Here is a 57,671-nt window from a genome sequence, read left to right on the forward strand (position 1 = left end):
GTTCGCCGTGAGCTTCTTCCATCCCCGTACGCCTCGGGATTGGCGCGCGATGGGTGGTTTCACTGCGTTCCTGGTCGCGTTGTTCACCGAGATGTACGGCGTCCCGCTGACCGTCTATCTGCTCGGGTCGTGGCTGGGGTCGCGCTTCCCTCTGCTGCGTGACACCCATGCCGGTGGGCATCTGTGGAACGACCTGACCGGGTGGTCCGGTGATCCGCACCTGAGCCCGTTCCACCTGGCCAGCTACGCCGCGATCGGTGGCGGCTTCTGGCTGATCGCCGTGGCGGCACCTGCACGAGGCCGCCCACAGCGAACACCTGGCCACCACCGGCCCCTACGCGTGGGTGCGGCACCCGCAGTACGACGGGTTCCTGCTCGTGATGATCGGCTTCCTGCTGCAGTGGCCGACCATCCCCACGCTGGTCATGTTCCCGATCCTGGTCGTCGTCTACGCCCGGCTGGCGCGCAGCGAGGAACGCGAGGTCGCAGCCCGATTCGGCGAACAGTGGACCACCTACGCCGCGCGGACCCCGCGGTTCATCCCCCGCCGGCACCAACAGATCGACGCGTCGTCGGGCCGAGCGCGATGAGCGGGCACGCCACTCGAGCCGGGGTCCTCGCCGCGGCTGCACTCGGCGCGTTCTACGCCCTCGTCGTCGGCGGTGTCGGCGGTATCGCCCACCTCGGGCAGCAAGCGGCCGAAGACTGGCCCTGGGTGGTGCTGATCTTGGTGGGCTTCGGCACCCAGATCGCCCTGCTCCTCGAACTAAGGCGCCGGCGTCGGTTGCGCGACGCGGCGATGAAGAACAGCGACCGGCGGCGGAGCCGGCGCGTCCGCGGTCGAGGTCACCATGACTCCCCCCCGCCTGGACGCCTCGGGCGCGGTGTTCCGGGTGCAGTTGGACACCCACAGCGTGCCGCTCGACCTGGACCTGGCGTCCTCCGCGCACCTGCGGGTCGACGCCACGGACGGCGGCCGGGCGAGCTGGGACGGGTCCGCCCCCGGCGGCCACCACCGCGAAGGGACGCTCGCCTTCACCACCCCCGTCACCAGCGGCGCCAACGTGGTGCTGACCATCACCGGACTGCCCGCCGACGCCGTCGGGTCCTGGACCGCGCCATGACCGTCGCCCGGCGGGAGTGCGGACCCGAACGATCGTGGTGGGGCTGGCAGTAACCAGGTCGTTGGCTATGTGTCGGCCTTGGTGATCAGAGGTGCTTTACCGAGCGCGGTCCTGGGGATGGATGTCACCTCTCGGATCCGTAGCTCTGGTGCTTCGACGCCCTGCCCCATCAGCGCGTCCTCCAGGCGCGCCGTCAGTGCCGCCCGGTCGAGGTTGCGTGGCTGCGCCAGGAGCACCTCGAGTCGGTCGGGTCGCTGGACGATCTGCCAGCCGGCCGCGTCCACACGGTCCATGATGTGGTGGAGGACCACGGGCTGGACCACGCGCTCGGCGCCGCTGCGTGTCGTGAAGCGCAGCGCCTCCTGGCTGCGGCCCTGGAGCCCGCCGAGCAGCGCGTAGGGCCGCCCGCACGAGCAGCCGTGCTCGACCGCGAGCTGGACGCTGTCGGTCATCTCGTAGCGGATCAACGGCATCGTGCGCGAGAACAGCACGGTGACCAACACCTTGGCCCCGTAGACGCCCGGCGGCATCGGGCGATTGTCCTCGTCGACGACCTCGGTGATCACCATGTCCTCGAACAGGTGCATCCCCGCTTGGTGACCGCACTCGGCGGCGATGGAGGCGGTCTCGGTGGCGCCGTAGACGTCGTGGGGGGCGTGCGACCACGCCGCGGTCGCGAGCTCACGGGTCGATTCGGTCAGCACCTCCGAGGCGCTGAACACGAACTCCGGCGCGATCGCGAGCCGACCGGCCAGCTGCCCTTCGGCGAGGAGCCGCACCATGGAGGCGTACGCGACCAGGATCCGCGGCTGCCAGTCGTCGAGGCGGGCGACGGTGCGGGCGACGTCGTCGCCGGAGTCGATCCGCAGGGTCGGCATCCACGGGCTGTGGATCGACGCCCCCACGCGCGCCGACTGGTGGGTCGGGTTCGTGGAGCTCACCACCGCGGTGCGCATCCGCCGGGTCAGGCCGGCCACGGCGCCGCCCCACTCGTAGGCGCGGTTGTAGGAGGTGAGGATGTCCACCCACTCGGAGGAGTCCCACAGGAAGACGCCGCGTCGGCCGGTCGTGCCCGCCGTCGCGCAGACGTAGTACTTGCCCCGGTACAGCTCGTTCTCCCGTAGCGCGGACAGGTGCTCCTCCACGTCGACGAGGCGGATGTTGCGATCGGTGACGACCTCGTCGAACCGCTCCATGAGCTGCGCCTTGGTGAGCACCGGCAGCTCCGACAAGGGTGCGTCGAATCGTCCCGCGTGGAAGCGCCGGTAGAAGGCCGAGTTGGCGTAGGCGTGGCGCCGCAGACGCGCGAGCGCCTCGGCCTGGTAGTCCTCCAACCGTGCCCGCGTCCACCGGTCGTGCCGGCGGAGCGCCCGGCGACGGGCCAACACCCGGAGCACGAGTCGGCTCGCCGTCATCGCTTCGACCAATGCCCCGGAGCGCCATGCGGGTGCCTCGCCCGTGCGGCCCGGCGGAGATGCCGTCTGTCGCGTCGTACCCGCCATGACCGCCCTCCTCGAGTGACGTTCGTCTGCCCTTGGTCTCACCCTCCACCGGGCGACGCCGTCCGTTCAGGGCCGAAGGACGGCGACGGGCGGGACCTCCAGGGCACCACCACTTCCGAGCGGCAGCTCAATTCCCTCGGACCTCGCGTTGCCGGTCTCGCCGAGCGCTTCGCCCTGTGCTCCAGCCTGGTCGACGGCCGCTACCAGCGCGATGTACGACGCCTCCGTCGAGCTCGGCGAGACCCGGCAGCCCGTACCTGGAAGCTCCCGCGCCACGGTGCCGGCCCGGGACCTTGGCCGACCACCGCCGGGCGCTCGATCGCCGGAGCTCGGGATCATCGGTCGCTGTCGTCGGGCGAGGTGGCTGGCGAAACGAGGGGAGTCCCGAGGAGGTCACCGGAGCCGGTGCGTGGCAGGGCGACCTCGAGGGTGTGGCCCTCCTCAAGGGTCATGTCCCGGCCCGCGACGGTGACGGTGACTGGCGGGGCGGCGGCGCACGGGCAGGACTCGAGCAGGAGCCGCTCGTGGTCGAGGGACACGGCGATGCGCTGCCCGCGGTGCCGGACCTCGAAGTCGACGTGGTGCAGGTCGACGGGCAGCCGCGGGTCGAAGGTGAGGGCGCTGTCCCGCAGCCGGAGGCCGGCGAACGACCGGGTGACGATGTCGATGGTCCCGGCCATGGCGCCGAGATGGATGCCCTCCCGGGTCGTGCCTCCCTGGGTGTCGTCGAGGTCGGCGACGAGTGCGTCGCGGAACATGGCCCACGCGCGGGTGGTGTCGGTGTGGGCCAGCACCGAGGCGTGGACGACCCGGCTGAGGGTCGATCCGTGCGCGGTGCGCTGCAGGTAGTAGCGGACGGTCCGCGGCACGGTGTCGGGCGTGACGGAATGGCCCATGTCCCGCAGGAGGTCGATGAGCTGGGCGGGACCGAGCAGGTAGACCAGCATCAGCACGTCGGCCTGCTTCGCCAGCTTGTAGCGGTTGGTGCTGTCGCCCTCCGCCTCGAGGATCAGGTCCAGGCGGCCGATGTTGCCGTAGGTCGCTCGGTAGCGGTCCCACTCCAGCTCGGCCAGCGCCTCGTAGCCGTCGAACTGGCTGATCACGCCGTCGGCGTGGAACGGCACCGCGAGCCGACGGCCGAGCTGGGCCCACCGGGTCTGCTCGTCGGCGCGGATGCCGAGCCGGTCGACGAGCTCGTCGCAGTCGTGACCCGCCAGCGCGAGCAGGGCGTCGCCGGCACGCCGGCAGACCCAGGCGGCGAGCACGTTGGTGTAGGCGTTGTCCCGCACCCCGGCCCCGGGCGCTCCCGGGTAGCCGTCGTGGTACTCGTCCGGCCCGGCCACCCCGGCGATGTGGAAGCGGCCGTCGTCCGGGTCGTACTCGGCGAGGCCGCTGAACAGCCGGGCGACCTCCACGATGAGCTCCGCGCCGCGCCGGGCGAGCCAGGCGGTGTCGCCCGTGGACCCGAAGTACTGCCAGGCGTTGTACGCGACGGCGAGCCCGACGTGGCGCTGGCGGCTGGAGTGATCCGGCATCCAGCGCCGCGACCGCACGTTGAACAGCTGGGCCGGGGTCTCCTCCCGCCCGTCGCTGCCGCTCTGCCAGGGGAACAGTGCCCCCGTCAGGCCCTCCTGGGCGGCGGCCTGCCGGGCTGCTCCCAGCCGGCGCCACCGGTACTCGATCAAGGCCGCGCTGACCTCGGGCATGTGCATCGTCATGACCGGGAGGACGAACAGCTCGTCCCAGAACACGTGCCCGCGGTAGCCCTCGCCGTGCAGGCCCCGGGCCGGCACGCCGGAATCGAGGTCGGCCGAGTGCGGACCGACGGCCTGGAGGAGGTGGAACAGGTGCAGGTGGAGCACGAGCTGGGCGTCGCGATCCGCGTGCAGGCGAACGTGGAAGCGACTCCACAGGCGCGCCCACGCGGCCTCGTGGGCGGCGAGCAGACCGGCGACGTCGACCGGGGCGCGGGCCAGCTCGTCGAGCGCGCCCTGCACCGGTGTCGAGATCGCTCGGTCACGCGAGCTCACCACCGCCACCGTCTTGTCGATGCGCGCTGATCGCCCCGCGACGACGTCGACGTCGATGCGGTCGGCGAACCGGCCGTCCGTGTCGTCCGGGACCGACCACGTGTGCGTGGCGTCGGTGACGACGGTGCGGGCAGCGGTGGCGACGGCGATCCGGCTCTGACCAGTGAGCGCCTGCACGACGAGGACGCCGGGATCGGGACGTCGAGCGGTCACCTCGGTCAGGTGCCGGTCGGCGAGCCCGGCGTACTCGGTGACGTTGGCGTTGACGACGCCGGCGTCGATGCCGGAGCGGACGCCGAGCACGCCGCTCCATCCCTGCGGCGCCACGGTTGTCTCGAGCGCGGCCAGGTGTGGCCGGTGCATGGACACGAGCCGACGTTGTGCGAGGCGCAGGCCCCGGCCCGCGGTGTCGGTCAGCTGCACCTCACGCTCGAGGACGCCGCGGCGCAGGTCCAGCTCGCGGCGTTCCGCGGCGGCGGTCAGGCCGCCCTCAGACCACCACGGTCCGTCGCCAATGCGCAGGTCGAGCACCAGCCAGTTCGGCACGTTCACGATGTGCTCGTCCTCGACCTTGCGGCCCTGCACGGTGCTCGTCAGTCGGTTATAGACGCCCGCCAGGTAGGTGCCCGGGTAGTGCACCCCGTCGTCGTGGCTCTCGGGAGCGGCACCGCGCGTGCCGAGGTAGCCGTTGCCCAGCGTGGTCAGCGCCTCGCGGTGCCCCTCGTGTGCCGGGTCGAAGCCCTCATAGGCAAGCGTCCACGGGTCGCACCGGAGCACCCCGAGATCCAGCTGCGACACGTCGGTGAGCACGACGTCAGCCCCGGCGGCCTCCAAAGCTGCACGCCGCCCGGTCCGCTCGATGCCCACCACCAGCCTGGCCCCTCCATCGCGACCCGCCCGGACGAGAGCGGGGTCGGCGGCGATGACGGCGACGCGCCGCGGCGTCGCGTCGAGCCGGCGGACCGCCTCTTCCAGGACAACTCGCGCTCCGTCGCCCGTCGAGCCCGCGTTGATTTCCGTCTGGTCCACCACGAGATCGAACTGGCCCGCAAGCTCCTCCAGTCGCGAAGTCCCGTCTGGTCCGCCGAGGACGAGGAGCGCGGTCCGTACACCACCAGCGCGGAGGCGCTGCACCAGCTCGAGCGTTCCGGGCAGCGGCGCCGGCTCGGTCGCGATACCCAGCACGACTCCGCGCAACGAGAAGAGCACGGCATCGAATGGCGCGGCTGCCCCGATCGGCAGCCCCCGCTCCGGCCCTGCGGCGTGGCGCCGCGCCGTCCACCGCTCCCTGACCCCCTTGCTCACCACTCGCTCTCCTTCTCGCGAGGCCGACCGCATGGCGGACCGGCCGCGGCCACGCCTTTCCGCGCCGCCTCGAACAGCTCGGACCCGACCAGGGGGCCATGCTCACCGACCACACCGTGGGTCCACCAGGAGGTCCAGTCGAAGGCTTGGCGCAGGGGAGGAACAGGGTCGCGACGGCTTCGACTCGGTACTATCAAATCCCCGACTTGTATGGCTGCCGGGTCGTGGAGGCAGTTGATCTACGGTCCGGAGCGGAGCACCGGCCGGTCTGACTCGTGAATCGCCAGTCGCGTGGGCTGGCTGTCCCGGGGTTGCTCGTGCCGGACGGTGTTCCGGGCCGTGGTCTGACAGTGAGATGATGTGGCGTCATTCGGGGGTCGTGTGACCCGGAGTGCTGACCGACGCCAAAGCTGTCTTGGCTGAGATCTGTCGGCGGCTCCCGGTGGCGCTGTTACGCACGTCCGGGCGGGCGGCCGTGACCTCATAGGAGCCTGTTCAGAGGCGCCCGTCACTGTCTTGTCCGACCAGCCCGCCCGGCCGCGCGTCGCCATCGCCGGTGAAGCGGGAGACGACATGACGAGCATGACCAGCACAGGCCCAGATGTCACATCGCCTGCGCGCCAGGGGGCCAGCGCGGTGACCACTGAGGCGGTCACGGTCGGGGTGGACACCCACAGCGACACCCACCACGCCGCGGTCATTGACGCGGTCGGTCGGCCGCTGGCCGACGCCGGGTTCCCGACCACCCCGCCGGCTATGAGAAGTTGCTGGCCTGGGCTCGAGATTATGGGCAGGTGAGCGCCTTCGGGGTGGAGGGCACCGGCGCCTACGACGCCGGCCTGGCCCGACATCTCCGCGCGGGCGGGCATGTGGTGATCGAGGTCGACCGTCCCGACCGCACGACCCGGCGGCAGCGGGGCAACGAGCGATCCCATCGATGCCTACGCTGCAGCCGCCGCGGTGCTGCGCGGCGCGGCGAGCGGCATTCCGAAGACTCACGACGGACACGTCGAGGCGATCCGCACGTTGCGGGTGGCCCGGCGCGCGCGATCAAGGCCCGCGCCCAGGCCATCAACCAGCTCAAGGCGCTCGTGCTCACCGGCCCGGCCGAGCTACGCAAGGGGTGTTCGTTCTCTGAGACCCTTCCGGTCACCGTCAACGAGGTGCCGGGAGCTCACGGCGTAGGGATTCGTCTCCTAGCAGGTTCGTAGACATAGGGGGACGAAAGGGGACCAAGGTCCTCTTCGTCCGCCACCGTTCGGTCCTGCCGATGATGATGGGCGGAACCGGAGACTCGGTCTACGGGGTGTGGAGGTGGAGCCCATGGGCCGCGACGCGTGGTTCGATGGCTGGCGGGCCGCGCTACGCCGGTCGCGGTCGCCGGCCGGCCCGACGTGTAAGGTGACGCTCGACCTCCGAGGCGTCCCATGGGGCACGGACCCGGATAAGGCGTCCCGGCTGCTGAAGAGGCAACCGGGCGTCATCGACGTCCGGGTGGATACGCGTCGGCGTCGTGCCGTCGTGCTCCACGACCCGAGCACCTCGCTGCCCCAGCTGTGGAATTGGCTGATGGAGCAATCCACGGTCGACCCCGGACCTGGAACTCGGCGATGAACCCGGAGAAGCCGGGGAGCACGAGTGAGGCGAAGGCGGCCACGGCGAACAGGCCGACGAAGCGCGGGGTGCGTGCCGCCAGGCCGTCGTAGGCGCCCGTGTCGTAGGTGCGGTCTTCAGCAGCACGCCGGCGAGTACGGCCGAGCCCGCGGCCGGGGCTTCGGTGTGTGCGGGCGGCAGCCAGGTGTGGAACGGGACGAGCGGGGTCTTCACCGCGAGGCCGATCCCGATGGCGAGGAGCGCTGCCCCGGCGATGGGGCCGCCGGCCGCCAGCGGGTTCTGCGCGGCGAGGGCGGGGATGTCGAAGGTGTGGGGCGTCGCGGCGAGGTAGATCAGGATGAAGCCGAGCAGCAGCGCCAGCGAGCCCAGGAAGGTGTAGAGGAAGAACGTCAACGTCGCCGACCGTGCCTTGGAGCCGTGGCCCCAGCCGGCGATGACGAAGTACATGAACACGATCGACAGGTCGAAGAACAGGATCAGGTCGAGGGCGACGAAGACGCCGACGCTCACGGTCTGCAGCGCCAGGAACAGCAGCACGTACGACTTCGGACGCCGGTCCTCGCGCAGGGAGTAGACCGCGGCCGCGGTGAACACGACGACGGTAATCGCCACCAGCGGGAGCGAGAGCCCGTCGACGCCGAGGTGGTACGAGATGCCCGCGCTCGGGATCCAGGCGACCTGCTCGACGAACCCGTATTCGCTGGCGGGAAGCCGCAGCAATTGACGGCGACGAGCACGAGCTGCACGAGACCGGTGAGCATCCAAGGCACGGTGTAGCGGCGTGATTGATGTACCCGAGGCCGGGAGCGCGGTGAGCGCGAGCGCGACGGCGACGGGAAGGAAGACGCCACGTCGTCGAGGGCCACGAGGGCCGCCGATGGTGGCGGGCCCGAGCGCTCGATTCCGTGGCGCGCGTCCTCGCCTTGGCCGGCTGGGAAGGCCAGGCCGCATGAGCCCGCGGTCTGAGGGACGCGTTGCTCTTCGACGCGGGCGACTCCGCGCACGTCCTCGAGGAGCTTTCACGTCCGCTGGTACGTCGTGACCGTGGTCTTCCTGGCCTCCGACATGGTCCTGACACGAGGACACGGACGAGACGCCCGCCCGGCGACTCGACCGGGCGGGCGTCCTCGCCGTCGGGATCGCGACGGCATCGGTTCACGGCACACCATCAACGACCGTGGTGAAGGTGCGCCCTCCATCCCGGCTCTCGTGGATGCCCGCCGCGGCGGCGGCCAGCACGCGCCCCTCCCCGACCGCGGTGAGCGCCTGCGGCCGCCCTCCGGGAACGGACCCGCGTGCCAGCCAGGTAGAACCCCCATCAGCACTGCTGAACACGCGCGCATCCGGTGCCAGGCCATACAGTTCCCCATCCGGCGCCCACGAGAGGAAGACCAGCTGAGGACCCGGCCTGACCGCGAAGCGCCCGTCGACCTCCGCCACCGCCGTGCCGCCGACCACGGCCAGAGCGACCCGGCCGCGGCGGACCGGATCGGCCGCCACGTCGAGAGCCCGGGGCGTCGCGAGGGATTCCCATAGGCGCCCGTCCGTGCTCGTGCGCAGCCCACCTGCGGCGTCCACGCCGTAGATCCCGTCTGGTCCCTGGTCGAGAGCGTGGAAGTCGACCTCGCCGTCGAGCCCGACGGTTTGCCAGGACTGCCCGCCGTCGGTGCTCCTGACGAGTCCGAGCGGATCGGGGGTCACCACCTCGTCCGGTGAAGGGTGCCCGCTCGCGAGGTACGTGGCCGGCCCGACGACGAGGAACCCCATCAGGTCCCGGTCCGCGGTCGGGGAGGCGCCGACCTTCTCCAGGCCGGTGCCCGCGAGGTGGAAGAGCCCGTGATGTGTCGCGATCCGTAGTCGTCCATCGGCCGGGTCGATCCCGAGGCCGTGGACATGGCTGATGGCGGGGACCGGCGATGCGGTCCCGGCCGGGGCCTGCCGTTCTGCGGTACATCCAGCGAGCAGCGTCGCGGCGAGCGCGAGGAGCGTGACGACCACCTCGTGCGGCCGGGATCGCGGAGACGTCGAGGTCATCTCGTGCCCTCCCTCAGGCGGAGTCGACCGCCTGCTGTCCGCCCGCGGGCTTGATGGCTATGGATCGCCTCCGCGGTCTTGCCAAGTCGGCTCTCCGTCAACCGGGATGAGCGAAGGGCCAGCGCCGCGGCGATTCCGCAGGCCAGCCCCATCACCCCGATCACCACCGTCACGTTGAGGAGGGCGAGGAAGGGCCCGGCCAACAGCGGACCGGCCGACTGCCCGGCCAGGAGAAAGCTGTTGGCGCTGCCGACGATCCCGCTTCTCCGGTCGGCCGGGGCGTGGTTGCCGACGTAGAGGAAGAGCGACTGCGCCAACGCAGCGAAGCAGAGTCCCTGCAGAAGGCGCAGGGGGATCAAGGCGATCGGGTCGGACACGAGTGCCTGCGCCACGACCGCGATAGCACAGCCCGCCGCCGCCACGCCGAAGGTGCTCACCGGCCTGCCCCATCGGTCGTTGCGCCGGCCCCACCACGCGGAGCTGCAGAGCGCGGCCCCCCACGTGATCGCCTGCAGTGTTCCCACCCAGGGTCCGGCGCGGTCCGGCTCGAGGGTCTGGACCCGCTCGGCGAAGATCGGGATCAGGCCGTAGATGCCGAAGTACGCAGCGGCGGCCGCCGCAGCCAGCGGCCTTGCGTGCGGAACATCCCGCCATCGGAAGGCGGACGGGGAGCGCCCGTCCTTCTCCCGGCCATCGGTGTTCGGCACCTCCTCGGCAGGTTCTCGCAGCCCGAGCGCACACGCGATCGCAGCGACCGTCGCCAGCACGGCGATGCTCAGCATGAGGACGGCGAGTGCGGAGGACCCGATCAGGGCCCCGCCGGCGATGGGACCGATCAGCGATCCCGTGGCGGTCGCGCTGAACGACTTCCCCAGGGCGGAGCCTCTCTTGCCGCGCGGTCCGGTCGCGCCGGCGAATGCCGCGGCTGCCTCGACGACGCCGCCGAGCGTCCCCTGTAGAAGCCGACCGGCGATGAGCATCACCGGCCCAGTGGCGATCGCCATGATGGTCATCGCGAGAGCCAGCCCGATGAGGGCGCGCACGACCATCCACTTTCGCCCGACGCGGTCGCCGACCTTGCCCCAGAGGGGAGTGGCGACCGTCAGGGCGAGGGCGGGTGCAGCGATGGCCACCCCCGCCCAGGACTGCACCGCGACGGTCCCGTCGACACCCAGTTGCTGGACGTAGAAGGGCATGATCGGCACCAACATCATCAGCCCGGTCGTGTTGACCACCTGGCCCAGCCACAGCAGCGGCATGTTGGCTCGGCAGGAGTCAGGCCGGCGGCGGTGCCGGCCTCGTCCTGAGGGCGGGCCCACCCACGGCGCCAGCGCGTCACCTGTGGGGCGCCGGATCGGTTGCGTCTCCGGAGCACGGATTGGTCGCGGCCGTCCGAGCGCTCGTGAGCCCCGGCCGCCACTGGCAGCCGGAGGGGGGAGGACCGCGGGGCTCTTCGTGGGGTTCACAGGCGCCCCGCCAGGGCCGATCCTTCCCGCTCGAGCCGGAGCCCGCGGGTGCGTTCACCGAGATCGTCGTCGAGCAGGTCGAGGTACCGCTCACCCCGGTCCGGTAGCACGGTGACGACCCGAGCCGGGCGGTCGACGATGTCCTCTACCAGCTCGCGTTCGACCTCGTCGATCGCCGCGATCACGGCTCCGCTGGAGCCTCCGGCCAGGATGGCCTCCGTATCGACGAGGCGACGGCAGCCTGCCAGCGAGTCGGCCTCGTCGATGTGGATGACGTGGTCCACATCTCGGGTCTGTAGGAGCTCGGGGACACGGCTCGCGCCGAAGCCCGGAATGCGCCGTGGGCCGGGGCTGCCGCCGAAGATGACGGATCCCGTCGCGTCGACAGCGACCGTGCGAAGTGAGGGGTGCACGGCTCGCAGCCCGCGTGTGATGCCGTGCAGCGACCCCGTGGTCGACACCGCGGCGACGAGGAAGTCGATCGGTCCGTCGATCTCCTCGAGCAGCTCGGTCGCGAGGGTGTCGTGGTACGCCTGCGGATTGCGTTCGTTGGCGTACTGGTTGACCCACACGGTGTCCGGCTCCTCGGCCAGCTCCTGCGCCCGGGCGACGCGTGTGTGGAGGAAGCCGCCGGCGTGGTCCCTCTCGGTCACCATCTCCACCGTCGCGCCGTAGAGGTGCAGCAGCCGAAGGTTCGTCGTCGTCGTGTTCGGGTCCACGACCGCGGTGAACGCCAGCCCGTGGAGTCGGGCCACTGCCGCCAGAGCGACGCCGAGGTTGCCGGATGTGCTCTCCACGAGCCGCATACCGGGACAGAGGGACCCTTCGGCGAGTCCCTGCTCGACGATGTACCGGGCCGGTCGGTCTTTCATCGAACCGCACGGGTTCAGCATCTCGAGCTTGCTCAAGACCTCCAGCCGCCGTGAGGGGAAGCAACGCGACAGACGCACCAGGGGCGTGCGGCCGATGCACTGGCTGATCGAGTCGTAGATCAAGGGCGTCCTGTTCTGGGGGAGCGGAGGAGCACGGGCGCACGGGAGCAGCGACAGCGGCGGGCGCGTCGCGAGCGGAGGGCGCCTGGAGCTCCGGGCAGGGGACAGCGCCGCGTGCGCACCAGGCGACGCGGTGTCGCGGAACCGGTCCCGGGGGCGGACGCGGCACGAGGCCGACCCGCGGGGGCGCGGGCGGCCAGGTGCTCGCGCCCGCCCCCGGTCGGTCAGACCCTGCTGAGCAGGGCCTGCATCTCGGTGATCTCCCGCTGCTGATCGGCCACGATGGTGCCGGCGAGCTCCTTGGCCTGGGGGTTGAGACCCTGGGCCTGCTCGGTCTGGGCCATCTGCACGGCACCGGTGTGGTGCTCGATCATCATCTGCAGGAACATCCGGTCGAAGGCAGCGCCGGACTGTGCCGACAGCTGCTGCATCTGCTCCTGGGTCATCATCCCGTGCATGGGCATGCCTTCCATCGGCATGCCGGGCATCCCGTGACCCGGCATGCCAGGCATCGCGGTGGAGCCCGGCTGCGGGCGAGGCGCGGCCCAGGCGTCGAGCATCTGGTTCATCTGCTCGATCTCCGGACTCTGCTCCTGGGCGATGCGGGCCGCCAGGTCCTTGACCTCCTGGGAGGAGGCGCGGTCGGAGGCCTGCGACGACATGGCGATGGCCTGCTCGTGGTGCGGGACCATGCCCTGGGCGAACAGCACGTCCGCCTGGTTGTGCTCGGGCGAGATCGGGGGAGCGGCCGACGGTGACGAGGCCGGCGATGCGGGGGCGGGGCCGGCCGTGGGTGGCGCGGAACCGGAGTCGGAACATCCCGCGGCCACGAGGGCGGCGGTGGCGGCGGCGAGGACGCCGCCGACGAGACGGGCACGCACGAGGAAGTCTCCTTCGGCTGGGCACCGGCCGGTGCGCAAGGGGCCGATGCTGATGTCAGGGCGCGGCGCCGCTGCACGCGTCACGTTCGCGGACGGACACGTGCAGACGGTGGGCCGGCCTACAGCCGAAGGACCTGGAGCTCCGCCAGTCTCGAAGAGGCGGGAGGGGCACGGGGCGCGGTCGCCGTTGGGCCGCCCTTTGTGCCGGCGCGCAGGGGAGGCGGGCGCCACCACAGGGCGACGAGGACGAGCACGAGTAGGAAGACCGCGGCGCCCACGAGTGCGGCGAGGCACATGTGCAGTAGGGAGCCGGCGTGGTCGTGACCGTCCTCCTCCGGGTGGTAGTGGAGTGCCGCGCTACTCGTGGCAGCCGTGCCCTCGGACGGGTCGGGAGTCTTCCCGTGCTGATCGACGCTGCCGGCCTGCGTCACGGCGTCGCCACCGTGATGGTGCTCGCTGTCCGACGCCGCGGCGTGATCGGCGATCGAGCGGGCCGCCGGCTGCGAGGAGGCGACGTCCGGTGTCGTGTGCTGGTGGGCCCCGACGACGTGGTGCATGAGCACCAGTCCGAGCGCAACCACGAGGAACGAGAGACGCCCGCACCAGCTCGCGGGCAGCAACGTCGTCGACACCGCGCCACCAGCGCGACGCCGCGAGCTCTCGTGCCAGCGGATCACGGCGACGACGGTACCGAGGCCGACGCGGCGGCACTCGGGTCACATGGCGGTGAACGCCGATCGTGACCGGGCGTCGAAGCGGGACCGTTCGAGGACTCGATCGAGTGCTACCGTCCGCCCCGTGCCCGGTTCGCGATCGACCCAGCGTGACGGGTCGCGCGTGTCCACTGGACTCTTGGTCTTGTCCTCGACGTTGGTGCTGCTCACCGCGGTCGGTTTCGATCTCCTCGCCGACGAGCCACCGACTCATGCCCTGGCCGTGGGTCTCGTGGCTCTCATCGTGGGCATCGGGCGGCTGCGCCTCTCGGGCCGCTTCCGGGGTGCGTTCGCCGCGGCCAACCTCGCGGTCGTCGGTCAGCCCGCGGTCCACGCGCTGAGCAAGCTGACCCAGGCCGGCGCCGACTGGCTGCCCCACTCCCATGGATGGCCGGAGAGCGTGTCGGCGATCGCGCTGCACGTCGCCGTCGCTCTACTGGTGGTGGGCGTGGCCGCCAGTGAGCCCGCGTGTTGCTACGTCGCATCCACCGTCGCCCTCGTGGTCGGGCACGTCCTACGCCGTCCCGTCGCGCCGGCTACGACCGAACTCGCCACGACCGGGCATCGCGACGAACCCAGAGCACGCGAGCACCAGCTCCTCTTCGCCAAGCAGGCGCACCGCCGCGGCCCCCCGATCGGGTTCACGCTCGCCCTCTGATCGCTCAAGGCCGTCACCGTTGCGGCCGGGCGCGTCTCGGGACTCGATCAGCAGCTCCCAAGCCGCCGGCTGCCCTCGTCGTGACTCTTCTCGATCACCGAGGCGAGCTTCATAGGATTCCTGCCTTCGCCGGGAGCACATCGCTGCCCCGGTCCCCTGTGAGGACCCCCCCTTGATCGGCACTACCTCGACGGACGTTCCCCGTCCACGCCCGCGTCCTGCCAGCGAGCCGTCGTCCCGATCGCCAGGCCTGTCATCACGGCGAGTTCTGGTGACCGGCGGTCGTGGCTTCATCGGCCGGCATCTCCTCGGACACCTCCTCCACCTCGGGGCTGACGTCCATGCCACCGCTCGACCGGGACGCGCGCCGTTCCAGTGCCGGGGAGTCCCGGGCCTGCGGCGCGCCACGTGGCACGAAGCGGACCTGACCGACCCCGATCAGACCGAACGAGCGATCCGCACCAGCGATCCCGATGTCGTGTTCCATCTCGCCAGCTCCGTAGCCGGACAACGCAGCGCCGACATCGCGGGCACCATGCTCGAGAACAACACCCGAACCGCGATCAACGTCATGACCGCAGCGCACCATCTCGGGGACAGACGTGTCGTCCTCGCCGGCTCCATCGAGGAACCTCGCGAGGCCGACGAGGCGCCCTGCTCGCCCTACGCCGCGGCGAAGAGCGCGGCGACGGCGTACGCGCGACTGTTCCATCAGCAGTGGGACCTGCCCGTGACCGTCCTCCGACCCGCCATGGTGTACGGACCGAGCCAACCGGACGACACCAAGCTTCTCCCGTACGTCATCGGCAGCATGCTCGACGGCCGTCGACCGAGGCTGACCAGCGGTGTTCGAGCCATCGACTGGGTCCACGTCGACGACGTGTGCCGAGCATTCCTGCTCGCGGCAAGCCACCCATCCGCACCGGGTCTGGTGGCGGACGTCGGATCGGGGACGGCGACCACCATCGCGGAGACGGTCCAGATGGTCGCCGCCCTCATCGGATACGAGGGGATGATCGGCCTCGGTGACCTCCCCGACAGGAGGCACGACGTTGCACGCATCGCCGACCCCACCGCGGCATGGGAGGTGCTCGGGTGGCGCCTTACAACGTCATTGACCCAGGGCCTGACCGACACCGTCCACTGGCACCTCACCCGGCGTGAAGCCGCGGCTGGGGACCTCGCCCCGGAGCCATTGGGCGGCTCATGACCTCGTCATGGGAAGACTCCACGCCGACGACGCCGCTGGCTGCCCGTCGTCCTCGTCCTCACCCGCGGCGCGCTTCAATCAACAGCTCGCGCGCTCTGGGACGGCGCACTCGGCCTACGTCGGGACGGGCCCGCGGGCGCCGGCGAGCGCCACGCCGTTCCCGTGGGCCGCTGCGCGGTCTCACCGCACTCGTCGTCGGAGCTGTCGCTGCGGCATCGCTCCTGCTCGGCGCCCGGCTCGCCGATGAGGCTCCGCCCCCCGTAGCGGGGGGCGGAGCCGCGTCGGCGGTCGCGCCACCGAACCCGGTGGCGGTGGACCCGAACAGCTTCCCGCCCGGCGGGTGCGTCGCGCTGCCCGCATCGAGGGAGCCTGCCCGCGCCGTCGTGATGATCGACGCGGGACATGGCGGGCCTGACCCCGGAGCGCTGGGGACCACCGCCGACGGGCGACAGATAGCGGAGAAGGACCTCACACTCTCCACCACTCTTGCGGTGGCCTCCCGCCTACGAGACCGGGGCGTCACCGTGGTGCTCTCGCGCTCCACTGATGACCTTGGTAGCTCCTTCGGCTCGAGCGAGCAGCAGGCCGACCCGCTCACCACGGCGGAGAGTCAACGGGACCTCCTCGGTCGCGTGCGCTGCGCCAACCAAGCGAGGGCGGATGCACTCGTCTCGATCCACTTCAACTCGTTCGATGACCCGAAAGTTCGGGGCTCCGAGACCCTTTACGACGTCGACCGGCCGCTCGCACCCCGCAGCCGGGCACTCGCCCAGTCTCTCCAGAGCAACATCCGCGCGGGCCTGGTCGCGCTGAATCGGCCATCGCCCGACCGCGGCGTCATCGACGACTCCGCGGGCAGCGAGTCCGGTGGCGGGGACCTCGTCCTCCTCGGGCCCCGCGTTCCCGGCTACGTGGAGGAGCCCAGCGCGATGCCGGGTGCGCTCGTCGAGCCCTTGTTCCTGACCAATCCCGGTGACCTGACTGCGATGGCGACTCCACGCGGTGTCGAGGTCCTCGCCAGCGCGATCAGCACCGGCGTCGCGGACTACCTCGACGGGGAACGTCGATGAACCGCGAGGTAGTCGAGATGCCTCGTGCACGCAGTCTGACGACAGTCCTGCTCCTGGGCGCGGTGCTGGTCGGCCTCGCCACGGGATGCGGGGGCAACGTGGACGGAGCCGTCGTCCCCCCCAGCACGACGCAGACCGTGCCTCCCCCCGAGCCCATCGATGACATCGATGCCTCGGTCGAGGCGCCACCGAACGGCACGGTCGTCTCCGTCCTCTTCGAGCAAGGCCGACTCGCTCGCAAGTCGGCCCAGGTCGAGGTCGAGAGGGGCAGCACGGTGTTGCTCGCGGTGTCCACCGATGTCGCAGACGAGATCCATCTGCACGGCTATGAGCGCCTCACCCCGACCAGCCCTGGAGACCGGGCTGTCCTCCTGTTCAGGGCGGACCGACCCGGCGTCTTCACGGCGGAGCTCGAACGCAGTGGAGTGGGCTTGCTCGAAGTCGCTGTCCCTTAGCGATGGATTCGCGCGGCAGCGCCCCCCACAGCTTTGTTCCCTTCCATCAAGCGCGGGGGCCGCTGGGCCTGCCGCCCGGCTTCCGCATCCTGCGCCTGCTGCTGCCGGTCGCGGCGCTCGCCGGGTTCCTCGTCGTCGTCATGGCGGCGGGGCTGCTCGTGGTCGGGCAGTTCGTGCCCGGCGGGGAGGACGGCTCGGACGGCTCGACGTGCGAGGCCGGGACCGGGGCGCCGACCGGCGACGTGCCGCAGACGTCGGCGGAGCTCGACGAGGTCCAGCGCCGGACCGCGGCGACGATCATCGGCGTCGCCAAGGGCATGGCCGTGCCGCCGCGGGGCTGGGTGGTCGCGCTGGCGACGGCGATGCAGGAGTCGCAGATGGGCACGGTCGGCATGGACGTGGCCGTCGACCACGACTCGCTCGGCGTCTTCCAGCAGCGCCCGAGCCAGGGCTGGGGCACCCCCGAGCAGGTCCGCGACCCCGTCTACGCGACGAAGACCTTCCTCGACCGGCTGCTGCAGGTGCCGGGGTGGGAGACGATGCCGGTCACCGAGGCCGCGCAGATCGTCCAGCGCTCGGCGTTCCCCAACGCCTACGCCAAGTGGGAGACGCTGGCCAACAGCCTCGTCGCCGACCTCGCGGGCGTCACCGGCGCGATCCGGGAGTGCGTGCCCGCCGACGAGGCCGGCCCCGGACCCGCCGAGGCCCTGCCGCCCGGCGTCGCCCGCACGGCGATCGAGTTCGCCACCGCCGAGACCGGCAAGCCCTACGTCTGGGGCGCCACCGGGCCCAGCAGCTACGACTGCTCGGGGCTCATGCTGCGCGCCTACGAGCGCGCCGGGATCGTGCTGCCGCGCGTCTCGCGCGACCAGTACAAGGCCGGCGCGCACGTCCCGGTGGAGCAGGCGCAGCCGGGTGACCTGCTGTTCTGGGCGTACGACGAGTCCGACCCCGAGACCATCCACCACGTCGGGCTTTACCTCGGGAACGGGCAGATGATGAACGCGTCGCAGACCGGCGTGCCTCTGGGCACACGGGCTGTTTCCTTCGACGAGGCGGAACTGGTCCGTCTCGCGACACGTCCTGGGACCGGCACGACGCCGGGCTGAACGTCGAGCTTGCTGCGGACCGGCCCGGTGTCGCGAGGACACGCGACGCGCTTCCCTCCGCCTGGCAACGTCTCCACGCACGCTTGCGTCGCGGCCGCTGGCGGTTCACCTCGCCGACATCAGGTCATTGAGCGCGCGGGGTTGCCGCCCCACCGCTCGCCGTCGGGGACGTCCTCGCCCTTCATCAGGAAGGTGTCAGGAGCCAGGACGACACCGTCGCCGATCGTGGTGCCGTAGTGCACGAAGGAGTTGACCCCGAGGGTCACCCGGGCCCCGAGCACCACGACGTCGGACTTGAAGGCGCCGTCTTCCTGCGAGTGGCTCTGGATCACCGAGTTCTCACCGAGGGTGCACTCGTCGCCGATGGTGGTGAAGCCGCGCTCGATGATGGCCGCGCCGTCGTCGAACACCCGCTTGCCGATTCGCACGCCGAGGAGGCGCCAGACCCAAGACTTGAAGGGGGTGCCGTCGAAGGCCCGCATCCAGGTCGGGGAGGGGACCTTCCAGTAGCGCTCGTGACGCCAGAACGCACGGTCGTAGATCGAGCACCCGTCGGGAGCCAGGGTCTTGAGGCCTGCCGTAGCCCTCTCGACCAGCACGAACCACATGACGGTGAGGACGAGGATCAGCACCTCGGCGAGCACCACCTCCAGGGGACCCAGACGCACAGGCAGGGACGCGATGGCGGCCACGGCGATGAGCACCAAGGAGCCGTACAGCCACCGGACGAGCAGGTGCAGCGCGGCCGTCGTGGTGTTGTGGCGGTTCTTCTGTGCCATCGACCGGGCGAGGTCCGCTGGGTCGTCGGCCTCGAGGGCGCTGTCGCGCGCCACGGTGCGGGGTATCTCGAAGCTCGGGGACCCGAGCAGGCCGACCCCGGTTCGGACCTGGCCGTCGACCGGCACGGCCACCTTGGTGGCGAGGAGACAGTCGTCCCCGGTGCGCCCCTGCGGTGGATAGGCGATGTTGTTGCCCAGGAAGTTGCGGGCCCCGATGGTGGTGGCCGAGACCCGAAACGAGGTGGGGGAGTACTCGGCGTTCATGACCGACAACCCGTCGGCGACCACCGTGTCGCGCCCGACCACGGTCAGGAACGGGTTCTCGTGCTTGACCGACATCCCGAAGTTGGAGCCGGTCTGGGTGAACGGCCGCAATCGGTAGCCGACGGCCGTCAGGTAGTAGGGGATCGCGGAGCTGTCGCCGAACAGCTCGACGAAGCCCTTGACGTTGGTCAGCCCGGCGATGCTGCGCTGCTGCCAATAGCGCAGGCCGTAGAGCGGATAGATGCGGTCCGGTCGCAGCCCGAGGGACAGCAGCCGCGGCAGCGTGGTGACCGTCACCAGACCGACCAGCAGGCCGCCGACGAAGAGGACGCTGCTGACGGCGAGGACCTCCACCCAGTACAGCCAGGTGGCGAGGGCCCCGACCGGGGGCTCGAACAGGGCCTCGACCTGGGGAGCGGCCGCATGGACCAGGGCGAGGACGGCGATCGCTGTCGGCACGGCGACGAGCAGCACGAAAATGGCGGTGGCCATCGGGTAGAGGAAGCGGCGCAACCGGCCACACGGGACCGGAGGGACGGTCGGAACGGTCATCGTCGCGCGGCGCCCCGGCGAGCCGTGCCACGTCTCGCCCCGGGGGACCGACTGGCCGGGGTGGAGCGACGAGCTGTGGCTCAGCACGGACCCGTCGTCCATCGAGGTCTGGACGTCGAGCACCGTCTGTTCCCCGATGACGACGTCCTCGCCCAGGGAGACGCCACCGATCTCGATCTGCCCGTCGTGCGCGCGGTAGCAGGAAATCGACGCGTCCTTGCGGACGAGGGTGCCCCGCCCGACCGAGAAGAGGTCGGTGGCCACGGGGACCTGACGGGTCAGCAGCACGACCCCCGGGCCGATCCTCGCTCCGAGCGCCCTGAGATAGAGGCTGTAGGCCGGGGTGCCGGTGAACATCACCATCGGGTTCGCGCGGATCAGGACCTTGACGATCCAGAAGCGCAGGTACGCCGGGCTCCAGACCCGGATCGAGGTCGGCCTCCATCGCCCGACCAGCACCCACTTGAGGAGCACGGGGAGCGCGACGAGGCCGGCAATCCCGAGGGCCGCGATACCCACGGCGCGCAGGTAGAGGTCGACGAGTCCGGTCGCCGTCGTGGCCCAGCCGTAGGCCCAGGTCAGGTAGATCGCGACGAGATAGGTGTAGGCCAGGAAGAACAGGAGCTGCGCCGCGCCGCACAGGACCATGGCCAGGGTGCCGGCACGGGGCCCGGCCGACGCGGGCGTGGGAGGTGCGACGGTCGGGCCGGGCTCGGCCGGGCCTCCCGCCGGGGCGAGGAATGCGGCGAGACTCGCCAGGGTGGTGTGGGCGTACACGTCGGGCATGGCGACGGCCGGCAGGCCGGGGGCCTTGCGCACCTTGGCGCAGAAGCGGGCCATGAGCAGCGAGTCGGCGCCGAGGTCGTCGAAGAAGTGCGCGCTGGGCGGGATGGTGTCCCGCTCCAAGACCTCGCGCAGGATCGTCTCGAGCCGCGCCGCGATGTCCGCACTTGCAGCGTCCCCGGACGGCGAGGGAGCCAGCGCCGTCGCCAAGGCCGTAAGCGTCGGGTGCTGGTAGACGTCCTGCATCGCCACCGACGGCAGCTGCGGGTGCTTGCGCACCTTGGCGCAGAACCGGGCCATCAGCAGCGAGTCGGCGCCGAGGTCGTCGAAGAAATGCGCGCCCGGCGGGACGGTGTCGCGCTCCAGGACCTCGCGCAGGACGTCGGCGAGCGCGGCCTCGACGACGCCGGCGTCCGGGGGCGCCGCTGACGGGGCGCCCGCCGCCACGGGGAACGGCGCCGACCGCGCAGCCTCTGTTGGTGGTGAGAGGGCCCCGCCGCGAGGTGGCGCGCTCAGGCGTTCGATGCGTGATGGCCCCGAAGGCGCGGAGGGGCGCCGGGGCGTGTGCGAAGTGCCCGGCGAGGAGGTTCGCGGTCCGGCGCCGGGAGCAGGGAGTTCACCGGGTGGCCCGCGAAAGACGACCGTGCGACTGGACCGACGCACCGGCCGAGGCCGCGGTGGCCGGGCGCTCGCGGGATGATCGCGGACGCCTCGGCCCCCGGTCCGGTCGAGTCGGGCGATCCGTTCGACTTCCCCCTCGGGGGTGATCCGTCCGAGATCGCCGGTGCGGAAGATGCGTTCCGGTGGGGCGTCGCCGAGGAAGGCCTGGCGGGTCAGGTCCGCGCGGCCGACATAGCCGCGAGCCACGCCCACGCCGCTGATGCCGATCTCGCCGACCTCACCTGGTGGCAGGACGCACGTCGGGTTGCGGAGGTCCAGGACGACTGCACCGTAGGTGGGCAGGGGGCGCCCCAACGTCGGTGCTTGGTCCGGGCGCGGCTCGCTCCACAGGGCGGCGACGGTCGTCTCCGGCGGCCCGTGCAGACCGATGAGCCGCCGCCCCGGACGTCCCCAGGAGTCCAGGAGCTGCGCAGGTCGCTCCACGCCGCTGAGCAGGACCAGCCGCAGGCGAGGGAGCTCGACGTCAATGTCGGCCAGGAGCGCTGGGTCCGCGCGGAGCACGGTGACTCCCCGGTCACGCAGGAAGCGGCCGAGGGTGGGCCCCCGGAGGCCCTCACCCGCCGGCGGTGTGATGACGGTGGCGCCACGGGACCACGCCAGCCACGTCTCGAGCACCCCGAGGTCGGAGCCCGGGCGCGGGTCGTGGAAGACGCGGTCGCCCACGCCGATGTCGATGAGGTCGCCGACGACCTGGACGAGGTTGGTCACCGCCTGGTGGCTGATCGCGGGCACGCGTAGCCCGCCGCCCGCGCCGTCGGCGTGGACGAGGATGTAGGCGGGCGACTCGTGGGGCGAGGTCCTCCAGGCGTGGGGGAGGCGACGGACATCTTCCTCGTCAACGCGCGGAGCGACCCGGTCGAGATAGACCGCGTCGACGTCAGAGGCGTCGAGCCGTGGCGCCGCAGCGGCGTGTGCGATCACGAAACTGGCGCCCGACGCGTCGAGCACGGCAGCAAGACTCTCGTTCGACAGGCCGGGCGCGACCGGCACCCAGACGGCATCGAGCTTGGCGATCGCGACCTGGGCGACGAGTGCGTCGAGCGGGCGCTCGAGGAGGACCGCGATCCGGTCGCCCGGCCCGACCTTGCGGCCGTGCAGAAAGCGCGCCAGGCGGTTCGCCGACATATCGAGGTCGTCGTAGGTGAGCGACCCCTCTGCCGCCTCGAGGGCGCGACACCCCGCGCGACCAAACCGGCGGAACTGGTCGCAGCGGCGCTCCATCATCCACACGAGCCGCTCATCCGGCGACGTGCGCGGTTTGTGCGCACCGAAGTCGTCGCCGCGCGCCGCGTTGAGAGGGCCTGCGGGGCGGGGGGCCGCCATCGTGGTGCGCACGAGATGGGCGGTGCGTTTGGCCCCGTGGCCTGCGTGATCGGACCCGGGCATGTCAGGTCGACCGATCGGGACGCGGAGGGCTGGACGGGCCGGGGAACACGAGCGCTCCGACGTGAGTGCGAGACGGTCCAGTGGTCACGGTGACTCCAGTAAGCAGGAGAGAACAGGAACGGCCACGAGGCGCACGACGTAACGCGGCCTGCGGCGATCGGCGTCGGTGCCCGATGGGCGTCGATCCCCATGAGGGCACTCGAGGACCGGACGCGGGTATGTCGAGCTGCGGGGCAGCGTGCATCGACCGACGACGGGCGGAATGTGGAGAGCTCACGAACCGATCTGTGAGCTCGGAATCGACGCCGTCGCGGAATGAGCTCCGACTGCGCTGGCGTCATGCACGCGAAAGCAGAGCGCGCCGGTGGGTCGTGGCGGGAACCACGGCCATCACCTGCCCTCGCGACCTCTCAGGCGGCAAGAGCGACGAGTACGGAGGGCGGCCCGCGCCTCTCGGGCAGGCGGGGGCGAAGACGTTGCCTGGGGCGCCGAATTGGTGGCTCGACTCCCGGCCTCACCGCAGCAGACAAAGGTGGTCGGGCCGTCCGGAGCACGATGCGGACGAGACGGCGGAAGCGGGCGACGACGGCACGTCCGGCCATATCCCCGGCCGCAATCAGCGCCGTGAAGACCACGAACAATGCAACGTGGACCGCGACGAGGACGAGACCGGCGAACGTGCTGTGGTGGTCCGTCACGAGATCGTGTGCATGGGTGAGCTCGCCGAGCGCGTGCATCGCTGGCTGGCCGACGACCATTGCGGCGGCGAGACACAGGATGGAGGTCACGCCGCCCGCGCACACCGCTCGCACGACGGCGGCGGCAACGACCGCGATGGCGAGGGCCCACACGTGGTCGGCTGCCAGCGTCGAGGTCACGGTGGTGATGGTCGCGAGCGCGACGGTCAACAAGGTCACGGCCGCTACTGCGCGCCACCGCGAGTTGTGAGGTCGCAACACGACGTCACCCCTTTGCGGCGCTTCCGCTTACTCTCCGCAAACTAGCGCCTCGACGTACATCTGGGCCAGACGCAAGACGGTTCTAGTGGGCGCTCGCAAAGCTCGAGGGTCAGGGACGGCGGTGCACGTCGGAGCAGGCGTGAGTGTCCGCCATGGCTTGGAGCGAGCAACTCACGTCGACGTCCGGGCTGGTGTCACCCCGCGTCGATCGCCAGGTCGCCCGGAGCGAGGTCCGCTCGCAGACGCAGGAATTTGGTGGCATGGCGCCAGCGGCCCTGCTCGAAAGCGGTGTCCGTCTCGACCTCGACCACCAGCTCTGGGGCAACCTGGGTGTACTCAATCTCGATGCCTGGAGTCTGTCCGAAGCGGCTCGACGGAAGCCGTGGCGGCCACGGGTGCTCCTGCCGCGGTGGTCGCAAGAGCCGGCGCAGTTCGCCACGCGCGGGCAGGGGCAGTCCGCTCGTACGCCCGACCACCCGGAGCCGGTCGCGCTGGTACCGGCCGAGGACCAGCGCCTCGGGGCGCTCGAGAGTGCCGAACACCCCGCCGATGACGGCCTCGGCCGTGCTGCGAGCGCGCAGCTTCTGCCAACTGCGGGCGCCCGGGCGGTAGCGCTGATCGCGGCGCTTGGCCACGACGCCCTCGATGCCGGGCGGCTGGTCGCGCAGCCACGCGCCGGCCGCGTCGGGGTCGGTGGTCACGGGCATCAGGCCCAGCCTGCGCGGCGCCTCGCGCAGGACGTCCTCGAGCACCTGACGGCGCTCGTCGTACTGCGCCGGACGGAGGTCGCGGCCGTCGTGGTCCAGGACGTCAAAGGCGATCAACGACGCCGGCATCTCGGTGGCGAGCTTCGCCGCACGCGCGGAGCTGGAGGAGCGGAGACGTTGCTGTAGCGCCGCGAAGTCCACGCCGGCGCCGCGTGCGACCACGAGCTCGCCATCGAGGACCAGCCCGGCCGGCAGGAGCCGGGCCGCAGCGACCACCTCGGGGAAGTAGCGCCCGAGAGGCTTGACGCGCCGCGAGTCCAGGCGCACGTCGCCGAACTCGCTAATCGAGAGCAGGCAGCGGAAGCCGTCGAGCTTCGGCTCGTAGGCCCACAGCCCACCGGTCGGCAGGGCATCGACCGATCGCGACAGCATTACCGCGACCTTCTCGACCACCTCAAGAGTTTCACCGAGGGTCGTCGGGCTGCGCCACTCGTGGCGCCGATTACGCCGACCGAGACGCCGCTGTCGTTTGCCGCACGTCTCCGCGGACGAGCCGATGCGCTCGTTCGCAGGCGTGCCAGAGTGTCCGTGTCGTGCTTCCCCCACGGCAGACCCTGCACGTCTGCCTCTGGAGGAGAGCCATGATCAGCCGCCGGGACCTGCAGCGCCGAGCCGAGCGCGAGGTACAGGCCAGCGACATGGAGGCGGCGGCTGAAGTCGTCCGCGTGCGCGGCCCCGGCGGATATGCAGGCCTCGACGAGCCGTCGGCGGCGGCAGTTTCCGAGCTGCTCGTGGAGATCGCGTCAGGCTGGCGGGAGAAGCCGACTGCGCCCCGAGTCTGGGAGGCAGCCACGCGCGTCGCAGATCGAACCCTCGCCGGCGACCACGACCCGGCACCGAAGTTCCCGGGACCTGCCCCCGCGGGCTACACGAACCCCCACCTCAAGAAGGGCTTCCCGGTCGGCTGAGCCGCAGGCATCTCGGCGGCTGCCCACGGTTGCCGAAACTTCGGGGGCGGGCTCAGACAAGCGAAACCGCCGCTCGCGCCGACGTTGCGCGCCGAACGGGTGCGGACCGCCTGCGCCTGCCTCTGGCGACGCGCCCACTGGCCTCTCCGGGAGCTCCTCAAGGCCGGGCGGCCGGGCGACTTCGGCGCCGAGGTGGACGCCGCTGCGCGGCGACGGCGCTGGAGGGCCCCGGGAGCTTGATCGGGCCGTTCCTCCCGGTCAAGGGCGCTACGCGTCGCTGCGCGACCAGCCTCCGGCTGGCCCTTGACCGCGAGCCTCATGGGGCAGGCCGACCCGAGTTCGACAGGCTCGGCGGCGGTAGCCGCCGCTCGGTGATCACTCCGCGAGCCTGGAGCCCCGACTCCTGCGTCGAGAACGTGACCCGGGCGGTGGTCGGGAGGACGTGGACCGCTGAAGGGATGGCGTGCCCGACACCAAAGTGCGGTGGCGGGAGCACTCGACCATGAGGCCGCCGGCAGTCCTTCCGCCGCTACTGGACCGGATGACCGAGCGAGGGGAGCGGGCAGGGTGTTGTTTGTCGGTGACGACTGGGCTGAGGACCACCATGACGTGGAGGTGCAGGACTCCACCGGGCGGCGATTGGCGCGGGCCCGGCTGCCCGAGGGGCTGGCCGGGGTCGCGCGATTGCACGAGCTCATCGTCACCGCGCTGCCCGAGCACGACGACGCCGAGAGCGGTGAGCTCGGCGATCCGGGTCGGGTGTGGGTCGGGATCGAGACCGATCGGGGTGCGTGGGTGCAGGCCCTGGTCGCCGCCGGGTATCGGGTGTTCCCGATCAACCCGCGGCAGGTGGCCCGATACCGGGAGCGGCACGGCAACGCCGGCGGGAAGAGCGACGTCGGTGATGCGCATGCGCTGGCGGACATGCTGCGCACCGACGGCCACCAGCTGCGCGCGATCTCCGGGGACAGCCCGCTCGCGGCCGGGGTGAAGGTCATGGCTCGGGCGCACCAGACCCTGATCTGGGAACGCGCCCGTCACGCGCTACGGCTACGTGCCGGGCTGCGCGAGTACTTCCCGGCCGCGCTGGAGGCCTTCGAGGACCTCGCCGCCACCGACGCACTCGAGCTGCTGGGCAAGGCCCCGGACCCGGACAGCGCCGCGCGGCTGACCCACCCCCAGATCGAGGCGGCATTGCGTCACGCGCACCGCCACGGCGTCAAGGACAAGGCCGTCGCCCTGCAGACGGCGCTGAGGGCGCCGGGCCTCACCCAGCCGGCTGCGGTGGCGGCCGCGTTTGCCGCGGTCACCCGCGCGCTGGTCGGGGTCATCGCCGCGGTGAACACCCAGATTGCCGCGCTTGAGCGCAGCTTGCGCGAAGCGTTCGACACCCACCCCGAGGCGGAGATCTACCGCAGCCAACCCGGGCTCGGACCAGTGCTGGCGATGCGGGCGCTGGCCGAGTTCGGCGACGACCCCAAGCGCTACTCGGACGCCCGCGCCCGCAAGAACTACGCCGCGACCAGCCCGATCACCCGCCAGTCGGGCAAGAAGAAGACCGTGGCGGCCCGGTTCGTGCACAACGACCGGCTCGTCGACGCGGTGGCCCGCCAGGCCCAGGGCGCACTGGTTGCCTCGCCCGGCGCGCGGCGCTACTACGACGAGCTCCGCGGCCGCGGCGTCGGCCACTTCGCGGCCCTACGTCAGCTCGGCAACCGGCTCGTCGGGATCCTGCACGGCTGCCTCAAGGCCGGCGCCCGCTACGACGAACAGCTCGCTTGGGGCCATCGATATCCGCGGTGGCGGCCTGAAGCGAACGCGCTGCTGAGGCGACCGCGCTCGGTCGGCTCACCGATCCTCGTGCTCGTGCGCCACGTCAGGCGTTCTGTCCGGAGCTTGTGGGCTATCCATGGACGTGGCGCGAGGAGCGGCCCCGAACTCGCGGGTGGCCGCCCAGCTGGCCAGGAGCGCGAACTTGTCTGCCGACGGGGAGCCTTCTTCGGCGCTGTAGGTGCACATGGCTAGCCCGGGCTCGCCGGGGAGTTCGAACATGTCGAAGGTGACCTCGATGTCGCCGACCTGCGGGTGGCGGTAGACCTTCTGTCCGGTGCGGTGCTCGTGCACGTCGGCTTGGGCCCAGTCGGCGCGGAACTGTGCGCTGAGGGTGGAGAGCTCGCCGATGAGGGCGGTGAGGTCTTGGTTGAGCGGGTCGCGTCCGGCGGCGAGGCGCAGCATGCCGGCGTTCATGCTGCGGGCCAGGGGCCAGTCGCCGTAGTAGTCGCGGGCGCGGGGGTCGAGGAAGATGAAGCGGGCCAGGTTGGGTCGGTCAGCTTCGAAGTGGGGGGCGAACAACGCGCGTCCCATCAGGTTCGAGGCGACGAGGTCCTGCTGGGTGTTGACCACGACCGCGGGTACCGCGGTGTTGTCCAGGACCCGCTGCACGGAGGCTCGAACTGTCGAGGGGCTGGACGGGCCGCGGCTCTCAGACGCCGGGGTCGGGGCGGCGGCGCGAGCGAGGTCGAACAGGTGCTCGCGTTCGACGTCGTCGAGTTGCAGCGCGCGGGCGATCGCGTGGAGGACGCTGTCGGAGGCGCCGCGGAGGTGGCCGCGCTCGAGCTGGATGTAGTAGTCCGGGCTGAGACCGGCGAGCTGGGCGACCTCTTCGCGGCGCAGTCCCGGGACGCGCCGTTCGCCTCCGTATTCGGGCAGGCCCGCCTGTGCGGGGGTGATGTGCGCGCGGCGCGAGATGAGGAACTCCCGCACCTCGTCCTTCCTGCTCATGGTGTCCACCGTAGGTCGGTGCACGCGGCCCGGTGGCGCTCCGGGACGTGAGGAGGGGCGCCGCCCGGGCCGGTGCGCGTCGTCAGAGGGTCAGCAGCACCTTGACCGCGCGTCGCTCGTCCATGGCCTGGTAGCCCTCGGGGGCCTGGTCGAGGGGCAGGGTCAGGTCGAACACCTTGCCGGGGTCGATCTTCTGGTCCCAGACGAGCTGGATGAGCTCGGGCAGGAACCGGCGGACCGGGGCGGGGCCGCCGTGGGTGTGGATGCCGGCGAAGAACAGGTCGATGCCGGGGATCGACACGTCGTAGTTGACCCCGACGAAGCCCATGTGCCCGCCGGGGCGGGTGATGTTGATGGCCTGCATCGTCGACTCCTGGGTGCCGACGGCCTCGATGACGCTGTGCGCCCCGAGACCCTGGGTCAGGTCCTTGATCCGTGCGACGCCCTCGTCGCCGCGCTCGGCGACGATGTCGGTGGCGCCGTAGAACCGCGCGAGCTCCTGGCGCTCGGGGTGACGCGACATGGCGATGATCCGCTGCGCGCCGAGCTGGCGGGCGGCGAGGACGGCCATCAGCCCGACGGCGCCGTCGCCGACGACGGCGACGGTCTTGCCGGGGCCGGCCTCGGCCGCGACCGCGCCGAACCATCCGGTGCCCAGCACATCGGAGGTGGCCAGCAGCGACGGGACGAGCTCCGAGCTCGGCTGCCCCGGGGTGGCGACCAGGGTGCCGTCGGCGTGCGGGATGCGGGCCAGCTCGGACTGGGTGCCGATGGTTTGTGCGACGAACTCGCCGTGCACGCACTTGGACTGGTAGCCGGCGCGGCAGATCTCGCAGGTGTTGTCGGAGATGACGAAGGACCCGACGACGAAGTCGCCGACCTTCACGGTCTTGACCTCGGCGCCGATCTCCTCGACGACGCCGACGTACTCGTGCCCCATGACCTGGTGGTCGGCCGGCTCGACGCCCCGGTAGGGCCACAGGTCTGACCCGCAGATGCAGGTCGCGGTGAGCCGGATGATCGCGTCGGTCGGCTCGATGATCTTCGGGTCGTCGCGCTCCTCCACGCGCACGTCGCCGGCGGTGTGCATCACAACTCCACGCACGAAGAATCGCTCCCTTGCTCCGCACCGGCCCCACAGGTGCCGGCACTCGCTCCACGGCGAAGGCGCGTGCTCGCGTCCTTCCTCAACTCATGGAACCCGCGGCGAATCGGTACTGGCAGGGGCCGCTAGCACCCCCCAAGACACCCGCGTAGTGCCGGTCGAGGCCTCGGACTCACAGCGTCGAGGGCGGGCCCGCCGAGTCCCTCGTCCCGACGTTGCCCGGCCGGCCGCCGGGAGGTCGTCGCCAGGCAGCTCAAGGCCGCGCGGCCGAGACCCCGTTCGAGCCGCCTTCGGCGGCGCTGTCCTCACTGGGCCCGGCAGCTTGATCCGCCCGCCCCTCACCAGCAAGGGCCGCAGAACATCTTCGGGCCGCGCCCTCTCGACGGCCCTGCGGGCCGGCTGCTCCCAAGCGTCGAACGCGGCCCGAGAGATCTTCTGCTCTTCGACCCTTGCTGATGAGCCTCTGCGGGCGGACGCGGCGCCACCCGGGGTGGAGGCACAGAACGCCTCCACCGCCAGGGACGCCGGGCCCGCTTCACGCGACTCGGTCTCGGGGTCCATCGGAGTCGGCGACTTGACCGCACGAGGCCCAGGGATGTCTCGACGGCCCGCTCGGCGCCCTTCGGGCGGTGGAGGCAGCAAGCGCCTCCGCCCACCGCCCCGGGGCCCTCCAGCCCCGACCCGTTCCCGGTCGGAGGCCACCATGACCACCCAGCCCACCCAGGACCTGCGCACCGACGCCGAGCTGCTCGCGGGCTACGTTGCCGGAGACAGCAGCGCGCTCGCCGAGTTGGTTCACCGCTACCAGGGGGTGCTCCTGACCCTCGTTCGTCGCATGTCGTGGTTCGAGCCGGACCCCGAGGCCGTCGTGCAGGAGGTCTGGCTGCGCGTGCTCAGGAGCGCGGCCACGTACTCGGGGCAGGCGAAGGTGTCGACCTGGCTACATCGGATCACCGTGAACGAGGCCATCAGCGCCGCTCGACGGCGCCGCGCCGATCACTCGACGCCGATCGGGGAGCTGTACCGGGAACACGACCAGTCCGATCGGACCGACCCGGGCGATCCTTCGCAGGCGGTGGACGACCGCGAGCAGGCACTCGCGTTGCTCCCCGAGCTCTTGGCCCTCCTGACCCGTGACCAGCGCCTGGTACTCGAAGTTCTCCACCTCGACGGATTGACCCAGGAGGAGGCCGCCGAGCTGCTCGGGGTCTCCGTCGGCACGATCAAGTCACGCGCTCACCGCGCCCGCGTGACAATCCTGGCCCACCTCGCGAAGGAAGATCGCCGAGAGACTTGCGCCAACCTTTGACGGAGGCTCGCCGTTCCCACCTGCTCCGCGATAGTGGGAACGGCGAGCTCGCAGGCTGCGTCAGACCAACATGGCAACCCACAACACCAGCTCCCGGCCGCTTGACGACCTCGAGGTCGACACCACCGCCACCCCTCGAGATGCGGTCGCCCAACTGTTCGCCGCCGCTCTCGACGGCGATCGACGCGCCGAGGCCACACTGCACCTGCTTGGCGGATTCGACGAGACGGCTCAACGCGCGTCGGCTGCCCTCCTCGACTCCGGCAGCGACCCGAGACATGGCACCGTCGATGTTCTCGCGAGCATCGACCGCACCCTCGCCGCGCTTCGCGATGAGCGCCGCTGAGGCCGGTGGCCGCGACGCGCTGTCACCCTTCGCCGCAGTAGCCGTCGCCATCACCGTCGCGCTCGCCGGGCAAACAGGGGTGGCCGCTGTTGCCTGAGCGCCGACGCTCGGACGATGAGCTGCCCGAGTCGTCATCGCGGGAGCTGTCAGGCTCGTCCCGCGGTCCCGGGTCGCCGTCCGGCTCGGGCGCAGGCGAGTACTCGGGCTCGTCACATGTTCGACCGTTGCCGTCCTCGGCCTGAAGCCGCCGCAGGCGATCGGGTGAAGCGTCGCTTTGGCCGGCGTAGACGGCGGTATGTGTGCCGGTGACCATGTGCTCCCCCATGTCCCCCTCGTTGGTGGACACGTAGCGCAGGAGCCGCCCGTACTGGTCGCGATCCACTCCCGGCTCCGTGGAGAGCGTGAGTTGCGAGCCTGAGAGGAACGAGAAGGCCGCGGACTTCGCATCCGGTCCGTGGTCGGAGGACATCTCGCACGAATCGATGCCCAGGACCCGAACCCGCTCACCGCTGCGCAGCACGAAGGTGTCCCCGTCGACCACGAGGACGCTATTCCCCGCTACTACCGTCGACCTCGAACCGACGCCTGACCCAGCCGCGGTTGTCGACCCCGACGACGATGCGCCCGAGGACGACCTCGCCGACGACGCGGCGAGGTTGCTTCCCGCGTTGCAGGCGACGAGCAGGAGCACGAAGATAACCGCCCCACCGAGGAGAGTGTTCGACACCGTTCTGCTCACAGCGGGAGCCGCCCCCAACCGCCGGTTTGCGTCGCACCGCCCCGCCTGTCCTCGCCGACCCAACAGCGCGGCCTCGGCGGCACGACCCGGACATGCGCGTGCTCAGCGTCATCCATGACGGTCCCTCGTGTCATGGGGCCTACAGCGCTCGCCAGGTCCAGGGCGTTACGTCGTGCCAGACGCGGGTCGAGACCGCACACCGTCTGCCGGAATAACCGCTCCTTGGTCAAGGCGGCGTCTCCGGCGCCGCGGCGGCCACGGCCCTACGGGCCCTGGCCCCGACTCCGTTCCGGCGGGCCCGGAGCCTGGCCGTCGGCGCCTATGAGCCGAATCCTGGCCCGACGAAGGCAGATTTGGCTCGGCGTTCAGCGGCCCTCTCGCGGTCGTACCATTGCTTCAGCACATCGTGCTCGGATGACATCCTCACCAACGTAGGTCGAAATTCAAGCACCTTGACTTGCTGGCTCGTATCAAGTAGTGCCTCAGAAGCACGCTGCCGCTTGAGGACAGCATCTTGCTGTCGTCACGTTGGCGCTGTCGCCGCGCTACCACACTGTCGTACCCCAGCTTCATCGACACGCCGGCAAGTGCGCCTGCGGCGCCAATCAATGCACTAAGCCACGACCCCCCATACGTCAAGTATCAAGGCCAGTGAGGGGTAGGTCTAGCTCTCGACTGTTGGCGCAGGCGCGAGCTCGGTCCGTACAGGTCGAGGGGCAGACGTGCATGATGTACGGGTGGTTCTGATTGCCTACGTCGACGAGACTGGGGATACCGGCGATGTCGCCAAGTCCGGCTCGTCATCTTGTTACGGACTTGGCTGTCTCCTGATGGAACTAGACAGTTGGGGAGCGTCGTTCGAGTCGACTCTTGAGCTACGTCGAAGGCTGAAGCAGAGCCACGGCCTTCCCTTCCGGACCGAGGTCAAGGCGAATTACCTGATCCGAGGCGGCGGGCCGATACGAGCACTGAACCTTGCTCCCAATCATCGAAGCATCATATACCGCGCGCATCTTCGTCACGTTGCGCAGCTGCGAGCGCGAGCGTTCGCAGTCGTTGTAGACAAGAGAAGCGCTCGCATGCAGAGCGACGGGTTCTTCTTTACCGCATGGCAGGCGCTTATGAATCGCCTCGAGCGCACAAGTACCAAGGAACGACAGCCCATCCTTATCGTCCACGATGAGGGTGAAGACTTTGCGGTCCGTCGAGAAGTCAGGAAGGCGAGGAGGTTTCTTACCGCCGGAAAGGCCTATGGCGGCGGTTACTTCATACAGCCACTGAAGTGGATCGTTGAGGACCCAGTGCCACGGAATTCTCAACATTCCTACTATATCCAGATCGCAGATATGATCGCGTACGCCGGCTGGCGGACGTATATGGCACCGAGCAAAGGCGTGGCGCAGGTCGTGCCGCAATCGATGTGGCAAGAACTAGGCCCCGGCATTCACGCGAAGGTCAACATGTTTAGTGGAGGCACGCCTGGAGTCGTCGTCCGCAAATAGAAGCCCCCCGAGCAAGGCTCGGGGGGCGGGAAGCGCCTACACCGGCCTTGGGGCACGGTTCAGCACTTGAGGCGAACGTACCGCGCCATCGCCTGCCACGGTGGAGCCACGCGCAACCAAGATCTGATTACTTTGGGTAACTGTGCCAGGGTCGGCTGGTCTGGCTCCCAGGCCTTGGTCAAGCCGTCGGAGGCCGGGAGGGGCCGAGTGGGTCTGAGAAGTGTCGAGTAGCTCCGACCTCGATCGGGAGGCTGTCGGCACCTGGAGCCACAGGTCGCCGGCGGGCACCCGCAAGATCTACGACCTCCTTCGAGCTAAGCCGCCTCAGCTCAGGACCGCTCGTCATTAAGGCGAGGGTGGGACGGTTCGGTGGGCTCCGCTCCCCAGGTGACGTACTTCGTCAGCGACCGGCGGCGCTGGGCCGTCAGCACCTGCTCGTATTCGAGATGAGTCAGCAGACCGTTCCGTGACACGGCTCGTGACGCGAAACCAAGTCGAACGAGGAGGTCGAGGAGCACGACGTGACGACACACGCGAACATCGTTGCTGGTAGAGGCCCTGGTCAACGCGGTCGGCCATCTTTGCAAGGCGGGGGTTGAGGGTTCGATTCCCTTCGTCTCCACCGCTCATGACCTGCAGGAACGGCCGCTCGTGCGACCGTCCGGGTCCGGACGTGGCACGAGATCACGGCGGTGCTCAGCGTCGACTCCAGCCACACCCGTCGGCAGCGTCCGCACGCCGGCTGCCGCAGGTCGTCGTGCTCGGGCGGCCGAGAGCTGCGGGTCAGCCGATTCCGGTGGCCGTCCGTCGTGGGCCGGGGCGACCGATGGGTTCGCGCGGGATGGGCCGTAGCCGGTCCAGGTGCCGGAGGTGGAGCGCGAGCCCGTAGCAGCCGCGTGGGAACTCCTCGGCGCTCCAGGTGTGACGCAACGACTCCGGTCGCGGTCAGTGCACCGTCTCGACGATCTCGCGGCGAGGGACGCCGACGCGTTCCAGCGCCTGGTAGAAGGCGGCGGGGTCGGCCCAGTCCTCGGGCGCGAACGCGCCGGTGCGCGTGCGGCCGGTGTCGAGGGCGAGAAGGGCGAAGGCCGCACAGGCTGCGCCCGTCACGCCGCCCATGTCGTCGAAGGCGCCGTCGGGGTCCAGGACCGTGCGTCGAGTGCTCACCGCCGGCTTGCCGTCCTTGAGGCCGTACACCCGGGCGAGGAGGCCGCCCTTGTAGGGATAGACATGCTTGACCGCGGAGGTCGCGAGGAACGTCGTCATCGCCGCCACGCCGCTCTCGCCGCGACGGACCTGACCGATCATGCCGCGCAGTGTGTGGCGCCAGCCCTGTGGCGATCCGAGGCGGCCTTGGATGACGCCGTGCACGAAGTCGACGGCCTCCTCGGCCGTCATCCGCCCCTCCTGGACCGCCAGACCGATACCCCGGGCGAGGCCGTTGAGCGGCGCGGGGTCGAGCCCGCCGACGCAGCGGATGCGGCCCGCATCGGGGTAGCGCCGGGGCAGGGTGACGGGCTCGGGGTGGGCGGTCTCGTAGAGCAGGACGTCGGGCTCGCCCGCCAGGATCGGGAACCGTCCGGTCTCGACGAAGGTCTCGTGGACGACGCGCCGCCCGTCCTCCCAGGTGACGCACTCGCCGGCGGAGATGTGCAGGAGGTGCTCCAGGACGGCACGCCCGACGTTCGGTCGCTCGTCGCCCACCAGCCAGCACAGGTCGATGTCATCGACGCTGTCGAGGTCACCCGCGGCGTCGACGGCCATGACGTTGGACATGCCCGGCGAGGCGCCGCAGCCGACGTAGACCGGGATACCGGCGGCCTTCGCCTCCGTGTCGAGTCCCAGCGCGTGCTCGGTGCTCTCGACGTCGTCGTCGAAGTCGAGGTAGGGGACCTTCGCCTCCAGGCATGCCTGGATGACCGGGCTCGAGGTCTTGATGTACGGGCCGGCGCCCAACAGCACGAGGTCGGCGCCGTCGACGAGTTCGCGCAGCTCGGCCTGGTCGAACAAGTCCAGCTTGCGCGTGGTTGCGCTGCCACGTGGCAGCCGCGCGACGAGGGGCTCGAGCGACTCCGGGCGCAGGTCGGCGAGCTCGAGCAGCCCGACCTCGGAGGACCGGGCCAGGCGCTCGACCGCGACACGGCACATCTCACCGCCCGCGCCGACGACGATCACGCGTCCACCCGATCCCGGCATGACTCGATCACTCCTCCCGTACCGGCCAGCTACGAACCGGCGCTCTACTTATCGAACTCGAATCGAGTTTCAGATCAGGTCGCTCTGGCTGTCAAGGGCGGTACGATGTCGAATCGTGTTCGAGTTGCCGGGCCGGACGAGGTTCCGATGAGGAGGGCAGGGTCTCCGCGAGACGCAGCCCAGGCCCCAGCGCGCCCGCAGGCTGTGCTTCAGCGGCGTGGCGTCGAGCGCGTCACGGCGATCCTCGATGCCGCTGAGCAGCTACTCGAGGTCGAGGGCTACGAGGCCGCCACGCTCAAGGCGGTGGGAGAGCGAGCCGGCATCCCGACGGCGTCGGTCTACCACTACTTCGCCGACCGCCACCAGGTCGACACCGAGCTCCTCCGCCGACACATCGGCCAGCTCGGTGACGCCGTCGAGACCGCGCTGGAGCGCGGCGCTCCCGGCTCGCTCGAGGACGCGGTGGACGCGGTCATCGATCCGATGCTCACGTACTTCCGAGCCCACCCCAGCACCGTCGAGCTGTGGTTCGCGCGGCGCAGCGACGCGCTCGACGACATGGTCCGGGCGTTCGACGAGGCCACCGCCGAGCAGCTGTGGCGGCTCGCGCTCGACCGCGGCCTCCTGCGTGAAGGGACGCCTCTGCTGGTGGTGCACCTGGCCTTCGAGGTCGGCAGCAGGCTGTTCGACGTCGCCTTCCGCCGGACCCCGACGACCGGCGACGACGGCGTGATCGACGAAGCTCGCCGGCTCCTGGTGGCCTACCTGCGGACCTACGCCCCGGACCCTGCTCCGACCTGACGTCCTCGCTCCGTTGACGCTTCGAGCACCCACGCCATAAAGTCGATCCGAATTCGACATCGAGTTGGGGGAGGCGTGTTGGCCGACGTCCCGGTCGAGACGGCCGAGGCCGACGTCGTCGTCGTGGGCGCTGGGCTCTCCGGACTCACCGCAGCATCCCGCCTGTACCAGCGCGGGTTATCGGTGCGCGTGCTGGAGGCGGACAACCGGGTCGGCGGCCGCACGTGCGACCTCGACGTGGGTGACGGTCTCGTCACCGAGGGCGGCGGCCAGTGGATCGGCGCCCGGCACGAGCGGGTGCTCGGACTACTCGGTGAGCTCGGATTGTCGACGTTCGGCACCCACACCGCCGGGGACTCGATCTACCTGCGACGCGGCACACGGCGGACGTTCAGCGGCGCGATCCCACCGATGACTCTGCTCGCGAAGCTCGACTTCGCGCAGGCCCAGCACCGGCTCGAGCGGATGGCCGGTCAGGTGCCGGCCGCCGCCCCCTGGACTGCCACCCACGCCGTGGAGTGGGACAGCATCACCCTCGGCTACTGGCTCGACGAGCACTGCCACACCGACGAGTCGAAGCACCTGTTCACCCTGGGCTTCACGCTGATGTACTGCGAGGACCCCCACCGTATCTCCCTGCTCAAGGTGCTGCACCAGATCGCGACCTCGGGCGGCATCGAATACATGTTCAGCACCGAGGGCGGTGCCCAGGAGAGCCGCATCGTGGGCGGGGCGACGAGGCCGTCGACCGTGCTGGCCGAACGACTCGGCGAGCGGCTCGTCCTCGGCTCACCGGTCACCGCGATCGAGCAGGGCAGCGACGGCGTGCTCGTGCGCTCGACCCGGATCGACGTCCGGTGCCGACGAGTGGTCGTCGCCATGACGCCGGCCGACGTCGACCGCATCACCTTCGCCCCCGCGCTCCCTGTGCGCCGCGCCGCCCTGCAGCGCGTGTGGCACAACGGCACCGAGAGCAAGCTCTTCGCGGTCTACCGACGGCCGTTCTGGCGCGAGCAGGGCCTCGACGGGTCCGCGATGACCGACCTGCCGGTCGCCCACTACGTCATGGACAACTCTCCGCCCGACGGCAGCGTCGGGATCCTGGTGACCTTCATCGGCACCGCAGGTGCCGGGCCGGGCCTGACGTGGAGCGACGATCTGCTGGACGAGCCGGCGGCGCGGGAGAAGGCGCTCGTCGCCGACCTCGTGACGCTGTTCGGCCCCGAGGCCGCGCACCCGCTGCAGGTGCTCGAGCAGAGCTGGGTCGACGAGCCCTGGATCGCCGGCTGCGTGAGCACCCGCGCGCCCGGTGTGCTGACCGGCTACACCGATGCCGCGACCAGGCCGGTCGACCGCGTGCACTGGGCAGGCACCGAGGCCGCCCCGCAGTTCGAGGGCTACCTGGAAGGCGCCGTCCGCGCGGCCGAACGGGCCGTCGACGAGATCGTCGCCGCTGCCCGATGACCCGCGAAGGCCGTCGCCGCGGGCCTAAGGTGGTCGGTCCACGGCAGGCGGGCCGGAGAGGACGGCATGACGAGCGGGACCGGTGGTCGGGTCAGCACTCCGAGCGAGATGAATCCGCTCGAGACCATGATGTGGCGTGCCGAGGTCGACCCCCGCCTGCGGTCGCCGGTCGTGATCCTCGACGTCCTGGACACAGCGCCGGACTGGGACCGGGTCGTTGCATCCCACGAGTGGGCGACACGCTTCGTCCCGCGCCTGCGCGAGCGCGTGCTGGAACCGTGGGGCGACTGGGGCACGCCGACCTGGGTGCCCGACCCGGACTTCGCGCTCCCGCACCACCTCGGCCGCGAGCAGGTGGCAGGCCCCGGTGGGCAGCGTGAGGTCCTCGACCTCGCGGCGTCGATGGCCCTGACCCCGTTCGACCGCGAGCGCCCTCCGTGGGAGGCGAGGATCGTCACCGGGCTCGAGGGCGGGCGGGCGGCCTACGTGCTCAAGGTGCACCACAGCGTCGCCGACGGCTTGGGGCTGGTGCAGATCCTGCGCATGCTGCACAGCGGGGTGCGCGAGCACACCGATCTCCCCGACCACCCCGAGCCCGGCCGGCACGGCCCCTCACGGTTGGGGCTCACGGTGAGCCAGGCGGCGCGGGCCGTCGCGGGCGTGCCGACCCGGGCGCTGGGTGTGGCCTCCGTCGGCGCCGGCCTGCTCGGGCGGCTCGTCACGCGCCCCCTGGCGACGGTCTCCGACGGCTCGGCGTTCCTCGGGTCGGCGCTGCGGGCGGCCGTCGGACCGGTGGTGCCCCGGTCGCCGCTGCTGCGCCGCCGGAGCCTGGACCGCCGCTTCGAAGCGCTCGATGTGGACCTCGGCGCGCTCAAGGCCGCCGGGCGCGCGGCGGGCGGGTCGCTCAACGACGCGTACCTGGCCACTCTGCTCGGCGGGATGCGTCGCTACCACGAGCGCTTCGGCGCGATCCCCGAGCACCTCGCGATGGGCATGCCGGTGAACACGCGGGACGCCGACGACCCCGTCGGCGGGAACCACTGGGCCGGTACGCGCTTCGCGGCGCCCCTGGGCGACGCCGATCCCGTCGCGCGCATCCTGCACGTCCGGGAGGTCGTCCGGCGGACCACCGGCGAGCGGGTGGTCGACGGCCTCGGCCTCATCGCCCCGCTGCTGGCCGTGCTGCCGCCGCCGCTGCTCGCGCTGATCCAGGGCGGGGCGACGAGCGCCAACGACCTGCAGGCCAGCAACGTCCCGGGCATGGCGGGGCCGGCTTACCTGGCGGGCGCGCAGATCGTGCGCAGCTACGCGTTCGCGCCGCTGCCGGGCGGCGCGGCGATGATCACGCTGACCTCCCACGGCGACACGTGCTGTGTCGCGGTGACCCTCGACCCGGCGGCCGTCACCGACCCGGACGCGTTCGTCGAGGACCTCCGGGCCGGCTTCGACGAAGTCCTCGCCCTCGCTCCCCCACGCTGACCCGCCCGGCCCAAGAACGGCTCCTTCTGTCGGAACGCCCTTGTGCACGGAGAGGAGCACATGACACCGTCGATGGCAGCTGCGGGCATCGCCATCGACCATCAGGGCTGGCGGACTTCGGTAGTTCGGCCCCCGGGGAGCGTTGGGCGCCCCAGAGAGTTGCCGGTCCCCCTCATGCTCGTTGCTCCATGGCCGCGTGGCGGCCGGCTACCGCGGTTGCAGGGTCGGCGTTGAGCCATGGCCACGACGGACGACGTCACCCGGAGAGCACACGCGAGCGCGCACCTGAGCGTCGGTGGCCTCGGGGACGACCTGGCCGCAGCCTCGCTGCGCAGGTCGGCCGAGGGCCTTCTGACCTGCGGCGTCGCTGAGCTGACGGTGGACCTGTCGGCCCTCGACGACGCCTACCCCAGCTTTGTCAACACCCTCGCCAGGCTGGCCACGACGGCTCGAGCGCACAGCTGCGAGCTGTTCCTCGTCGGACTGCACCGTCCCGCGGTGCTCGTCGCCCTCGACGAGGCGCCCCTCGACGAGCTGTTCGCCGTCTATCAGGCCGCGTGCCTGCACGACACCGCCCCGACCACCACCGCCCCGACCACCACCGCCCCACCGGGACACGGCCGCAGCGCCGTGTCCGCGTGGATGCCCGAGCCGGCGCCGATGACCACCTCGGCGTCGGCTCACGGCCCGGTTGCGTCCGCCGGACCGTGGGGGGACTCGGCGGACGCGACCGGCGCTCCCCGGCACGCTCGCGCCGACCACGACATCGATTCTCTGATCATGAGCGAGGGAGCGGGAATGACCGACACCGACAACGCACAGGCCGACCGGCGGGTGGATCGCGACCGTCTCGTCGAGCTCCATGTCCTGGCCGCCAACGGCGACGCGACCGCCGCAGCTCACGCGGACAAGTGGATGGTCGACGACCCCGTGGCACGACGCATGTGGGACAGCGTGGCCCGTACCTGCGACGAGCTCGGCGAATCCTCGGCCTGAAGCGATCACCTGATCGCCGGTGTCCCACGACTGAAGACCCGATCGTCCCGCCGACGGTCGCACGCGTGCGGGGCCTGAGCGGCGCTGCTGACGCCTCCTCGGGAGAACCATGATCTGCGCGGACCCGCACGAGCTCCAGAGACGGCGAGAGATCTGCCTTGCCGAGTTCATGCTCTCCCTGGCGTCCGGGCTCGCTCGTGACGCGAGTGTCGAGGCGCTGAGATACCGCGCTGCGGCAGCGGGTGTGTCGATGCACGCGGCAGCACTCGCCGTGCTCTCGACCGCACCGACCGAGCAGCTGCTGATCGACCCGCCGCCGACGCCGGAGCAGCGGACGCTCCACGGACATGCGGAGACCCGCCAGTCCGAGCCGTCCCGTACAGGGTCTGCCGACGGTCACGCCGGGATCAGGGCGAGCTCCTCAGGAGATCGGGATGGTGGACGGCGGCGACGTGGGGGTGGGCGCGCAGGCGTGCCTTGAGCAGGTTGTCTCCGAAGGTGCCGGAGATGACGTTGTGCGGGTCCTGGGTGACCCCGCGCGCCTGGTCCGCGAGCTCCGAGGGCAGCTCGATGCGAGGGACGGTGGAGTCGAGGGCCGGGTTGAAGAAGAACGGGATCGACAGGCGGGTCTCGCCCGGCGGTGGCGAGACGACGCGGTGCATCGTCGCCTTGAGGTAGCCGTCGGTGGCGAACTCCATGAGCTCGCCGATGTTCACCACGAACGCGCCCGGCACGGCCGGCGCCTCGATCCACGCGCCGTCGTGCTCGACCTGCAGACCGCCCTTGCCCGGCTCGATCATCAGGAGGGTGAGCACGCCCGGGTCGTTGTGGGCGCCGACGCCCTGACCCCGGTCCTCCCGACCCGGGTAGCGGACGAGCTTGATCAGCGTGGAGGGGCGATCGCCGAAGGTGTCGTCGAAGACGTCGGCGGGGCTGCCGAGCGACAGGGCCCACGACTGCATCAGGCGGCGTGCGACCGCCGTGCAGCGCTGCTCCCAGTCGGCGAACACCGCGCGCAGGCCGGGCAGGGCGGTGGGCCAGAGGTTCGGGCCCTCGAGGCGCATGTACGCCGGTGCGCCTGGGTCGTCGACGCGGTCGCGCTCGGCGCCGATGTCGATCTGCTCGCGCCAGTCGACCTGCCCGCCCGTGAGCTCGCCGCCGGTGCGGGTGTAGCCGCGGAAGTGGGGGCTGCGCAGCATCTCGACGCCCTGCTTGTCCTCGGCGGGCAGGGCGAAGAACTGCTCGGCGGTCGCGAAGGCGCGCGTGGTCACGTCGTCGGGGATGCCGTGCCCGACGAGGTAGAAGAACCCGACGTCGTGGGTGGCGGCGCGCAGGGCGTCGCGGAACGCGTGCGCGGAGGCCTCGTCGCCGTCGAGCATCGACATGTCGAGGACCGGCAGGCTCGTCGACACCGGTGCGTGCGTCACGGGATCCTCCTGGGCTTCGGCAGCGCGGCGATGCTAGCCCGGGATCCGGCCGATGAGGCCCTGCGCCGAAACACCTGCGGCTAGGTTGGTCGATCGTGACGATTCCTTCGATCGACCGGGCGATCCTGGCCGCGCTGCAGGAGAACTCTCGGATCTCCAACCGCGAGCTGGCCGCCCGTGTGGGTCTGGCCGAGTCCACCACCCACGAGCGCGTGCGTCGCCTCGTCGAGACCGGGGTGATCACCCGCTTCACCGCCGAGGTCGACCCGGCGGCCCTGGGTCGCCCGATGCAGGCGCTCATCGCGGTGCAGCTGCGGCCGCAGAGCGCCGAGGTCGTCACGCGCTTCCTCGACGCCGTCGTCGACGACCCCTGTGTGCTCGACGCGACGGTGCTGTCGGGAGAGACCGACGTGCAGCTCCGCGTGGCGGTGGCGTCGAGCGAGGAGATCCGGACGTTCGCGTGGCGCAAGGTCACCTCGGTGCCCTCGGTCCGCTCGATCCAGACCCACATCGTCTACGAGCACCGACGGGGACCGACGCTCTCGGCGACCGCCGAGTGACCGCGCGGGCGACGTCGCCGAGGGCGTCGACGACCTCGTCCCTCACGGGGTGACGATGGCGAACCCGGGGTCGGGGGGATCGAGGACGCTCAGCACGGTGGTCAGGACCTCGCCGTCCCCGTCGATGCTCAGCTCGCCCGCGGCCGTGAGGTCCTCGGGCGTCGTGGCGCCGGCGAGCAGCGCGAGCAGGCCGGCGCGGCCGACGGTGACCCGGGCGTCGGCGCCGCCGCGGCCGGTGCCCTCGCCGTGGGTGAGGACACCGTTGGCGAGCCGGGTCCAGTAGGCGGTGCCGTCGATGGTCCAGTCGGCCGCGACGGTCAGGTGCCAGGCCTTCGGACCGTCGACCTGGATGGCGATGCTGTCGAAGAGCTGGCCGAGGGTGAGCTGGGCGATCATGTCCGGCGAGGCGGTGCTCGCCGGGGTCCCGGCCGTGCTGCCGCGCAGCTCGGCCGCACCGGTCAGGTAGAAGTTGCGCCACGTGCCGTTCTCGGCGCCGAAGCCGAGCTGTTCGAGCGCGGCGGCCTCGAGCTCGCGGGCATCGGTGTTCGCGGGGTCGGCGAAGACGAGGTGGCTGACGAGCTCGGCGGCCCAGCGGTGGTCGCCGGCGTCGTGGGCGCGACGGCCCGCCGCGAGCACGGCCTCCGGCCCGCCGAGGGCCTCGACGTAGCGGCGTCCGGCCGCCTCCGGCGGGTGCTGCCAGAGGTGGGCCGGGTTGCCGTCGAACCAGCCCATGTAGCGCTGGTAGACCGCCTTGACGTTGTGGCTGATGGACCCGTAGTAGCCGTGGGTGTTCCAGGCGGCCTCGAGGGCGGGCGGGACCTCGAGCATCTCGGCGATCTCGGCGCCGACGAAGCCCTTGTTGAGCAGCCGCAGGGTCTGGTCGTGCTGGTAGGCGTAGAGGTCGCGCTGCTCGGAGAGCAGCCGCACGATCCGCTCGCCGCCCCAGGTGGGCCAGTGGTGCGAGGCGAACTCGACGTCGGTGTCGTCGGCGAACAGCTCGATGGCCTCGGTGAGGTAGTGCGCCCAGGCGCGGGGGTCGCGGACCAGCGCGCCGCGCAGGGTCAGCAGGTTGTGCAGCGTGTGGGTGGCGTTCTCGGCCATGCACAGGGCGCGCCGGTCGGGGAAGTGGAAGTTCATCTCGGCCGGGGCCTCGGTGCCCGGGGTGACCTGGAAGACGATCCGGACCCCGTCGAGGATCTCCTCCTGGCCGGTGTGGTCGATGTCGTGCGTCGGCGGGATGAGGGTGACCGTGCCGGTGGAGGTGGTCATGCCGAGCCCGGCACCCACCTGCCCGGCGGGCCCGACCGGCAGCGCGGCGCCGTACATGTACGCCGCGCGGCGGCTCATCGCGGCGCCGGCGTAGACGTTCTCGGCGACGGCGTGCTCGAGGAAGCCCCGGGGCGCGAGGACCGGTACCCGGCCGGCGGCGACGTCGTCGCCGGAGACCACGCCGCGGACGCCGCCGAAGTGGTCGACGTGGCTGTGCGTGTAGATCACGGCGGTGACCGGGCGGTCGCCGCGGTGCTCGCGGTAGAGCGCGAGACCCGCGGCGGCGGTCTCGCTGGAGATCAGGGGGTCGACGACGACGATCCCGCGGTCGCCCTCGACGAGGGTCATGTTCGACAGGTCCAGCCCGCGCACCTGGTAGATGCCCTCGGTGACCTCGAACAGCCCGTGCATCGCGACGAGCTGGGCCTGGCGCCACAGGCTCGGGTTGACGGTGTCGGGGCGCGGCCCGGACAGGGTGGGCGTCCAGGTCTCGGCGTTCCAGACGACGCGGCCGTCCTCGGCGTGGACCAGGCCGTCCGGGATGGTGCCGAGGTAGCCGCGACGGGCGTCGGCGAACGCCGCGTCGTCGGCGAACGGGAAGCGGGACTCCAGCGCGGAGGCCGCCGCGACGATCTCGGGGCGGGCGGTGGGAGCGGTGTCGTGGGCCACGGTGTCCTCGTCCGGTCGCGGATGGCGCCTCGCGCGGTCGCACGTCGAGGCAGGGCGCGGTCCCACGGTGGAGGGGGACGAGCGGCACGGCATCACCCGGAGCGGGTGGATCAGCTCGGGGATCGTCCTCGAGTGCCTCGGGCGCCCTCCGGCCAGGACCACGTGGACCCGGCTTCGACGTGCGGTGCACGAGGGACGGGCGTGCGCCGACGCCGCGAGGTCGCCGTCCGGGGCGTGGGCCCCGTCGCGGCGGGGTATGACTCGGCGACCCGGTTGACGCTCCAGCCCGCCCGACGGCTCGTCCCCGCGCCCTCTCCCGGCTGGAGTCTCGTGACCACCATCGCCCCGCCGCTCGACCCGACCACCTCCGGCGTCGGCGACGCCCTCGTCGCCCCGGGCCCGGGTGCCTGCGTCGAGCTCCGTCACGACGGCGTCGACGGTGCCGTCGTCACCGTGAGCGGTGATGTCGCGTGCCGCGACGTCGCGGTGCTCAGCCGCCACCTGCACACCGAGCTCGACGCGTCGCCGGCCGCGATCGTGGTCGACCTGACCCGTCTCGGAGCGGGCCGCGTCGCCGTCCGCCAGGTCCTCGCGGTCGTCCACGAGCGTGCCGCGGCCGGCGGCACCCGGTTGCGCCTGATCGAGTCCGGACACCCGCCCGAGAGCGGGCGATGACCGACGACGTCGAGCGAGGCGGCGGCTCGACCGACCTGGCGAGCCTGCGGGACGCCGTGGCGCTCGCGTTGCGCGGGCCCGACCCCGCGGAGGCGGTGCGAATCGTGTGCCGGTCGGCGGCGGGTGCGCTGTCCGTCGACGGCGCCGCGATCTCGACCATCACCGGCACCCGCCACCGCGAGACGCTGTGCGCGAGCGACGACACCGCGGCCGAGCTCGAGGAGCTGCAGTACACCCTGGGGGAGGGGCCGTGCTTCGAGGCGTTCGACCTCGACGTGCCGGTCCTGCTGGCCGACCTCGACGCCCCGCCCGCCGCGCGCTGGCCGGTCTACGCCTCCCGGGCCACCGCCTGCTCGCGCGCGCGAGCGGTGTTCGTGTTCCCCCTGAGCTTCGGGACCCTGCGGGTCGGCGCCTTGAGCACCTACCGGGTGACACCGACCCCGCTCGACGCCGAGGCCCTCGCCGCCGGCAACGAGCTGGCCCAGACCGCGGCGCTGGTGCTGCTCGGGCTCCAGGACCCGGCCGGCGCCGCCGCTCAGGTCCAGCGTGAGGCCGCGGCGGGGCAGCTCGGCGTGCGGGTGATGAGACACGAGCAGGTCCACATGGCCGCCGGCATGCTCGCCGAGCAGCTCGGCGTGTCGACGGACGCCGCGTTCGACCGCCTGCGCGCGCACGCGTTCGTCGAGAGCCGGCTCCTGGTCGACGTGGCCTCGGACGTCCTGGCCCACCGGGTGCATCTCGACGGGGCGTCCTGACGACGTCCGGGGAACGCCCGGAGCCGGGTGACCGGCACCGTCGGCGATCTCATCCGTGCCGGATGAGGCCGCGCGGCCGGGTGGGGCGCCAGCGTGGTGCGGTTCGGTGATCCGGTCGTCACGGCGGCCCGAGGCGGTCGACGACGGGGAGGGTGATCCCGTGGTGGAGGCACCCGCGCTCGGCGTGGTCTACGACATCGACGGCGTCCTGCGGATCGCGCCCCTGTACCGGCAGTGGGGTCGCCTGCGGGTCCTGATGAGCCGCGGGCCGCGGGATCGCCGGTCGCTGCTGGGCATGCAGCGCCTGCTGCGCACCGTGGCTGCCGGAGGGCCCGCCGACGTCTTCTTCCTCACCACCCTTCCACCGGCGCTCTCCCGGCCGCTGCTGCGCGCCCTGCGCCACGACCACTACCCACCGGGCACCCTGCTGACGGCCGGCCGGGCCCTGTTCTCGGGGTGGCTGGTCGGCGCGGGGCTGGCGCGCAAGCGCGCCGTGCTCGACCGGCTGGCCGTGGAGCACCCGGACACGTCGTGGGTCCTCGTCGGCGACGACGCCGGCCACGACCCGCAGTTGTTCGCCGAGTTCGCGCGCGACCATCCCGGGCGCGTGGCCGCGATCGCGATGCGGCGGCTGGTCGACGTCGACCGGGTCGTCCGGCACCTGCGTCCCGACGCCGTCGCCACCGGGGCGCCGCCGCTGGTCGAGGCCCCGAACGGCGAGGAGCTGCTGCCGCGGCTGCGGGCGGTGCTGGGCCTGAGCGCGGTGAGCGGCGCGCCGGCGATCGAGGACTGGTTCCTCACCGCCGAGGAGCGGGGCAACCCGGCGACCCGCCTGCGGCCCTGGACCGAGGGCAACGCGGTCCGGCTCCGCGTGCACGGCAGCGCCTACTACGCCGCCCTCGCCGCACGCCTGGCCGGCACCGGAGCCGGCGACCTCGTGCTGGTCGCGGGCTGGCGCGGCGACGGCGACCAGGCGCTCGGTGACCGCGGGCCGACGGTCGCCGAGGCGCTCGCCGGGACGGCACGGCGGGGCGCCCGGCTCGCCGTGCTCCTGTGGCGCTCGCACCTGGAGGCGTTCGGCTACCACGTCGCCCGGAACCGCCGCCTCGCCGCGGACCTCCTCGCGGTCGGTGCCGAGGTGCTGCTCGACCAGCGGATCCGTGCCCTGGGCAGCCACCACCAGAAGCTCGTCGTCGTCCGCCGCGACACCGGTGCCGACGACGACGTCGCCTACGTCGGCGGTATCGACCTCGTCCTCGGCGCCCGCGACGACATCGTCCACCGTGGGGACCCGCAGTCGGCCGCGGACGCCGACGAGTACACCCGCAGCCCCCGCCACGACGCGATGGTCGAGCTGCGCGGGCCCGTCGTGCGTGACCTCGAGGAGGTCTTCCGCGAGCGGTGGGAGGACCCGACGCCGCTGGCCCGCCTGCCCTGGCACGTCCTCCCCGACCTCGTGCACCGCCTGCCCCGGCGGGGGACGCCGCTCCCCGAGCCCGTGCCCGACCCCGCGCCGGCCGGACGGTGTGCCGTCCAGGTCCTGCGCACCTACCCGCGCCGCCGACCGCCCTACCCGTTCGCCCCGCGCGGCGAGCGCAGCATCGCGCGGGGCCTGATCAAGGCGCTGGGGCGGGCCGAGCGGCTGGTCTACATCGAGGACCAGTACCTGTGGTCCGCCGACGTCGCGCGGGTGTTCGCCGCGGCCCTGCGCCGCGCGCCCCGGCTGCACCTCATCGCGGTCGTACCCCGGCCCGAGCACGACGACCGGCCCGGACCGGCCGTGCTCGGGCAGGGCGAGGCGCTCGCGATGGTGCACGAGGCCGGCGGTCCCCGGGTGCAGGTCCTCGACGTCGAGAACGACGAGCAGCGCCCGGTCTACGTGCACGCCAAGGTCTGCGTCATCGACGACGTCTGGGCGACCGTGGGCAGCAACAACTTCAACACCCGCTCCTGGACCCACGACTCCGAGCTGGTCGCCGCGGTCCTCGACGAGGAGCGCGACGGCCGCGCGCCGGCGGACCCCGCGGGCCTGGGCGACGGTGCCCGCGGCCTCGCCCGGCGCCTGCGCCTCGAGCTGATGCGCGAGCACCTCGACCTCCCCGACGACACCGACCTGCTCGATCCCGACCAGGCCGCGCGGACCGTGCGGGCGCGGGCGGCCGCGCTCGACGCCTGGCACGCGGACGGCGCGCAGCGCCCGCGCCCACCGGGGCGCCTGCGTCGCCACGTCCCCGGCCACGAACAGGTCCGGCTGACCCTGCGCCGCCGCTGGTTGATCGACCCCGCGTACCGGACGGTGCTCGACCCCGACGGCCGTCCCCTGGGCGCCCGGCTCCGTCGGATCTACTGACGACGGTCGGGTCCGGCGTCGCCTAGGTACGGTCGTCGCGCGCCGCGGACCGTGGCCCGTCGGCCGTGCGCGCGTCGTGCACGTGGCGGGCCATGGCGTCGGTGTAGGCGCCGAGGAAGCGCGCGACGGTGTGCAGCTCGGCCGTGGTGAAGGTGCCGAGGACCTCGTCGGTCAGCCGGGTGAGCGGGCCGAAGAACTCGCCGGCCACGGCCCGGGCCGCGTCGCTGTAGCGCACGATGACCTTGCGCCGGTCGTGCTCGTCGCGGTGGCGCTGGACGTGTCCGGCACGCTCCAGCCGGTCGATCACCGCGGTGGCGGCGCCGGTGCTCACCCCGAGGGACCCGGCCAGGGCGCCGGCGGTCAGGGGGTCGTCGCGTGCCTGGGCCTGCATGACGTGCAGCAGCGCCTCCAGGTCGGTGGCGTGCAGGCCCTCCCGGGCCGCGAACACGTCGCCGACCCGCCGGGAGGCCACGCCCATCCGCTGGACCGCCGCGACGATGTCCTCGCCCAGCTGCTGACGCTCCTGGTCCTCGGCCCGTGCCACGGCGCCATCCTCTCCGACCGCTCCCCTTGCCCCGATCTGCTCCTCGGGTCATCATCTCTCTCATCAAGATACTCTTCGGAGGAGGAGAAATGTCGATCACCGAGCCGCGGACGACCGCCCGGTGGCGGCGGTCGGTGCTGGTGGTGCTCGCCGTGGGCCAGCTCGTCAGCTCCGGGCTGGCCAACCTGTTCGGCGGCGCCTTCACCACCAGCGATCGGCCCGGCGAGCCCGCGATCGTGCCCGCCGGGTGGGCGTTCTCCATCTGGGGTCTGATCATGCTGCTGAGCCTCGGGTGGGCGGTCTGGGCCGACCGCGCGGCGCCGTCCGACGACCCGGCGGACGACACCGTGGACCGGCTGGTCACCCCGCTGCTCCTGGTCTTCGCCGGCTTCTCCGCGTGGATCGCGAGCGCCGAGGTCGAACCGGTGTGGGCCACGGTCGTGGTGTTCGTCGTCATGCTGGCCGGGCTGCTGGTCGCCTGCCGGGTCGCGCTGGCGCGGCACGACGTCGTCCGTACCTGGTCACGCACCGGCCGCTGGCTGCTCTGGACCCTGCTCGGGCTGTACACGGGGTGGAGCAGCGTCGCGATCTGGTTGAACCTCACCACCGCGCTCGTGGCGAGCGGCGCCCCGGTCACCGGCGCGATCGGCGTCGCCGGCCAGCTCGGCGTCCTGGCGGCGGCCGTCGCGACCGCGGCGACGCTGGTGCAGCGCGCGCGCCGGGTGCCGGGGCTGGCGCTCTCCGGCGCGGCTGCCGTGACCTGGGCCTTCGCCGGTGCCACCGTGGGCGCCGCCGCCGCCGGGGAGCCGCTGCTGGCCCTCGCCGCGGGCATCGGCACGGGTCTCGTCGCGGGCCTGGCCCTCGCCCTGCTCCTCGGCGTGCGGGAGCACGCCGTCCCGCCGACGCGGACCGTGCCGTCCGCCGCCCCCGTCGAGCACGGGGTGACGTCGTGAGCGCGCAGCTGTTCGCCCACCTGAGCCACGACGACGCGGCGGGCGGGGAGGGGAGCGTCGGCACCCACCGGCCCGGCGAGGTGAGGTCCGGGAGCCCCCGGGTTCAGGCCCCGACGACGTCGGTGCGCGGGGCGCTGTCCCTCGTCGCGTCGAGCGTCGCGCGCAGGGCGTCCACCTTCGCCGTGAGGAAGGCGTGGGAGTCCGAGCCGAGCACCTGGCGCAGCTCGGTGCCGCCGGCGACGACGTTGGCGATCATCTGCTCGGCGCCCTTGACCGGGTCGCCGAGCTGGGTGCCCGGCATCTGCCGGTGGGCGGCGACCATCGCGCGGATGTCGGGGTAGGCGTCGGTGGTCTCGGCCGGCAGGGCCAGGGAGTCGCTGCTGAGGAAGTCGGTGCGGAAGTAGCCCGGCTCGACGATCGTGACCGTGATGCCGTGCTCGGCGACCTCGCCGGCCAGCGACTCCGACAGGCCCTCCAGGGCGTACTTGCCCGCGCAGTACAGCCCCCAGCCCGGCACGGAGGTCAGGCCGAGCACCGAGGAGACGTTGACGACGTGCCCGCCGCGCCGGCGGCGCAGGACCGGCAGCGCCGCGCGCAGCACGTTCCACACGCCGACGACCTGCACGTCGAGCATGTCGCGCACCGCCTCGGGGCTGGTCTCCTCCACCGCGGCGAGGAAGCCGTAGCCGGCGTTGTTGACCACGACGTCGAGCCCGGAGAAGCGCTCGGTGGTCCGGGCCACCGCCTCGTCGACCGCCCGCGGGTCGCGCAGGTCGACCTCGAGCGCGAGCAGTCGCCCGGTGTCCGCCGAGCGGGCCGCGAGGGCCTCCGTCAGTCGCCCGGCCGACCGGGTCGTCGCCGCCACGTTCTCCCCCCGCTCGAGGAGCTGGACGACGAGCTCGAGGCCGAGCCCGCGCGAGGTGCCGGTGACGAACCAGGTGGCGGGGCGGTCGGTGGGGTAGCTCATGGGTGTCCTCTCGACGGTGCGGCCGGGGTGCGGCCGCCGTGGCCACCACGGTGGTCGCGCACCGGCGCGTGCGGACCGTCATCGCGTGCCCTGCGCGACCGAGGACGCCGGTACCGAGGACGCGGAGGTCCAGGCAGGACCGCCGGTGGGCGGCACACTGGGGTGGTGACCGGGCGGAACCAGGAGCTCGCCGACTTCCTGCGTCGCGCGCGCAGCCAGAGCGACCCGGCGCGGGCCGGGCTGCCCCCCGACGCGCGGGTCCGGCGCGTGCCGGGGCTGCGGCGCGAGGAGGTCGCGCTCCTGGCCGGCGTCTCGACCGACTACTACGCGCGGCTGGAGCAGGGGCGGCGGATCGTCCCGTCGCCGGCCGTGGTCGAGGCCCTGGGGCGGGCGCTGGACCTCGACGACGCGGGGCGGGCCCACCTCGAGGACCTCCTCGGCACGACCGGCGCGCCGAGACGCCCGCGTGCCCGCGGCGTCCAGCGGGTCCGGCCCGGGCTGCGCCAGCTGCTCGACGCCCTCGACGGCGAGCCGGCCATGATCCTCGGGCGCCGCACCGACATCCTCGCCGCCAACCGCATGGCGCGGGCGCTCTTCGCCGACTTCGAGGCGCGCCGACCCGCCGAGCGCAACTACGCGCGGTGGATGCTGCTCGACGAGGACGCCCGCGCGCTGTTCGTCGACTGGGAGGTCCAGGCCCGGGCCGCCGTCGAGAGCCTGCGCCTCGAGCTCGGCGCCGACCCGCACGACCGGGCGACGACGGAGCTGGTGGCCGCGCTGCGCGAGGCGAGCGCGGAGTTCCGCGCGTGGTGGGACGAGCACCGCGTCCACCAGCGCACCCACGGCTCGAAGCGGCTGCGCCACCCGGTCGTCGGGGACCTCACCGTCGACTTCGAGACGCTCACCCCGCCCGGCGACCCCGACAGCACGCTCTTCGTCTACACGACCGAGCCCGGCTCGCCCTCCCGGCGGGCCCTGGACCTCCTCGCCAGCTGGAGCCTCGCGCCCGGCCCGCGCGAGCCCGCGTCCTGATCACCGGAAGACCGCACCCCGCAGGACCAGGAAGTTGATGGCCGTCCCCAGGCCCTGGGACACGAGCCAGGCCGTCACGGCGACCCACGGCGCGGCCACGACGGCCGGGAGCAGGGCGAGCGCGAGCCCGTGGGCGGCCACGACGACGGCGAAGGTCGTGGCGTAGAGCAGGGCGGTCCAGCCGAGCGCGCCGCGCACGCCGGCGGTGCGGAACGTCCAGCGGCGGTGGAGCACCGCCACGAGCGTCGTGCCGGCGAGGTACGAGAGGACCCGGGCGGCGAGCGCGTCCACGCCGAGTGCCACGGCCCCGAGGTACAGGCCCAGGCTCAGCGGCAGCACGACGAGCCCGGTGACGAGGAACCGCGCGACCCCGCCCACCAGGCCGGGTCGCGACGATCCCGGCCCTGACACGATGCGGTCGTGGACGACGGCCGCGCGGCGATCGACACGCCGGTCCGGCGACCGGCGACGCGCCCGTGGCTCCCGATGCGGGTCGTCGCGCTCGTGCCGCCCCTCGTGGCCCTGGTCGTGGGGGCGCTGATCCTCACCCGCGGCACCGGGCTCTGGTACGACGAGCTCTTCTCCACCGAGGTGGCGCGCCGGCCACTGGCGGAGATCCTGCGCGCGGCGTGGGAGGGCCGCGGCACCACCTGGTACCTGCGCGACATCCCGCCGTCGTACAACCTGCCCTGGTACGTCGTCGCGCACGCGGTCCTCCTGCTGCCCGGCACCGACGGCGACCTCGCGCTGCGGGTGTTCGCCCTGCTGTGCGGCGCGGCCGCGTCCGGCGTGCTGGCCGCCGCGGTGGCGCGCCTCGCCGGCGACCGGCGGGTCGGGCTGGTCGCCGGGCTGGTCACGGCCCTGAACCCGCTGGTCCTCGAGTGGAGCGTCGAGGCGCGGTCGTACGGGCTCGCGCTGCTCGCGACGGCCGGGACGGCGTACGGGCTGGCGCGCTGGCTCGACCGGGACCGTTTCGGGCTGCTGGTCTTCGGCCTCTGCGGGGCCGGTGCCGGGCTGGCGCACTGGTACGCGCTCCTGCCGGTCGCAGGGCTCGCCGTGGCCGGCATGGTGCTCGCGCCGCGGCGGGCGGTGTGGCTCGCGCTCGTCGCGCTGGTGGCCGCGGTGCCCACGCTCGGGCTGGTGGCGCTGAACCTCGGGACCGTCGCCGACCGCAACGCCGCCCTGCTCTACGACACCGCCGGTCGGCTGCCGCTGTTCGCGGCGTGGCGCTGGTCGGGCAAGAGCGTCGTGCTGGCCGTCGTCGTCACGGTGACCGCGGCCCTCGGGGTCTGGCGGGCGCCGACCCGGCTGCTCGTCGTCGTCACCGGCTGGCTGGCCCTGCCCGCCATCGGCCTGCTCCTGGCCGAGACCGAGTACCGCCCGATCTACGAGCCCCGCTACGTCCTGCCCGCGCTGCTGGGCCTCGGCGTCCTGACCGCGGCCGGCGTGGCCTGCTGGCCGTGGCGGGTCCGCGGTCGACGTGGGGGACCGGCCGCCGTGCTCAGCGCGGTCCTCGTGGTGACCTCGCTCGTCGTCGCCGTCGGGCTGCGGCAGGCCCCGCCCCGCGAGCGCGCCGACGAGGTCGCCGCGATGATCGCCGCCGCCCACCGCCCCGGCGACGTCGTCATGGCCGGCGACCGGCAGTCGGCGCTCGGGCTGGAGCACTACGTGCGCACCCGGCACCCGCAGATGGCCCCCGACCTGCGCGTCCCGCCGATCTACGCCGCCCCGGACGCGCCCGTGGTCTGGTACGTCCGGGTCCGGATCATCCGCGGCGAGACCGGTCCGGTCGACGGCGACCACCTGCTCGCGGCGTCGGGGCGGCGGGTCGAGGGCCAGTGGTTCCTGCGCGCGACCTGGACCTCGCTCGTCGTTCAACGCTGGGTGCGCTGACGGGCGCACCACCGCAGGGTCCGCAGCGACTGCCGCGCCCGCGCCCGCGAGGTCCAGGCGGAGGTCCCGACGGCGCGGGCCGCGCGGACGACGGGACGGGACGCGACGCGCAGGCCGGTCCCGGCGCGCGTCCGGGGTCCCACCGCCACGACCACGCTCGGCGCGCCCGGCGTGGCGAGGACGACCGCGCGCGCCCGCGGACCCAGGACGAGGAACGCGCCGGCGTCGCGCGGCAGGCCCGTGAGGGCGGCGACGAGGCGGCGGTGGACCCCGCCCGTGAGGCGGCGGCCGGACGACTCGTAGGCCCCGCGGCGTCCGGCGAAGACGACGTCCCGCCCGTCGAGCCCCGCGAGCAGGGCGGGGAGGGCCTCCGGCGGGTCCTGGAGGTCGGCGTCGAGGCAGGCCCAGGCGATGGCGTCGCCCTCGTCGGCGAGGCCGCGGCGCAGGGCGGCGTGCTGCCCGACGTTGACGGCGAGCTCGCTGACCCCGACCCGCGGGTCCCGGTCGGCGAGCGCGCGGGCGACGACCTCGCTGCCCTCCGGGCACGCGTCGACGACGAGGCGCACCCGCCACGGCTGCCCGGCGAGCGCCACGCCGACCCGGTCCACGAGCTCGGCGAGCGTCGCGGCGTTGCGGTGCACCGGGACGACGACCGCGACGGTCACGCCGCCACCACGTGGTCGGCGCGCCACGTCCGGCGCAGGCCCTCGAGGAGGTCGACCGACGGCTCCCAGCCGAGCAGGCGCCGGGCGCGGGTGGGGTCGGCGACCCAGTGCCCGGTGTCCCAGTCGCGACCGGGGTGGGCGCCGACGTCGACGGCGATCCGTCGGCCGGTGGCGCGCTCGGCGAGGGCGACGAGCTCCTCGTTGGCGGTCTGGACGCCGCTGCCGAGGTTGAGGACGGTGCCCGGGGGGAGGTCGTCGGCGCGGGCCGCGCGCACGCAGGCCTCGACGACGTCGCCCACCCAGACCCAGTCGCGCCGCAGGCCCGGGCCGGTGAGCGGCACGCGCCGGCCGGTCGCCGCCGCGGCGAGCACGACGGGCACGAGGCGTCCGGGGTGGTCGCCGGGGCCGTAGACCTGGAAGGCGCGCAGGACGGTGGCCCGCACACCGCGCTCGGCCGCTGCGGCCAGCACCATCAGGGAGCCCGCGGCCTTGGTGCCCCCGAAGAAGCTCGCCGTGCTCAGCGGCGCGTCCTCGGTCAGGGGCCGGTCGCTCGGGGCGTACTCGGTGGACGAGCCGAGCCGCACGACCGCTCGGCACCGCGGCCCGAGCGCGTCGACCAGCCAGGGGCTCGTGTTGACGGCGGTGGTCGCGGCGCGGGCCCGGGCGTCGTGCCGGCCCCGGGCGGCGGCCAGGCTGAACACGACCTCCGGGTCCGCCGCGCGCACCGCCGCGGTGGCGGCGACGGGGTCGGTGAGGTCGACGCGGTCGCGGGTGAGGGCGGTGACCGTCCACCCGTCGGCGCGCAGGCGGGCGACGAGGTGGCGCCCGACGAACCCGCCGGCGCCGGTGACGAGCGCGTGCACCCCGGCCGCCCGTCAGGCCGGGACGGGCGCGGGGACCGCGACGGGCGCGCACGCCGCGACGGCGCGGGCGAACGCCGCGCGGTCCTCGGTCCGGCGGCGGGCGTCGCGGGTGCCGGCCAGGGCGAGGGCGGCGTGGATGCGCCCGATCTCGGCGGCGGGATCGCGGTCGGCGGTGTCGGCGTGGAACGAGCGCCGCAGGAACGTGAAGTCGACGCCGAGGCGGTCCATCTCGGCCATGAGCAGCGCGGACGGCACCGGGTCGCCGGCGTCGGGACGGGTCAGCCCGGCGACGCCGAACGGGTGGCCGGCCGCGGCGACGCGCGCGCGGACGTGCTCGACGGTGCCGTCCACCATGGGCTCGAACAGACCGGCCGGTCGGCCGGTGCGCGCCGCGCGGTCGATCCGCAGGTCGTTGAGCCCCACGTACACCCGCGCCAGCGGCCGGGCCACGAGGGCGTCGACCGCCTCGACAGCGTCCTGCGTCTCCACCATGGCGGCCACCCCGCACCGGCCGGCGGCGAGGTCCACGACGTGGGCGATCTCGTCGGGGCGGCGCAGCATCGGCACGAGCACCTCGTCCGCACCGAGGGCGACGGCGCGCCCGACCTCGGCGGCGGTCCACCGCCCGACCGGGTTGACCCGGCAGACGACGCGCGCCGCGGTGGCGGACCGGACCGCACGCAGGTCCCGGGGCGTGTCGTGGTTGATCTGCGTGTCCTCGCCGAGCTGGCGGCGGGCCTTGCCGCGGCGCTCCCAGTCGATCACCGCTCCGGCGGCCCCACCCCCGACCAGGCGAGCCACGTCGGGTCCGGAGGTCGAGAAGACGAACAGGTCCACGGCTCTCCCCAGCTCCCGTGAGGACTTAGCGAAGCCTCACCACCATTGGCGCGATCGGCGCAACGGGTCCACAACCTGGCACAGGGAAAACGCCCGGAAACAGCCGATTTTGGGGGTGTACGGCGGGGTTCGGCGACGGTTTGTTAGGTGAGGCGTGCCTATCGACCGCAGCGGTCACCACGCCCCCGAGGAGGCGTGCGTGATGGTGGTGCAGGGGCGGCGGTTCGTCCGGGTCGTGCTCGCGGCGGTCGCCGGCGTGGCGCTGCTCGCCGCGGCCGCGTGCGGTGGTGCGCCGGCGCCCGAGGACCGGACGATCACCCTCTACAACGCCCAGCACGAGGACCTCGGCCGGCTCTGGGTCGACGAGTTCACCCGGCAGACCGGCATCCCGGTGCAGATCCGCAAGGGCGGGGACTTCGAGCTCGGCAACCAGCTGGTCGCCGAGGGCGCCGCGTCGCCGGCCGACGTGTTCATCACCGAGAACTCGCCGGCCATGTCGCTGGTCTCCGGCGCCGGGCTCTTCGCGCCCGTCGACCCGGCCACCCGCGCGCAGGTCCCCGCGCAGTACTCGTCGAACCGAGGTGACTGGGTCGGCATCGCCGCCCGGACCACGGTCGTCGTCTACAACCCGAGCCTGGTGCGCGCAGACCAGCTGCCCGCCTCGATCCTCGAGTTCGCCCAGCCCGCGTGGCAGGGCCGGATCGCGTTCCCGCCGGGCGGCGCCGACTTCCAGGCGATCGTCTCGGCGGTGAACGCGCTCAACGGCGACGCCGCGACCCAGCAGTGGCTCGCCGGGCTCAAGACCAACGGGCGCGTCTACCAGAGCAACACCGCGACGATGCAGGCCGTGAACCGCGGCGAGGTCCCGGCCGGGATCATCTACCACTACTACTGGTACCAGGACCGCGCCGAGTCGGGCGCGAACAGCGCGAACACGCAGCTGCAGTTCTACACCGACGGCGACGCGGGCGGGTTCCTGTCGGTCTCCGGCGGCGGCGTCCTCGCGTCGAGCAAGCGCCCGGCCGAGGCCCAGCAGCTGCTCGCGTTCCTCGCGGGCGCTCCAGGGCAGCAGGTGCTGGCGCGGTCGGAGAACCTCGAGTACACGGTCGGCGCCGGCGTGCCCGCCAACCCCGCGCTCAAGCCGTTCTCGGAGCTGCGCCCGCCGCCCGTGGACCTCAACGCCCTCAACGGCCCGAAGATCGTGCAGATGATGCAGCAGGCCGGCTTGCTGTGACCGTCGTCCCCCGACGGGCGCGCGTGGCGGATCCGCTGCGCGTCGCCGTCGCGTCGGCGGCCGCCCTGCTCGCGCTCCTCCCGGTCGGCTACATCGCGGTGTCCGCGGTCCTCCTGGGCCCGCGCGGGATCGTGGAGCTCGTGTGGCGGCCCCGCGTCGGCGAGCTGCTCCTCAACACCACGGTGCTCCTGGTCGCGACGGCCACGGCGTGCGTGGTGCTCGGCACCGCGACCGCGTGGATCACCGAGCGCACCGACCTGCCCGGCGCCCCGGTCTGGAGCGCGCTGTTCGCCGCGCCGCTGGCCGTGCCGGCGTTCGTCACCAGCTACGCCTGGGTCTCGGTGCTGCCCGGCGTCGACGGGTTCGTCGGCGCGGTCGTCGTGACGACCATGTCGTACTTCCCGCTGGTGCACCTGCCGGTCGCGGCCGTCCTGCGGAGCCTGGACCGCGACCAGGAGGACGTCGCCCGGGCCCTCGGGCTCTCGGCGCGCGCGGCGGCGTGCCGCGTCGTGCTCCCCGCGCTGCGGCCGGCGATCGTGGGCGGGGCCCTGCTCGTCGGGCTGCACCTGCTCGCGGAGTACGGCGCGCTCGCCCTGATCCGCTACCCCACGATCACGGTGGCGATCTACGACCTCTTCGAGTCCACGTTCGCGGGTCCGGGGGCGATCGTGCTCGCGGGCGTGCTGGTCGTGCTCTGCCTGGTCCTGCTCGCCGTCGACGTGGCCCTGGTCGGGCGGGCACGCCGGGCCCGGGTGGGGTCCGGGGCGGCGCGGCGCCGTGCCCGGACACCGCTCGGCGGCGCGCGGGTGCCGGCGCTGCTGGCCGTCGGCCTGCTCGTCGTCGCCGCGCTGGGGGTGCCGCTGGCGAGCCTCGTCCGGTGGCTGCTCGAAGGGCGCTCGACGACCCTGGAGGCGGGGCCCCTCCTCACCGCCACGGTGACCTCGATCGGGCTCGGCCTGCTGGCCGCCGCGGTGACCACGGCGCTGACGTTCCCCGTCGCGTGGCTCGCGGTCCGCCG

The 57,671-nt window shown here is 72.4% G+C and carries 48 protein-coding genes and 2 pseudogenes (1 of these 50 running past the window's edge); 26 read left to right on the forward strand and 24 right to left on the reverse strand.

All coding sequences use genetic code 11. The annotated features are described in order from the left end of the window. Positions 1 to 290 precede the first annotated feature (290 nt). Positions 291 to 590: a methyltransferase family protein gene (locus tag PGB27_RS29545; protein ID WP_274201085.1), complete on the forward strand. Its 300-nt coding sequence runs from the start codon at positions 291 to 293 to the stop codon at positions 588 to 590. A 261-nt stretch (positions 591 to 851) separates the two neighbouring features. After that, positions 852 to 1,124, forward strand: coding sequence for a hypothetical protein (locus tag PGB27_RS12430; protein ID WP_274200677.1), 273 nt, complete (start codon positions 852 to 854; stop codon positions 1,122 to 1,124). 65 nt (positions 1,125 to 1,189) lie between these two features. Here the strand turns inward: PGB27_RS12430 and PGB27_RS12435 are convergent, their stop codons facing one another. Both PGB27_RS12435 and PGB27_RS12440 read right to left on the reverse strand, forming a co-directional pair. After that, positions 1,190 to 2,458 (reverse strand): phenylacetate--CoA ligase family protein, encoded by a 1,269-nt coding sequence (locus PGB27_RS12435; RefSeq protein ID WP_274200678.1) that lies wholly within the window; start codon positions 2,456 to 2,458, stop codon positions 1,190 to 1,192. Positions 2,459 to 2,961: 503 nt separating this feature from the next. After that, the gene (locus PGB27_RS12440) at positions 2,962 to 5,685 is read right to left on the reverse strand and encodes a glycosyl hydrolase family 65 protein (protein WP_274200679.1); all 2,724 of its coding nucleotides are present in this window, start codon (positions 5,683 to 5,685) and stop codon (positions 2,962 to 2,964) included. A gap of 1,070 nt (positions 5,686 to 6,755) precedes the next feature. On the opposite strand from PGB27_RS12440, the gene PGB27_RS12445 reads away from it, so the two are divergent. Beyond that, complete coding sequence (locus PGB27_RS12445) at positions 6,756 to 7,172, forward strand: hypothetical protein (protein ID WP_274200680.1); 417 nt, start codon at positions 6,756 to 6,758, stop codon at positions 7,170 to 7,172. Between the two features lie 151 nt (positions 7,173 to 7,323). Here PGB27_RS12445 and PGB27_RS12450 read toward each other — a convergent pair whose 3' ends face one another. From PGB27_RS12450 to PGB27_RS29425, 6 genes are all read right to left on the reverse strand, one after another. Then, the gene (locus PGB27_RS12450) at positions 7,324 to 8,295 is read right to left on the reverse strand and encodes a complex I subunit 4 family protein (RefSeq protein ID WP_332843797.1); all 972 of its coding nucleotides are present in this window, start codon (positions 8,293 to 8,295) and stop codon (positions 7,324 to 7,326) included. 435 nt (positions 8,296 to 8,730) lie between these two features. After that, the gene (locus tag PGB27_RS12455; RefSeq protein ID WP_274200681.1) at positions 8,731 to 9,573 is read right to left on the reverse strand and encodes a F510_1955 family glycosylhydrolase; all 843 of its coding nucleotides are present in this window, start codon (positions 9,571 to 9,573) and stop codon (positions 8,731 to 8,733) included. 32 nt (positions 9,574 to 9,605) lie between these two features. Continuing rightward, positions 9,606 to 10,868, reverse strand: coding sequence for an MFS transporter (locus PGB27_RS12460; protein ID WP_274200682.1), 1,263 nt, complete (start codon positions 10,866 to 10,868; stop codon positions 9,606 to 9,608). 203 nt (positions 10,869 to 11,071) lie between these two features. After that, complete coding sequence (gene sbnA / locus PGB27_RS12465; RefSeq protein WP_274200683.1) at positions 11,072 to 12,070, reverse strand: 2,3-diaminopropionate biosynthesis protein SbnA; 999 nt, start codon at positions 12,068 to 12,070, stop codon at positions 11,072 to 11,074. Between the two features lie 221 nt (positions 12,071 to 12,291). Then, complete coding sequence (locus PGB27_RS12470; RefSeq protein ID WP_274200684.1) at positions 12,292 to 12,948, reverse strand: DUF305 domain-containing protein; 657 nt, start codon at positions 12,946 to 12,948, stop codon at positions 12,292 to 12,294. Between the two features lie 119 nt (positions 12,949 to 13,067). After that, positions 13,068 to 13,505, reverse strand: coding sequence for a hypothetical protein (locus tag PGB27_RS29425; RefSeq protein ID WP_408630067.1), 438 nt, complete (start codon positions 13,503 to 13,505; stop codon positions 13,068 to 13,070). Positions 13,506 to 13,806: 301 nt separating this feature from the next. Between PGB27_RS29425 and PGB27_RS12480 the strand changes: the two genes are divergently transcribed. From PGB27_RS12480 to PGB27_RS12500, 5 genes are all read left to right on the forward strand, one after another. Continuing rightward, a complete protein-coding gene (locus tag PGB27_RS12480; RefSeq protein ID WP_274200686.1) occupies positions 13,807 to 14,319 on the forward strand; it encodes a hypothetical protein in 513 nt (170 codons plus the stop codon). A gap of 271 nt (positions 14,320 to 14,590) precedes the next feature. After that, positions 14,591 to 15,529, forward strand: coding sequence for an NAD-dependent epimerase/dehydratase family protein (locus PGB27_RS12485; protein WP_274200687.1), 939 nt, complete (start codon positions 14,591 to 14,593; stop codon positions 15,527 to 15,529). Positions 15,530 to 15,840: 311 nt separating this feature from the next. Beyond that, positions 15,841 to 16,599 (forward strand): N-acetylmuramoyl-L-alanine amidase family protein, encoded by a 759-nt coding sequence (locus PGB27_RS12490; RefSeq protein WP_274200688.1) that lies wholly within the window; start codon positions 15,841 to 15,843, stop codon positions 16,597 to 16,599. After that, complete coding sequence (locus PGB27_RS12495) at positions 16,596 to 17,054, forward strand: hypothetical protein (protein WP_274200689.1); 459 nt, start codon at positions 16,596 to 16,598, stop codon at positions 17,052 to 17,054. The genes PGB27_RS12490 and PGB27_RS12495 overlap by 4 nt, the downstream gene beginning before the upstream one ends. A gap of 101 nt (positions 17,055 to 17,155) precedes the next feature. After that, positions 17,156 to 18,163 (forward strand): C40 family peptidase, encoded by a 1,008-nt coding sequence (locus tag PGB27_RS12500; protein WP_456298477.1) that lies wholly within the window; start codon positions 17,156 to 17,158, stop codon positions 18,161 to 18,163. Between the two features lie 119 nt (positions 18,164 to 18,282). On the opposite strand, the gene PGB27_RS12505 is transcribed toward PGB27_RS12500, so the two are convergent. The 4 genes and pseudogenes from PGB27_RS12505 to PGB27_RS12525 all read right to left on the reverse strand — a co-directional run bounded on the left by PGB27_RS12505 (position 18,283) and on the right by PGB27_RS12525 (position 24,727). After that, a complete protein-coding gene (locus PGB27_RS12505) occupies positions 18,283 to 20,988 on the reverse strand; it encodes a Pls/PosA family non-ribosomal peptide synthetase (protein WP_274200691.1) in 2,706 nt (901 codons plus the stop codon). Between the two features lie 465 nt (positions 20,989 to 21,453). Beyond that, a pseudogene (locus PGB27_RS29430) lies at positions 21,454 to 22,608 on the reverse strand (AMP-binding protein); the annotation flags it as partial. Between the two features lie 410 nt (positions 22,609 to 23,018). After that, positions 23,019 to 23,525, reverse strand: a complete 507-nt coding sequence (locus PGB27_RS12520; protein ID WP_274200694.1) for a hypothetical protein — start codon at positions 23,523 to 23,525, stop codon at positions 23,019 to 23,021. Positions 23,526 to 23,761: 236 nt separating this feature from the next. Continuing rightward, the gene (locus PGB27_RS12525; RefSeq protein ID WP_274200695.1) at positions 23,762 to 24,727 is read right to left on the reverse strand and encodes an ATP-dependent DNA ligase; all 966 of its coding nucleotides are present in this window, start codon (positions 24,725 to 24,727) and stop codon (positions 23,762 to 23,764) included. 188 nt (positions 24,728 to 24,915) lie between these two features. Between PGB27_RS12525 and PGB27_RS12530 the strand changes: the two genes are divergently transcribed. Both PGB27_RS12530 and PGB27_RS12535 read left to right on the forward strand, forming a co-directional pair. Further along, complete coding sequence (locus PGB27_RS12530; RefSeq protein WP_274200696.1) at positions 24,916 to 25,242, forward strand: hypothetical protein; 327 nt, start codon at positions 24,916 to 24,918, stop codon at positions 25,240 to 25,242. Positions 25,243 to 25,809: 567 nt separating this feature from the next. Further along, positions 25,810 to 27,033, forward strand: a pseudogene (locus tag PGB27_RS12535) (IS110 family RNA-guided transposase); the annotation flags it as partial. A gap of 57 nt (positions 27,034 to 27,090) precedes the next feature. On the opposite strand, the gene PGB27_RS12540 reads toward PGB27_RS12535, so the two are convergent. Beyond that, positions 27,091 to 28,023, reverse strand: coding sequence for a helix-turn-helix domain-containing protein (locus PGB27_RS12540; protein ID WP_274200697.1), 933 nt, complete (start codon positions 28,021 to 28,023; stop codon positions 27,091 to 27,093). Positions 28,024 to 28,105: 82 nt separating this feature from the next. Next, a complete protein-coding gene (locus PGB27_RS12545; protein ID WP_274200698.1) occupies positions 28,106 to 29,113 on the reverse strand; it encodes a zinc-dependent alcohol dehydrogenase family protein in 1,008 nt (335 codons plus the stop codon). 718 nt (positions 29,114 to 29,831) lie between these two features. Here PGB27_RS12545 and PGB27_RS12550 point away from each other — a divergent pair. Then, positions 29,832 to 30,437: an RNA polymerase sigma factor gene (locus PGB27_RS12550; RefSeq protein WP_274200699.1), complete on the forward strand. Its 606-nt coding sequence runs from the start codon at positions 29,832 to 29,834 to the stop codon at positions 30,435 to 30,437. 70 nt (positions 30,438 to 30,507) lie between these two features. Beyond that, positions 30,508 to 30,783 (forward strand): hypothetical protein, encoded by a 276-nt coding sequence (locus PGB27_RS12555; protein ID WP_274200700.1) that lies wholly within the window; start codon positions 30,508 to 30,510, stop codon positions 30,781 to 30,783. Between the two features lie 22 nt (positions 30,784 to 30,805). Here PGB27_RS12555 and PGB27_RS12560 read toward each other — a convergent pair whose 3' ends face one another. After that, the gene (locus tag PGB27_RS12560) at positions 30,806 to 31,324 is read right to left on the reverse strand and encodes a thermonuclease family protein (RefSeq protein WP_274200701.1); all 519 of its coding nucleotides are present in this window, start codon (positions 31,322 to 31,324) and stop codon (positions 30,806 to 30,808) included. Positions 31,325 to 32,259: 935 nt separating this feature from the next. Between PGB27_RS12560 and PGB27_RS12565 the strand changes: the two genes are divergently transcribed. After that, on the forward strand, positions 32,260 to 33,024 hold the full coding sequence (locus PGB27_RS12565) for a DUF3800 domain-containing protein (protein ID WP_274200702.1): 765 nt from the start codon (positions 32,260 to 32,262) through the stop codon (positions 33,022 to 33,024). A 945-nt stretch (positions 33,025 to 33,969) separates the two neighbouring features. Here the strand turns inward: PGB27_RS12565 and PGB27_RS12570 are convergent. Continuing rightward, complete coding sequence (locus PGB27_RS12570; RefSeq protein WP_274200703.1) at positions 33,970 to 35,220, reverse strand: saccharopine dehydrogenase family protein; 1,251 nt, start codon at positions 35,218 to 35,220, stop codon at positions 33,970 to 33,972. A 147-nt stretch (positions 35,221 to 35,367) separates the two neighbouring features. Here PGB27_RS12570 and PGB27_RS12575 point away from each other — a divergent pair, with 147 nt between their 5' ends. The 4 genes from PGB27_RS12575 to PGB27_RS12590 all read left to right on the forward strand — a co-directional run bounded on the left by PGB27_RS12575 (position 35,368) and on the right by PGB27_RS12590 (position 39,960). Continuing rightward, positions 35,368 to 36,021 (forward strand): TetR/AcrR family transcriptional regulator, encoded by a 654-nt coding sequence (locus PGB27_RS12575; protein ID WP_274200704.1) that lies wholly within the window; start codon positions 35,368 to 35,370, stop codon positions 36,019 to 36,021. A gap of 78 nt (positions 36,022 to 36,099) precedes the next feature. Then, a complete protein-coding gene (locus tag PGB27_RS12580; protein ID WP_274200705.1) occupies positions 36,100 to 37,485 on the forward strand; it encodes a flavin monoamine oxidase family protein in 1,386 nt (461 codons plus the stop codon). A 108-nt stretch (positions 37,486 to 37,593) separates the two neighbouring features. Continuing rightward, positions 37,594 to 38,964, forward strand: a complete 1,371-nt coding sequence (locus PGB27_RS12585) for a wax ester/triacylglycerol synthase domain-containing protein (RefSeq protein WP_274200706.1) — start codon at positions 37,594 to 37,596, stop codon at positions 38,962 to 38,964. Positions 38,965 to 39,201: 237 nt separating this feature from the next. Further along, entirely contained in the window at positions 39,202 to 39,960 is a 759-nt protein-coding gene (locus PGB27_RS12590; protein WP_274200707.1) for an STAS domain-containing protein, read from the forward strand. A 407-nt stretch (positions 39,961 to 40,367) separates the two neighbouring features. Here the strand turns inward: PGB27_RS12590 and PGB27_RS12595 are convergent, their stop codons facing one another. Beyond that, a complete protein-coding gene (locus tag PGB27_RS12595) occupies positions 40,368 to 41,387 on the reverse strand; it encodes an isopenicillin N synthase family dioxygenase (RefSeq protein WP_274200708.1) in 1,020 nt (339 codons plus the stop codon). Positions 41,388 to 41,482: 95 nt separating this feature from the next. On the opposite strand from PGB27_RS12595, the gene PGB27_RS12600 reads away from it, so the two are divergent. Continuing rightward, positions 41,483 to 41,947, forward strand: a complete 465-nt coding sequence (locus tag PGB27_RS12600; protein WP_274200709.1) for an Lrp/AsnC family transcriptional regulator — start codon at positions 41,483 to 41,485, stop codon at positions 41,945 to 41,947. Positions 41,948 to 41,989: 42 nt separating this feature from the next. On the opposite strand, the gene PGB27_RS12605 is transcribed toward PGB27_RS12600, so the two are convergent. Further along, on the reverse strand, positions 41,990 to 43,885 hold the full coding sequence (locus PGB27_RS12605) for an alkyl/aryl-sulfatase (RefSeq protein ID WP_274200710.1): 1,896 nt from the start codon (positions 43,883 to 43,885) through the stop codon (positions 41,990 to 41,992). A gap of 330 nt (positions 43,886 to 44,215) precedes the next feature. Between PGB27_RS12605 and PGB27_RS12610 the strand changes: the two genes are divergently transcribed. The 3 genes from PGB27_RS12610 to PGB27_RS12620 all read left to right on the forward strand — a co-directional run bounded on the left by PGB27_RS12610 (position 44,216) and on the right by PGB27_RS12620 (position 47,665). Further along, positions 44,216 to 44,560, forward strand: a complete 345-nt coding sequence (locus PGB27_RS12610; RefSeq protein WP_274200711.1) for a hypothetical protein — start codon at positions 44,216 to 44,218, stop codon at positions 44,558 to 44,560. Beyond that, positions 44,557 to 45,315, forward strand: a complete 759-nt coding sequence (locus tag PGB27_RS12615) for a GAF and ANTAR domain-containing protein (RefSeq protein ID WP_274200712.1) — start codon at positions 44,557 to 44,559, stop codon at positions 45,313 to 45,315. The genes PGB27_RS12610 and PGB27_RS12615 overlap by 4 nt, the downstream gene beginning before the upstream one ends. Positions 45,316 to 45,475: 160 nt before the next feature. Further along, a complete protein-coding gene (locus tag PGB27_RS12620; protein ID WP_274200713.1) occupies positions 45,476 to 47,665 on the forward strand; it encodes a phosphatase domain-containing protein in 2,190 nt (729 codons plus the stop codon). A 22-nt stretch (positions 47,666 to 47,687) separates the two neighbouring features. Here PGB27_RS12620 and PGB27_RS12625 read toward each other — a convergent pair whose 3' ends face one another. Beyond that, positions 47,688 to 48,209 carry a MarR family winged helix-turn-helix transcriptional regulator gene (locus PGB27_RS12625; protein ID WP_274200714.1) on the reverse strand — a complete coding sequence of 174 codons (522 nt, stop codon included), beginning with the start codon at positions 48,207 to 48,209 and terminating at the stop codon, positions 47,688 to 47,690. 89 nt (positions 48,210 to 48,298) lie between these two features. On the opposite strand from PGB27_RS12625, the gene PGB27_RS12630 reads away from it, so the two are divergent. After that, on the forward strand, positions 48,299 to 49,162 hold the full coding sequence (locus PGB27_RS12630; RefSeq protein WP_274200715.1) for a hypothetical protein: 864 nt from the start codon (positions 48,299 to 48,301) through the stop codon (positions 49,160 to 49,162). Between the two features lie 103 nt (positions 49,163 to 49,265). Here the strand turns inward: PGB27_RS12630 and PGB27_RS12635 are convergent, their stop codons facing one another. Then, positions 49,266 to 50,129 carry an SDR family oxidoreductase gene (locus tag PGB27_RS12635; RefSeq protein ID WP_274200716.1) on the reverse strand — a complete coding sequence of 288 codons (864 nt, stop codon included), beginning with the start codon at positions 50,127 to 50,129 and terminating at the stop codon, positions 49,266 to 49,268. A gap of 165 nt (positions 50,130 to 50,294) precedes the next feature. On the opposite strand from PGB27_RS12635, the gene PGB27_RS12640 reads away from it, so the two are divergent. Continuing rightward, positions 50,295 to 51,161, forward strand: coding sequence for a helix-turn-helix transcriptional regulator (locus PGB27_RS12640; protein ID WP_274200717.1), 867 nt, complete (start codon positions 50,295 to 50,297; stop codon positions 51,159 to 51,161). Here the strand turns inward: PGB27_RS12640 and PGB27_RS12645 are convergent, their stop codons facing one another. Then, positions 51,162 to 51,572, reverse strand: a complete 411-nt coding sequence (locus PGB27_RS12645) for a GtrA family protein (protein WP_274200718.1) — start codon at positions 51,570 to 51,572, stop codon at positions 51,162 to 51,164. A gap of 9 nt (positions 51,573 to 51,581) precedes the next feature. Between PGB27_RS12645 and PGB27_RS12650 the strand changes: the two genes are divergently transcribed. Continuing rightward, entirely contained in the window at positions 51,582 to 53,054 is a 1,473-nt protein-coding gene (locus PGB27_RS12650; protein WP_274200719.1) for a glycosyltransferase family 39 protein, read from the forward strand. Here the strand turns inward: PGB27_RS12650 and PGB27_RS12655 are convergent. The 3 genes from PGB27_RS12655 to PGB27_RS12665 are packed head-to-tail and all read right to left on the reverse strand — an operon-like array spanning position 53,036 to position 55,419. Further along, positions 53,036 to 53,719, reverse strand: a complete 684-nt coding sequence (locus PGB27_RS12655; RefSeq protein ID WP_274200720.1) for a glycosyltransferase — start codon at positions 53,717 to 53,719, stop codon at positions 53,036 to 53,038. The two genes, PGB27_RS12650 and PGB27_RS12655, sit on opposite strands and share 19 nt — an antisense overlap. After that, positions 53,716 to 54,582 (reverse strand): NAD-dependent epimerase/dehydratase family protein, encoded by an 867-nt coding sequence (locus tag PGB27_RS12660; protein WP_274200721.1) that lies wholly within the window; start codon positions 54,580 to 54,582, stop codon positions 53,716 to 53,718. The genes PGB27_RS12655 and PGB27_RS12660 overlap by 4 nt, the downstream gene beginning before the upstream one ends. A 12-nt stretch (positions 54,583 to 54,594) precedes the next feature. Further along, the gene (locus PGB27_RS12665; protein ID WP_274200722.1) at positions 54,595 to 55,419 is read right to left on the reverse strand and encodes an aldolase/citrate lyase family protein; all 825 of its coding nucleotides are present in this window, start codon (positions 55,417 to 55,419) and stop codon (positions 54,595 to 54,597) included. Positions 55,420 to 55,621: 202 nt separating this feature from the next. On the opposite strand from PGB27_RS12665, the gene PGB27_RS12670 reads away from it, so the two are divergent. Both PGB27_RS12670 and PGB27_RS12675 read left to right on the forward strand, forming a co-directional pair. Next, positions 55,622 to 56,653 carry an iron ABC transporter substrate-binding protein gene (locus tag PGB27_RS12670; protein ID WP_274201086.1) on the forward strand — a complete coding sequence of 344 codons (1,032 nt, stop codon included), beginning with the start codon at positions 55,622 to 55,624 and terminating at the stop codon, positions 56,651 to 56,653. A gap of 23 nt (positions 56,654 to 56,676) precedes the next feature. Continuing rightward, positions 56,677 to 57,671 carry the 5' portion of an ABC transporter permease gene (locus PGB27_RS12675; protein ID WP_274200723.1) on the forward strand. Its footprint extends 520 nt past the window's final position, so the window shows 995 of its 1,515 coding nt (coding positions 1-995); the start codon lies at positions 56,677 to 56,679; its stop codon lies beyond the right edge, outside the window.

Source organism: Actinomycetospora lemnae (assembly GCF_028737315.1).
Taxonomy (GTDB): Bacteria; Actinomycetota; Actinomycetes; order Mycobacteriales; family Pseudonocardiaceae; genus Actinomycetospora; species Actinomycetospora lemnae.

Excerpts from the sequence above, each read along its gene's own strand:
- PGB27_RS29425 (WP_408630067.1), bottom strand. The coding sequence starts at position 13,505 with ATGCACCACGTCGTCGGGGCCCACCAGCACACGACACCGGACGTCGCC.
- PGB27_RS12575 (WP_274200704.1), top strand. The coding sequence starts at position 35,368 with ATGAGGAGGGCAGGGTCTCCGCGAGACGCAGCCCAGGCCCCAGCGCGC.
- PGB27_RS12430 (WP_274200677.1), top strand. The coding sequence starts at position 852 with ATGACTCCCCCCCGCCTGGACGCCTCGGGCGCGGTGTTCCGGGTGCAG.
- PGB27_RS12585 (WP_274200706.1), top strand. The coding sequence starts at position 37,594 with ATGAATCCGCTCGAGACCATGATGTGGCGTGCCGAGGTCGACCCCCGC.
- PGB27_RS12555 (WP_274200700.1), top strand. The coding sequence starts at position 30,508 with ATGGCAACCCACAACACCAGCTCCCGGCCGCTTGACGACCTCGAGGTC.
- PGB27_RS12615 (WP_274200712.1), top strand. The coding sequence starts at position 44,557 with ATGACCGACGACGTCGAGCGAGGCGGCGGCTCGACCGACCTGGCGAGC.
- PGB27_RS12630 (WP_274200715.1), top strand. The coding sequence starts at position 48,299 with ATGTCGATCACCGAGCCGCGGACGACCGCCCGGTGGCGGCGGTCGGTG.
- PGB27_RS12590 (WP_274200707.1), top strand. The coding sequence starts at position 39,202 with ATGGCCACGACGGACGACGTCACCCGGAGAGCACACGCGAGCGCGCAC.
- PGB27_RS12670 (WP_274201086.1), top strand. The coding sequence starts at position 55,622 with ATGGTGGTGCAGGGGCGGCGGTTCGTCCGGGTCGTGCTCGCGGCGGTC.
- PGB27_RS12460 (WP_274200682.1), bottom strand. The coding sequence starts at position 10,868 with ATGCCGCTGCTGTGGCTGGGCCAGGTGGTCAACACGACCGGGCTGATG.
- PGB27_RS12570 (WP_274200703.1), bottom strand. The coding sequence starts at position 35,220 with ATGCCGGGATCGGGTGGACGCGTGATCGTCGTCGGCGCGGGCGGTGAG.
- PGB27_RS12530 (WP_274200696.1), top strand. The coding sequence starts at position 24,916 with ATGATCAGCCGCCGGGACCTGCAGCGCCGAGCCGAGCGCGAGGTACAG.
- PGB27_RS12545 (WP_274200698.1), bottom strand. The coding sequence starts at position 29,113 with ATGCACACCGCCGGCGACGTGCGCGTGGAGGAGCGCGACGACCCGAAG.
- PGB27_RS12635 (WP_274200716.1), bottom strand. The coding sequence starts at position 50,129 with ATGAGCTACCCCACCGACCGCCCCGCCACCTGGTTCGTCACCGGCACC.
- PGB27_RS12550 (WP_274200699.1), top strand. The coding sequence starts at position 29,832 with ATGACCACCCAGCCCACCCAGGACCTGCGCACCGACGCCGAGCTGCTC.
- PGB27_RS12540 (WP_274200697.1), bottom strand. The coding sequence starts at position 28,023 with ATGAGCAGGAAGGACGAGGTGCGGGAGTTCCTCATCTCGCGCCGCGCG.
- PGB27_RS12495 (WP_274200689.1), top strand. The coding sequence starts at position 16,596 with ATGAACCGCGAGGTAGTCGAGATGCCTCGTGCACGCAGTCTGACGACA.